General features: G+C 43.8%; 57 protein-coding genes, 1 tRNA gene and 2 pseudogenes (2 of these 60 cut by a window edge). 32 read left to right on the forward strand and 28 right to left on the reverse strand.

The window, feature by feature from the left end:
* On the reverse strand, positions 1-147 hold the 5' portion of the coding sequence (locus tag myaer_RS16730; RefSeq protein ID WP_046662917.1) for a hypothetical protein. The gene continues 66 nt to the left of window position 1, outside the view; 147 of the gene's 213 nt are visible here — the first part of the coding sequence; its start codon is at positions 145-147; its stop codon lies beyond the left edge, outside the window.
* A 299-nt stretch (positions 148-446) separates the two neighbouring features.
* On the opposite strand from myaer_RS16730, the gene myaer_RS16735 reads away from it, so the two are divergent.
* Both myaer_RS16735 and myaer_RS16740 read left to right on the forward strand, forming a co-directional pair.
* Positions 447-1,124, forward strand: coding sequence for a hypothetical protein (locus tag myaer_RS16735; protein WP_046662918.1), 678 nt, complete (start codon positions 447-449; stop codon positions 1,122-1,124).
* 2 nt (positions 1,125-1,126) lie between these two features.
* Complete coding sequence (locus myaer_RS16740) at positions 1,127-1,417, forward strand: DUF3288 family protein (RefSeq protein WP_046662919.1); 291 nt, start codon at positions 1,127-1,129, stop codon at positions 1,415-1,417.
* A 43-nt stretch (positions 1,418-1,460) separates the two neighbouring features.
* On the opposite strand, the gene myaer_RS16745 is transcribed toward myaer_RS16740, so the two are convergent.
* Together myaer_RS16745 and myaer_RS16750 are read right to left on the reverse strand one after the other, a co-directional pair.
* Positions 1,461-2,366 carry an Npun_R2821/Npun_R2822 family protein gene (locus myaer_RS16745; RefSeq protein ID WP_046662920.1) on the reverse strand — a complete coding sequence of 302 codons (906 nt, stop codon included), beginning with the start codon at positions 2,364-2,366 and terminating at the stop codon, positions 1,461-1,463.
* Between the two features lie 187 nt (positions 2,367-2,553).
* Complete coding sequence (locus tag myaer_RS16750) at positions 2,554-3,549, reverse strand: glycosyltransferase (protein WP_046662921.1); 996 nt, start codon at positions 3,547-3,549, stop codon at positions 2,554-2,556.
* A 221-nt stretch (positions 3,550-3,770) separates the two neighbouring features.
* Between myaer_RS16750 and myaer_RS16755 the strand changes: the two genes are divergently transcribed.
* Entirely contained in the window at positions 3,771-4,166 is a 396-nt protein-coding gene (locus myaer_RS16755; RefSeq protein WP_046662922.1) for a helix-turn-helix domain-containing protein, read from the forward strand.
* 60 nt (positions 4,167-4,226) lie between these two features.
* Here myaer_RS16755 and shc read toward each other — a convergent pair whose 3' ends face one another.
* The 6 genes from shc to myaer_RS16785 all read right to left on the reverse strand — a co-directional run bounded on the left by shc (position 4,227) and on the right by myaer_RS16785 (position 10,009).
* The gene (gene shc, locus myaer_RS16760) at positions 4,227-6,134 is read right to left on the reverse strand and encodes a squalene--hopene cyclase (RefSeq protein WP_046662923.1); all 1,908 of its coding nucleotides are present in this window, start codon (positions 6,132-6,134) and stop codon (positions 4,227-4,229) included.
* 242 nt (positions 6,135-6,376) lie between these two features.
* Positions 6,377-7,132 (reverse strand): translation elongation factor Ts, encoded by a 756-nt coding sequence (gene tsf / locus myaer_RS16765; RefSeq protein WP_046662924.1) that lies wholly within the window; start codon positions 7,130-7,132, stop codon positions 6,377-6,379.
* Between the two features lie 116 nt (positions 7,133-7,248).
* Positions 7,249-8,046 (reverse strand): 30S ribosomal protein S2, encoded by a 798-nt coding sequence (gene rpsB / locus myaer_RS16770; RefSeq protein ID WP_046663820.1) that lies wholly within the window; start codon positions 8,044-8,046, stop codon positions 7,249-7,251.
* Positions 8,047-8,202: 156 nt separating this feature from the next.
* The gene (gene bcp / locus myaer_RS16775; protein WP_046662925.1) at positions 8,203-8,670 is read right to left on the reverse strand and encodes a thioredoxin-dependent thiol peroxidase; all 468 of its coding nucleotides are present in this window, start codon (positions 8,668-8,670) and stop codon (positions 8,203-8,205) included.
* A 2-nt stretch (positions 8,671-8,672) separates the two neighbouring features.
* The gene (locus tag myaer_RS16780) at positions 8,673-9,521 is read right to left on the reverse strand and encodes a M56 family metallopeptidase (RefSeq protein ID WP_046662926.1); all 849 of its coding nucleotides are present in this window, start codon (positions 9,519-9,521) and stop codon (positions 8,673-8,675) included.
* The gene (locus tag myaer_RS16785; RefSeq protein WP_002753379.1) at positions 9,521-10,009 is read right to left on the reverse strand and encodes a BlaI/MecI/CopY family transcriptional regulator; all 489 of its coding nucleotides are present in this window, start codon (positions 10,007-10,009) and stop codon (positions 9,521-9,523) included. Before myaer_RS16785 ends, myaer_RS16780 begins: the two co-directional genes overlap by 1 nt.
* Positions 10,010-10,029: 20 nt before the next feature.
* Here myaer_RS16785 and myaer_RS16790 point away from each other — a divergent pair, with 20 nt between their 5' ends.
* The 3 genes from myaer_RS16790 to myaer_RS16800 all read left to right on the forward strand — a co-directional run bounded on the left by myaer_RS16790 (position 10,030) and on the right by myaer_RS16800 (position 13,194).
* Positions 10,030-10,329 carry a DUF4090 family protein gene (locus myaer_RS16790; RefSeq protein WP_045359761.1) on the forward strand — a complete coding sequence of 100 codons (300 nt, stop codon included), beginning with the start codon at positions 10,030-10,032 and terminating at the stop codon, positions 10,327-10,329.
* 298 nt (positions 10,330-10,627) lie between these two features.
* Positions 10,628-11,788 carry a sugar phosphate nucleotidyltransferase gene (locus myaer_RS16795; RefSeq protein WP_046662927.1) on the forward strand — a complete coding sequence of 387 codons (1,161 nt, stop codon included), beginning with the start codon at positions 10,628-10,630 and terminating at the stop codon, positions 11,786-11,788.
* Between the two features lie 167 nt (positions 11,789-11,955).
* Positions 11,956-13,194, forward strand: a complete 1,239-nt coding sequence (locus tag myaer_RS16800; protein ID WP_046662928.1) for a lipid-A-disaccharide synthase — start codon at positions 11,956-11,958, stop codon at positions 13,192-13,194.
* 12 nt (positions 13,195-13,206) lie between these two features.
* Here myaer_RS16800 and dnaG read toward each other — a convergent pair whose 3' ends face one another.
* The 6 genes and pseudogenes from dnaG to myaer_RS16830 form a co-directional block, all read right to left on the reverse strand.
* Positions 13,207-15,087: a DNA primase gene (gene dnaG / locus myaer_RS16805; protein ID WP_046662929.1), complete on the reverse strand. Its 1,881-nt coding sequence runs from the start codon at positions 15,085-15,087 to the stop codon at positions 13,207-13,209.
* 761 nt (positions 15,088-15,848) lie between these two features.
* A complete protein-coding gene (locus tag myaer_RS16810; RefSeq protein WP_046662930.1) occupies positions 15,849-16,973 on the reverse strand; it encodes a beta-ketoacyl-ACP synthase in 1,125 nt (374 codons plus the stop codon).
* Between the two features lie 106 nt (positions 16,974-17,079).
* The gene (locus myaer_RS16815; protein WP_046662931.1) at positions 17,080-17,817 is read right to left on the reverse strand and encodes a peptidylprolyl isomerase; all 738 of its coding nucleotides are present in this window, start codon (positions 17,815-17,817) and stop codon (positions 17,080-17,082) included.
* Positions 17,818-17,845: 28 nt separating this feature from the next.
* Positions 17,846-18,412: a photosystem I assembly protein Ycf4 gene (locus myaer_RS16820; RefSeq protein WP_046662932.1), complete on the reverse strand. Its 567-nt coding sequence runs from the start codon at positions 18,410-18,412 to the stop codon at positions 17,846-17,848.
* Positions 18,413-18,759: 347 nt separating this feature from the next.
* Positions 18,760-19,220 (reverse strand): annotated as a pseudogene (locus myaer_RS16825) (hypothetical protein).
* Entirely contained in the window at positions 19,220-20,536 is a 1,317-nt protein-coding gene (locus myaer_RS16830; RefSeq protein WP_046662933.1) for an AAA family ATPase, read from the reverse strand. The pseudogene myaer_RS16825 and the gene myaer_RS16830 overlap by 1 nt, the downstream one beginning before the upstream one ends.
* A 730-nt stretch (positions 20,537-21,266) precedes the next feature.
* Between myaer_RS16830 and myaer_RS16845 the strand changes: the two genes are divergently transcribed.
* From myaer_RS16845 to myaer_RS16855, 3 genes and pseudogenes are all read left to right on the forward strand, one after another.
* Positions 21,267-21,617 carry a DUF6883 domain-containing protein gene (locus myaer_RS16845; RefSeq protein ID WP_046662934.1) on the forward strand — a complete coding sequence of 117 codons (351 nt, stop codon included), beginning with the start codon at positions 21,267-21,269 and terminating at the stop codon, positions 21,615-21,617.
* Entirely contained in the window at positions 21,614-21,922 is a 309-nt protein-coding gene (locus myaer_RS16850) for a DUF4926 domain-containing protein (protein ID WP_002732232.1), read from the forward strand. The genes myaer_RS16845 and myaer_RS16850 overlap by 4 nt, the downstream gene beginning before the upstream one ends.
* A 251-nt stretch (positions 21,923-22,173) precedes the next feature.
* A pseudogene (locus myaer_RS16855) lies at positions 22,174-22,415 on the forward strand (transposase family protein); the annotation flags it as partial.
* Here the strand turns inward: myaer_RS16855 and myaer_RS16860 are convergent.
* The 10 genes from myaer_RS16860 to myaer_RS16905 all read right to left on the reverse strand — a co-directional run bounded on the left by myaer_RS16860 (position 22,401) and on the right by myaer_RS16905 (position 30,714).
* The gene (locus myaer_RS16860) at positions 22,401-22,583 is read right to left on the reverse strand and encodes an AAA family ATPase (protein ID WP_071846483.1); all 183 of its coding nucleotides are present in this window, start codon (positions 22,581-22,583) and stop codon (positions 22,401-22,403) included. The pseudogene myaer_RS16855 and the gene myaer_RS16860 overlap by 15 nt on opposite strands.
* A gap of 348 nt (positions 22,584-22,931) precedes the next feature.
* Positions 22,932-23,267 carry a ribulose bisphosphate carboxylase small subunit gene (locus myaer_RS16865; RefSeq protein ID WP_002741682.1) on the reverse strand — a complete coding sequence of 112 codons (336 nt, stop codon included), beginning with the start codon at positions 23,265-23,267 and terminating at the stop codon, positions 22,932-22,934.
* A 15-nt stretch (positions 23,268-23,282) separates the two neighbouring features.
* Positions 23,283-23,681: a RuBisCO chaperone RbcX gene (gene rcbX, locus myaer_RS16870; protein ID WP_002732424.1), complete on the reverse strand. Its 399-nt coding sequence runs from the start codon at positions 23,679-23,681 to the stop codon at positions 23,283-23,285.
* Positions 23,682-23,811: 130 nt separating this feature from the next.
* A complete protein-coding gene (locus tag myaer_RS16875; protein WP_046662935.1) occupies positions 23,812-25,227 on the reverse strand; it encodes a form I ribulose bisphosphate carboxylase large subunit in 1,416 nt (471 codons plus the stop codon).
* 550 nt (positions 25,228-25,777) lie between these two features.
* Entirely contained in the window at positions 25,778-26,440 is a 663-nt protein-coding gene (locus myaer_RS16880) for a carbon dioxide concentrating mechanism protein (RefSeq protein WP_046662936.1), read from the reverse strand.
* 131 nt (positions 26,441-26,571) lie between these two features.
* The gene (locus myaer_RS16885) at positions 26,572-28,530 is read right to left on the reverse strand and encodes a ribulose bisphosphate carboxylase small subunit (protein WP_046662937.1); all 1,959 of its coding nucleotides are present in this window, start codon (positions 28,528-28,530) and stop codon (positions 26,572-26,574) included.
* Positions 28,531-28,600: 70 nt separating this feature from the next.
* Positions 28,601-28,912, reverse strand: a complete 312-nt coding sequence (locus myaer_RS16890; RefSeq protein WP_002734360.1) for a EutN/CcmL family microcompartment protein — start codon at positions 28,910-28,912, stop codon at positions 28,601-28,603.
* A 32-nt stretch (positions 28,913-28,944) separates the two neighbouring features.
* Positions 28,945-29,286 carry a carbon dioxide-concentrating mechanism protein CcmK gene (locus myaer_RS16895; protein ID WP_002733426.1) on the reverse strand — a complete coding sequence of 114 codons (342 nt, stop codon included), beginning with the start codon at positions 29,284-29,286 and terminating at the stop codon, positions 28,945-28,947.
* Positions 29,287-29,352: 66 nt separating this feature from the next.
* Positions 29,353-29,664, reverse strand: a complete 312-nt coding sequence (locus myaer_RS16900) for a carbon dioxide-concentrating mechanism protein CcmK (protein ID WP_002734613.1) — start codon at positions 29,662-29,664, stop codon at positions 29,353-29,355.
* A 765-nt stretch (positions 29,665-30,429) separates the two neighbouring features.
* Positions 30,430-30,714 carry a Nif11-like leader peptide family natural product precursor gene (locus myaer_RS16905; RefSeq protein WP_002741693.1) on the reverse strand — a complete coding sequence of 95 codons (285 nt, stop codon included), beginning with the start codon at positions 30,712-30,714 and terminating at the stop codon, positions 30,430-30,432.
* Between the two features lie 385 nt (positions 30,715-31,099).
* On the opposite strand from myaer_RS16905, the gene miaB reads away from it, so the two are divergent.
* Both miaB and myaer_RS16920 read left to right on the forward strand, forming a co-directional pair.
* Positions 31,100-32,440 (forward strand): tRNA (N6-isopentenyl adenosine(37)-C2)-methylthiotransferase MiaB, encoded by a 1,341-nt coding sequence (gene miaB, locus myaer_RS16915; RefSeq protein ID WP_046662938.1) that lies wholly within the window; start codon positions 31,100-31,102, stop codon positions 32,438-32,440.
* Between the two features lie 64 nt (positions 32,441-32,504).
* A complete protein-coding gene (locus myaer_RS16920) occupies positions 32,505-32,891 on the forward strand; it encodes a DUF2358 domain-containing protein (RefSeq protein ID WP_046662939.1) in 387 nt (128 codons plus the stop codon).
* Positions 32,892-32,900: 9 nt separating this feature from the next.
* On the opposite strand, the gene myaer_RS16925 is transcribed toward myaer_RS16920, so the two are convergent.
* Complete coding sequence (locus myaer_RS16925; RefSeq protein WP_046662940.1) at positions 32,901-34,313, reverse strand: DUF697 domain-containing protein; 1,413 nt, start codon at positions 34,311-34,313, stop codon at positions 32,901-32,903.
* 176 nt (positions 34,314-34,489) lie between these two features.
* Between myaer_RS16925 and rpmG the strand changes: the two genes are divergently transcribed.
* From rpmG to glgA, 8 genes are all read left to right on the forward strand, one after another.
* Positions 34,490-34,684, forward strand: coding sequence for a 50S ribosomal protein L33 (rpmG, locus tag myaer_RS16930; protein WP_002734724.1), 195 nt, complete (start codon positions 34,490-34,492; stop codon positions 34,682-34,684).
* A gap of 40 nt (positions 34,685-34,724) precedes the next feature.
* A complete protein-coding gene (gene rpsR / locus myaer_RS16935) occupies positions 34,725-34,940 on the forward strand; it encodes a 30S ribosomal protein S18 (protein WP_002770735.1) in 216 nt (71 codons plus the stop codon).
* Between the two features lie 498 nt (positions 34,941-35,438).
* Positions 35,439-37,667: a GAF domain-containing protein gene (locus tag myaer_RS16940; protein WP_046662941.1), complete on the forward strand. Its 2,229-nt coding sequence runs from the start codon at positions 35,439-35,441 to the stop codon at positions 37,665-37,667.
* Between the two features lie 76 nt (positions 37,668-37,743).
* A tRNA-Phe gene (locus myaer_RS16945) sits at positions 37,744-37,816 on the forward strand.
* A 431-nt stretch (positions 37,817-38,247) separates the two neighbouring features.
* A complete protein-coding gene (locus myaer_RS16950) occupies positions 38,248-38,991 on the forward strand; it encodes a HEAT repeat domain-containing protein (protein ID WP_046662942.1) in 744 nt (247 codons plus the stop codon).
* A complete protein-coding gene (locus myaer_RS16955) occupies positions 38,975-39,592 on the forward strand; it encodes a flavin prenyltransferase UbiX (protein ID WP_008202451.1) in 618 nt (205 codons plus the stop codon). The genes myaer_RS16950 and myaer_RS16955 overlap by 17 nt, the downstream gene beginning before the upstream one ends.
* A 417-nt stretch (positions 39,593-40,009) precedes the next feature.
* The gene (locus tag myaer_RS16960) at positions 40,010-40,672 is read left to right on the forward strand and encodes a hypothetical protein (protein WP_046662943.1); all 663 of its coding nucleotides are present in this window, start codon (positions 40,010-40,012) and stop codon (positions 40,670-40,672) included.
* A gap of 229 nt (positions 40,673-40,901) precedes the next feature.
* On the forward strand, positions 40,902-42,329 hold the full coding sequence (gene glgA, locus myaer_RS16965) for a glycogen synthase GlgA (RefSeq protein WP_002800735.1): 1,428 nt from the start codon (positions 40,902-40,904) through the stop codon (positions 42,327-42,329).
* A gap of 49 nt (positions 42,330-42,378) precedes the next feature.
* Here the strand turns inward: glgA and myaer_RS16970 are convergent, their stop codons facing one another.
* Entirely contained in the window at positions 42,379-42,999 is a 621-nt protein-coding gene (locus myaer_RS16970; protein ID WP_046662944.1) for a vWA domain-containing protein, read from the reverse strand.
* Between the two features lie 194 nt (positions 43,000-43,193).
* Between myaer_RS16970 and myaer_RS16975 the strand changes: the two genes are divergently transcribed.
* The 10 genes from myaer_RS16975 (at position 43,194) to myaer_RS17020 (ending at position 55,130) form a co-directional block, all read left to right on the forward strand.
* A complete protein-coding gene (locus tag myaer_RS16975; protein WP_002782757.1) occupies positions 43,194-43,526 on the forward strand; it encodes a TMEM165/GDT1 family protein in 333 nt (110 codons plus the stop codon).
* 79 nt (positions 43,527-43,605) lie between these two features.
* Complete coding sequence (locus myaer_RS16980) at positions 43,606-43,881, forward strand: TMEM165/GDT1 family protein (protein WP_046662945.1); 276 nt, start codon at positions 43,606-43,608, stop codon at positions 43,879-43,881.
* 422 nt (positions 43,882-44,303) lie between these two features.
* A complete protein-coding gene (urtA, locus tag myaer_RS16985) occupies positions 44,304-45,620 on the forward strand; it encodes an urea ABC transporter substrate-binding protein (RefSeq protein WP_046662946.1) in 1,317 nt (438 codons plus the stop codon).
* Between the two features lie 94 nt (positions 45,621-45,714).
* The gene (locus myaer_RS16990) at positions 45,715-46,875 is read left to right on the forward strand and encodes an ABC transporter permease subunit (protein ID WP_046662947.1); all 1,161 of its coding nucleotides are present in this window, start codon (positions 45,715-45,717) and stop codon (positions 46,873-46,875) included.
* 3 nt (positions 46,876-46,878) lie between these two features.
* The gene (gene urtC, locus myaer_RS16995; RefSeq protein WP_046662948.1) at positions 46,879-48,033 is read left to right on the forward strand and encodes an urea ABC transporter permease subunit UrtC; all 1,155 of its coding nucleotides are present in this window, start codon (positions 46,879-46,881) and stop codon (positions 48,031-48,033) included.
* 163 nt (positions 48,034-48,196) lie between these two features.
* The gene (gene urtD, locus myaer_RS17000; RefSeq protein ID WP_002777291.1) at positions 48,197-48,943 is read left to right on the forward strand and encodes an urea ABC transporter ATP-binding protein UrtD; all 747 of its coding nucleotides are present in this window, start codon (positions 48,197-48,199) and stop codon (positions 48,941-48,943) included.
* Positions 48,944-48,981: 38 nt separating this feature from the next.
* Positions 48,982-49,680: an urea ABC transporter ATP-binding subunit UrtE gene (urtE, locus tag myaer_RS17005; protein ID WP_046662949.1), complete on the forward strand. Its 699-nt coding sequence runs from the start codon at positions 48,982-48,984 to the stop codon at positions 49,678-49,680.
* A 21-nt stretch (positions 49,681-49,701) separates the two neighbouring features.
* Positions 49,702-50,925, forward strand: coding sequence for an NAD(P)/FAD-dependent oxidoreductase (locus myaer_RS17010; RefSeq protein ID WP_046662950.1), 1,224 nt, complete (start codon positions 49,702-49,704; stop codon positions 50,923-50,925).
* A 377-nt stretch (positions 50,926-51,302) separates the two neighbouring features.
* A complete protein-coding gene (locus myaer_RS17015) occupies positions 51,303-52,679 on the forward strand; it encodes a cobyrinate a,c-diamide synthase (RefSeq protein WP_046662951.1) in 1,377 nt (458 codons plus the stop codon).
* A gap of 597 nt (positions 52,680-53,276) precedes the next feature.
* Positions 53,277-55,130, forward strand: a complete 1,854-nt coding sequence (locus tag myaer_RS17020; RefSeq protein ID WP_046662952.1) for an iron uptake porin — start codon at positions 53,277-53,279, stop codon at positions 55,128-55,130.
* Between the two features lie 47 nt (positions 55,131-55,177).
* On the opposite strand, the gene myaer_RS17025 is transcribed toward myaer_RS17020, so the two are convergent.
* Positions 55,178-55,594: a CoA-binding protein gene (locus myaer_RS17025; protein WP_046662953.1), complete on the reverse strand. Its 417-nt coding sequence runs from the start codon at positions 55,592-55,594 to the stop codon at positions 55,178-55,180.
* Positions 55,595-55,989: 395 nt separating this feature from the next.
* On the opposite strand from myaer_RS17025, the gene myaer_RS17035 reads away from it, so the two are divergent.
* The 3 genes from myaer_RS17035 to thrB all read left to right on the forward strand — a co-directional run.
* Complete coding sequence (locus myaer_RS17035) at positions 55,990-56,664, forward strand: TIGR04283 family arsenosugar biosynthesis glycosyltransferase (protein WP_046662955.1); 675 nt, start codon at positions 55,990-55,992, stop codon at positions 56,662-56,664.
* A 202-nt stretch (positions 56,665-56,866) separates the two neighbouring features.
* Complete coding sequence (locus myaer_RS17040) at positions 56,867-57,577, forward strand: superoxide dismutase (RefSeq protein WP_046662956.1); 711 nt, start codon at positions 56,867-56,869, stop codon at positions 57,575-57,577.
* Positions 57,578-57,579: 2 nt separating this feature from the next.
* On the forward strand, positions 57,580-57,671 hold the beginning of the coding sequence (thrB, locus tag myaer_RS17045) for a homoserine kinase (protein ID WP_046662957.1). The gene runs 826 nt beyond the window's last position; 92 of the gene's 918 nt are visible here — the first part of the coding sequence; the start codon lies at positions 57,580-57,582; the stop codon falls past the right edge of the window.

A 57,671-nucleotide genomic window follows, 5' to 3' on the forward strand; every position in this document is an offset into this window, starting at 1 on the left:
TTCAGTTAACAAAACCCGTGCTTTCGCAGTTTCTGCCTCTCCTTCCCCCAAAAGCTCCCCTGTACGAGTTAAGACATTTTCTTCGAGCATTCCTTCTGCTTGTCGTTCTTGGGTTAAATTAAGACGTGCTTTTTCTTCAATATTCATAAATTTATCCTTGCCACAGGTGCGATCAACTTCTACCTTCAGTCTGACACAAATTTACTATTCTGTATCATTAACTACAGAAAAATTTAGAATCTTATTAGTGAAACTGAGATTTAGGTATTTGTTCTCATTCTTTAAATGGACAGGGATCGATCGACCTAAAGCTATAAAATAAAACCTATGGAACAATTCCCCAGCGTAATCAAGCTTGTATATCGGGGTAATAATTATCGATTGCCTAAACCAACAGATTTCTGGACAGTATCCGACTCTATCGTAATATCCTATTTGCAGAGCTTATGACTAAAGGTAATTTAAACGATCTCATCCGTAAAGAAGCTAATAAAGAGGTAGAATCCCAACCCTCTCCTTCTCCCAAACGTTCTAAGGAAACAAACGCCACCCTACAGGCAAAAATTAACGACTTGACGGCAGAGTTAGAAAAAACCGAGAAAAATGGGCAAACTCTCCAAGAAAAAGTTATTTCTCTGGAAGAAGAACTTAAAGAACATCGGGAACTCTCTGTCAGTTTACAGCAGTTACAACAACAGACTGAGCAGTTAGAATCTGTCCTCTCGGAAAAAACTACTTTGGTGGCACAATTATCGAGTCAATTAAGTCAATCCCAGACGGAATTAACCGAGAAAAAACAGTTAATTGAAAAATTATCGAGTCAATTAAGCAAGACAGAAACAGAAGTGACTGATAAAAAACAGTTAATTGAAAAATTATCGAGTCAATTAAGCAAGACAGAAACAGAAGTGACTGATAAAAAACAGTTAATTGAAAAATTATATAATCAAATTAAAACCCTAGAAAATAGTCCCACCCCCACCCCTGAACCGTCAGCAATTACCAAACCTGTGCCTAAGAAACCCAGTCTTTATAACTTTGAAATGGCCACTTTAGCCCGTTATATTGCCCCCAATCCTACCCCCACAGAGTTAACGGATTCCGAAATCGGTTGGTTCGATTAATTATGGCTAGTAAAAATCAAGAACAACAACATCCACAGGAAAGACTCGATCGCCCGATTGTTGATCAGCTGCTGCAATCAGAACCCAATGATTTAAACTTAGCTGAATGCGCTCGTTTACGCATACGTTATCAAAACTTTCCGGGGGCAAGAGAAATCCAAAGAGATTTAGATTTAATCCTAGAAAAATGGCAGTTAGATGAAGCTAGTTTATGGGCAAAAACTCGACAACTGCACAGTCACGGACAAGTGTATCAAATTCGCCAAAGCGAGGAGCAACAGGATTGGAGTTAAATTGCAGCAGTTATCTTAAATGGTGCGAGAGGAAAAATCAAACCTATAATTTGATTTTATCTAATAATTTCTGAAACCGATTTTTTGGTTTGCTTGCTGGCGGATCTGTGGGGGGATTAGGATCATCTAGATAACGATAATATTTCCATATATCCCAGTAGGGACATCCCGGTTCAATGCGAATTCCTGCCCAATGTAAATATTTTAAGGGCTGATTTAATCTCGGATCGATTAAAATATTTCCCTGACGTTGAAAATGAGAACTTCTCCCCCAATTTCCCGCTTGACAACCCGGGACGCGGACAAGATTAAATCGATTGGGAACTCGTTTGAGAATGGTATAATTAATAATCGGTTGATCGGAGGTTTTTTGAGAAAAATCAAAATATTCTGGATGAGCGGCACATTCTTGAAAAGCACTATATAATTCCTGTTCTGAGAATAGATTCTTTTTACTAGCCCAAAAACCACCGTTAAACATTCCAGTTAGATCGTTTTCCGTGAAGATTCCTTGTTCTAAAACAATCGGATTAAAGACATCAGTAATCCCTTTTTTGTGTTGATAATCACAGCAGAGAAAATCGTAGGTATCGAGGAAATTTAGATTATCTATTATTTTTTCAAAAACTACGATATCGGTATCGATATAAAGAAATTGATCTAGTTCTCCAAACCAACACACCTGCTTGCGAAATTGATTAGGACGAGCAAAGAATTTTTCTCCAAAAATATCATAGATTTTCTGTGCCAATTCTTCCACTAATTGCAGATCAGGATAGAGAATAACGCCATATTTTTCGGACAATAAATCGGCAATTTTTTGATAATTATTGTCGTAGGGAATCAAGATGACGGGAGAATCGGGATCGTACAAACGAATACTATTCATTAATGCGATCGCCTGCTCGATAACTCGATCATTAGCGGTAATGTAAATCCCTCGCTTCATAAATATCCTCGGGGTAAGAGTTAGAAATAATTATATAGCAGTTATCTTAATGGTGAAGTAGAAAGTTTTCTTTTTGGGGAGTCAGCCATCAGCTTTTTTCTCCCGATATCCCTGTTCACTGATAACTGATCACTGATAACTGAATAGCTGATCAGTCTTTCTCTGTCAACTCTTAAAGTTGATGCCTTTACTTAAACAGTTTTTTCTTAAGTTTAGCCAGAGAACTCTGCATCCATAATTTTTTAAGTCGCAGGGGTTCTAAACCTTCTATATCAGCCAGATATCGTTTTTTAATATCAAAGAAATCATTAATTTCTCTTAAAATTGTTTCAAAACGTGGTATTAATTTTTCGGGATGATAATCATCGAGAAAATTAGCCGGTAAAGAATTAACGGGAAAATTACGGGCATAATTAAGAATACGTTCCAGATCGTATTGAGTGGAATAAGCCCCGATTTTTTGACAATTGAAACCGGGATCGAGATAATCGGCTAGAGCGCTATTGACGCTAGAAAATACCGTACAACCACAGGCTAAAGCTTCCAGGGGCGGTAAGCCAAAACCCTCCGTTAAACCGTTTACAGCCCAATATTCAGCCGAATCGTAGAGATAAACCCGACTGCGATTGAATAATCCCACTAAATCCTCTACATAGCTATCTAAAACCTTAACGCGACAGTGGGGACGGAGGGCGGGAACTAGACGATTGAGAAGATACTTTGAGGATTTGCGCCCCTGTACTAGGACATCGATATCCCTTTCTAAGCCTAAATTGAGAAATTCTGAGCCAATTTGATTAGGAAGATGGTAAATCAAAGCATTAGGGGCTTTTTCTCCCCAATACCCCATAGTATTACGGCTAACAGTGATAATTGGTATTTCAGATGGTAAACGGAAGCCGTAACCTGTACTATGGGCATGATAAATGATATTATGCGATCGCAATCTTTGCACCAGTTTAGGAACATCAAAACCCCAGCTAACCACAAAAATACTGTCATCTGAGTTTATTTTCGCGAGTATATCCTCTAAAAAAGGATAATTTAACTCTTTTTGACGATAAGTCACAATCTGGGCGCTACAAATTTGACTAGCCAAATTGACAGTTTTCATTTCTGCCCACAGTCCACCCCCACCAAAAGGAGAAGTAGTACCGGGCAAGAGAAAATAGAGGTTTCTCATCAGGATAATAGAAGTTTTGGTTAAGCGGTAGTCTGGAGACTTGGCTATTCTATACTTAATTATTAGGGTGTGAGGTATCTAAAGGCAATAGTCGATCAACCATAGATATTATTAAGTACCTAAGCAAAATTAATTACACATATCTAACCCCCCCTTGCCTCTTGCCTTTTGCCTTTTGCCTTTCTTCACTAGGAAATTTATTTTGCACGACTACTTAAATTATGTTTGCCACTGATAAATACTTAGAATTATTAAAGCAATATCCTCCTCGTCCTATTGACAATGAGGAAGACTTAGAAATGATGCAGGAGGTTATTAATCGCCTTTTAGACAAACCCCAATTAACGGTAGAAGAAAGGGAATATCTAAATGTTTTAGGGTCTTTAATTTATGATTATGAGGAAAATCAAGAGCCAATACCTGATATTTATGGACTTGAATTGTTGAAATTTATATTAGAGGAAAAAAACCTACAAAAGCAAGATTTGCTATCTATTTTTGAAAGCAAGTCAACCTTGGATAACATTCTTGATGGCCAACAAGAGTTAACTCCTGTCTACATTCAAAAATTAGCCAATTTTTTAAATATATCTCCTGATTTATTTCTTCCTAGTTAGTCACAAAAAATGCGCTAGACAGTTAAGCTTATTTCCTGTCTTAACGCATAGGTTAACGGACTAAATCAAAGCCCGATAACGCCCCAAAGCCAGTAAAGGAAAATACTGCTGATAGAAATGATATTTCAGGTAAAAATGACAGGGAAAACCTGTACCGGTGAAGTAATCTTCATCCCATGTACCATTTTCTTTTTGGGTAACAAGAAGATAGTTAACGCCCTTTTCAATCACTTCTCGCTGATAATTGCCGGTGACTTTCCCGACGGCTAATAAACCGATTAATGCCCAAGCAGTTTGGGAAGCGGTACTATTTCCCTGTCCTTTAAATTTAGGGTTATTGTAACTAAAACAGGTTTCACCCCAACCACCATCAACATTTTGACAACTGCTTAACCAATTGGCTCCTTTTTGCAATTGCTGGCGATATTTATTCGGTTCCAGAAAAGCCAAAGCAGATAATGCCCCACTGGTTCCATAAATATAATTTACACCCCAACGACCAAACCAACTACCATCAGCCTCCTGTTCTTTTTCCAGATAATCCAACGCTTTTTTAACTCGATTTTCCTCCATTTTAACATCACAAGTACCTAACATTTCTAGAACTCTGGCAGTAACATCAGCCGTATTAGGATCGATCATTGCTTTTAGATCGGAATATGGCAAAGAATTAAGCCAGTTTTGATCGTTATCGATGTCAAAAGCTCCCCAACCACCAGCTTTACACTGCATAGTAGCCATCCAATTAACTGCCCGTTTCATCACACCTTTTTTAATATTTTCATCGGGCATTTTAATTAACTCTAAAGCCATCACCACCACTGCCGAATCGTCTAAATCGGGGTACCAGCGATTGTCAAATTCAAAAGCCCAACCGCCGGGGGTTCCGATTTTATTTTTAATCGCCCAATCGCCATAATCAAGAATTTGTTGATCGATTAACCATTGTCCCGCTTTAATTATAGCTGGATGAGCAGGATTTAGCCCGGATTCAATTAGCGATCGAATTACCCAAGCCGTATCCCAAACTGGCGACACACAGGGCTGTACACAATAGGTATTGTCTGTCTGAATGGCAAAATTATCCACGGCTTTTAAACCCCGGGCAACAATCGGATCGTAAACATCATAACCTAGGGCTTTTAAAGCTAACAGAGAATTTAACATCGCTGGGATAATTCCCCCCCAATCGCCCGTGTCTTCCTGTCGTTCAATTACCCATTTTTCCGCCGCTTTCAGACTTTCTTGACGGAAGGGAACTAAATTAGTTTTTTCTGCCCATTTAAACAGCCCATCTAACCAGAGGAAAACATCTGACCAATCGTTATTTTTTGGTAACTCATACTTGACATTATTCACCCCTTCTGTATAGAGTTCATCGAGATTAAAACCCATTTTATACACGGGTTTTTTGTCAAAAACAATTAATAAAGGAACCGTACTTCCCCGCGCCCAACTGGACATTTCATAGATAGTAAAAGGGAAATTTTCCGGCAGTAGCATGATCCAAGCGGGGATAGAGGGAACCCCCTGCCAATCGTAACAACCAATCAAAGCGAGGTGCATTTTGGTGAAAATGCGGGTTTTACTGATGCCACCTTTAGCTAAGATAAATTCTCTAGCTTTTTCTAAAGCAGGATCATTAAGGGGAATTCCCAATAGTCGCAGCCCCATGTAGGCTTCCACAGTGGTGCTAAGATCGCCACCATCCCCATAAAATAACTCCCAAGCGCCGTTAGGACACTGTTGCTGACGCAGATAGGTGGCTGCTTTGTCTAGGGGGCGATTTTTGTCAGTTTTCCAGATTTTGTGCAGTAAAATTGCTTCTGAGGTGATGGTGACATTAGATTCTAATTCTGCCCACCAGTAACCCTCAGAGTATTGGGTAGAAAGTAAATAATTTTGAGAAAGTTCGATCGCTTTCGCTGTTTTAGCGGCTATTTCGGTGATTTTTTCCTGAATCTGCATTTTTTCCGTTCGACAACCTCTAGGGACCACCAGTGCAAATAAGATAATCTTATTTACAAAGTTTTTAATAAGTAGGTAAAAGATAGGCTTTTGTTCCCAAAGAATCCAGTAAAGGAATCTGCTTTAGTTGCCACTTTCTTTTTTCTTTTGACTGATTACTGATAACTGATCAAGTACCCCCACTCCCCTGAAGACAAAAAGGGTACGAAACTCGCACCCCACCAGATTGATCTTCATTTAACTTACTTTTTCTTTTTGCCTTTAGCGGGCGGATTATCCTTCGCTGCCGGTTCCGGGGCTTTTTCCTCCACTTGCGGGGCTGCTGCTACCGGTTCCGGGGCTTTTTGTCCCATTTGGGCGGCTACTTCGGCGGCGAAATCCGTTTCTTCTTTTTCGATCCCTTCACCTAGTACAAAGCGTTGGAAACGACGCACCTGAATATTTTCTCCTAAAGCGGCGATCGCTTGTTTAATCAACTCCTCAATACTGATGTTCTGATCGCGGATAAAGGGTTGATCGAGCAGAGAAAGTTCTTTCAAACGTTTTTCAATGCGACCGGCGACGATTTTTTCTTTGATATTATCGGGTTTATTGGCTAAATCGTCCCGTCCCATCTCAATTTCTTTTTCTTTGGCGGAGATTTCGGCGGGAATATCGGCCACTTTTACATATTCGACGTTAGGACAAGCGGCAATCTGCATCGCCACGTCATTAACCAATTTTTTGAACTCCTCGCGACGGGCCACAAAATCGGTTTCACAGTTCACTTCCACTAACACACCGATGCGACTGCCGGTGTGGATGTAACTGCCGATTATCCCTTCTGCCGCTACCCGACTAGCTTTTTTCTCGGCGGAAGTAATCCCTTTTTGACGCAACCATTCGATCGCTTTAGTTATATCCCCCGCGTTTTCCGTCAGCGCCCTCTTACAATCCATCATGCCGGCGCCGGTCTTTTCCCTAAGTTCTTTAACCTGTTGTGCTGTAATTTCCGCCATAATATTCTTAACCTACTGCTTATAATTGATCATGCCACGAGAGGGGCAGGTTTTGCCGCTCGCTAGGTCCGGAAAGTTTCCCCCCGAACCTAGCGGCGATCAATAGCTAATTTTCCCTAGTTATCGTCATCTCCACTGGCAAATTCGGCGGCGTATTGGGAATAATCACTTTCTTGCTCGTACTCGGTTTCATCCTCGTAGTCTTCCTCGTATTCTTCCACCGCTGCCTGGCCACCGCGACGACCTTCGATGATCGCATCGCTAATTTTGCCTAAAATCAGTTTGACTGAGCGAATTGCGTCATCGTTGGCGGGAATCGGCACATCTACTAGGTCAGGATCGCAGTTAGTATCCAAGAGGGAGATGATGGGAATGCCCAATTTTTGACATTCTTGGATAGCGTTGTATTCCCGACGCTGATCGACTACGACGACTAAATCCGGCAGCCGGCGCATGGTTTTAATGCCACCGAGGTATTTTTCCAGTTTGCCCAATTCCCGACGCAGTACCGATGCTTCTTTTTTCGGTCGTTTATCGAGGGCGCCGCTATTTTCTAATTCTTCTAATTCTTTGAGTCTTTCTACCCGGCCGCGAATGGTTTCCCAGTTGGTTAACATTCCCCCTAACCAGCGTTGGTTAACGAAGTGGCTACCGCTGCGTAAAGCTTCCTGTTTAATGATTCCTGCCGCTTGCCGTTTCGTACCGATGAATAAAAAGCGTTTACCGCGATCGGCTTCTCCTCGGACAAATTCGTAAGCTTCTTCGATTAATTGGGCGGTTTGCACCAAATCAATGATATGAACCCCATTTCGGGCAGTGTAGATGTACTGAGACATTTTCGGGTTCCAACGGCGCGTTTGATGGCCGAAGTGAACCCCAGACTCTAGCAATTCTGCGAGAGAGACAACGGGCATATTTTTCTCCTTTTCGGGTTTATCCTCCATCTAGGGCTGGATTTCTAGATTCCTAGAAACACCCGATCGCCTAGATGTGCGATTTTTGACAACTTTTCTAGTCTAACACGAAAGGGCGCGATTGCCTACCCGTAAATATTGGGTACTGAGGGCTTGCTACTGCAATTCCTCAAGTTTTTTCAAAACGGCTTCTGCATGGGCTTTTACCTTGACATTTGACCAAATATAGGCAATATTTCCCTGGGGGTCGATCAGAAAAGTGGATCGTTTAATCCCCATATATTCCTTACCCATAAATTTTTTTAATCCCCAGACTTGATAAATTTCCGCCAGTTGATGTTCGGTATCGCTCAATAATTGAATAGTTAAATTGTGTTTTTCAATAAAACGACAGTGGGACTTCTCTGAATCGGGACTAACTCCCAGAATTACCGCATTTAATTGCTGAAATTGCGGTGACAAAGCGGTAAAATCGATCGCTTCTGTGCTGCAGCCCGGAGTGTTATCTTTGGGATAAAAATATAAGACCAACCATTGACCGGCAAAATCTGCTAATTTGCTAATTTCCCCCCTTTGGTTGGGGGTGGCAAATTCGGGGGCTTTTTGTCCAACTTCTAGGGTCATTTTTAGGAGTGCAAAGGCAAGAGTAAGAAAGGAGCGAGGGAGAGGGAAAGCAAGAGCCAGACTTGATAGTTAAATCTGGGCAGTTCGGGTTTTTCTGACTCGACTAACGCTTCAATTCTCTCTAATAAACGATTATTTAAGGAATGATCATTGAGAGCGACACAGCAACTATCGGAGAAACTTATTTCCGCCACTTGATTAACTTTTTCTGCCACTAAAAGTAGGGATTCAGCTAATAGTAAATAATCCACTTTTCTGGAAGCGTACTTATCGGCGCGTAATTCCCGCAAGAAGACCAATTCTGACCATAAATTCTCACTATTGGGCAGCCAAGAAGACATTGATCGCAGCCAACCTAACCAGAAAAACCAGAAAGTGTCATGATATTCTTGATGAGCTTGTTCGTGGGCTAAAACTGCCTGTAAATGTTCTTTATCTAAGAGATTTAATAATCCTTGGGTTACAATTAATTCCGACTTCCAGAAGCCAACTCTGGCACTGTAGGGAAAATCCACCGCTAAAACTCTCGCCTTCTGAGCGGTGATTTTTTTGAGGGGATAACTGCTAAAATCCCGATGGGTTTGCCAAGTTTGATAGGAGAGTTTTATCAAACAAAATAGAGCAAAAACTAGCCAAATTATAGCACTAAAGTAACTAATTAAACTGGAGTTATAGCCCAACATTTGCCCCCGATAGCCCATACAAACCACCGATATAACTGTCATTAACAGGAGCAAAGGCGGAAAGAGAAAGAAAAATAGCGTTATCTGCCAACGACGCTGATAGCTAGGCAGAAACCAACGTAAACCAATGGCGATAGTTAATGCTAGTAATAACATTGAACCGTGCATTAGCTTTCTCTCCGTTGTTGACGCAGGGTATCTAAACGAGAGGCGATCGCTTTTAATTGTTCGACACTAGCAGTATCGAGACTATCGGCAAAAGAAGCCACCACATCGGCATTACCAATAGCCAAAAAACGATGTAATTGTTCGTAGGCTTTAATTGCTTGTGCTTGTTCCTTAGAAACCATCGGTTTCCAGTAGAAAATCCGACCCTGTTTATAACAACTTAACCAGCCTTTATTAGTTAAACGACGCAGTACCGTAGTCACCGAAGTATAGGCCAGATCCCTTTCCGGATCCGCTAAAATGCGATCATGGACATCCTTAACGCTAACGGGTTCCAATTCCCAGACAATATTGAGAATTTCCGCTTCTAGGGGGCCCAGGGATAACTGTTTTGGTTGATAGGTCGGCAATTGAGCCATAGTTACACAGAAATGAAGATTACTTTCCTGATCATAGCGGCGGATGTCGATCGCCTGATAAAATAGCAACGATCTTTTATATTATCTTTATGTCCACCGAAACTAATTTAACCACGACTACGGGCGCTGATGCCATTGATGTGGCGATCGCTAATGGTATTGATTTTGATGGTTCCCCGATTCCCCCAGCAAAATTGGAACTTTATCACCGGGTAATGGGTTTGGAAGCAGGACGACAAAGAAGCGGGGTTTCTAACACGATGAGATCGCGAATTGTCCGCATCGGGGCCAAACATATCCCCCAAGAGGAATTAAATCAGCTGTTGTTAGCCGCCGATTTTGCCCCTCTCAAGGAGAAAGAAATCGCTTTTTACTATAGCGTTTCCTAAGCTAGTGAGGTACACATATTTTTCTTCCCTTTTGACTTTTGCCTCTTGCCTTTTGCCTAAAACCCATAACTTTTGTACCTCAGCAGACTGAAAAACGCTATATCTCAAGTAGTCAAATTTTTGCTCGCCATTTTTCGCCTAGACTGCTTGGGGTTGACCGGATTGTTGGGGAAATTAGGCAGGGAGTCTAGGTTTATCTAATGGTCAAGAGGATCGATAACCACTGATTCCGAGCCAGTAATGATACACTAGGCATGATTTAACTTCAGACCTCGATCGCAAAAGGAAATAAACATCGATGAAAGCCATGATTTTGGCGGCAGGCAAAGGAACTCGTGTCCGTCCGATTACCCATACGATCCCCAAACCCCTGATCCCGATTTTACAAAAGCCGGTGATGGAGTTTTTGTTGGAACTGTTGCGACAGCATGGCTTTGATCAGATCATGGTCAATGTCAGTCATTTAGCCGAAGAAATTGAGAGTTATTTCCGCGATGGTCAGCGTTTTGGGGTGCATATCGGCTATTCTTTTGAGGGTAGAATCGAAGATGGCGAGTTAATCGGTGATGCCCTGGGATCTGCGGGCGGTTTACGACGAATTCAAGATTTTAATCCCTTTTTTGACGATACTTTTGTGGTTCTCTGTGGTGATGCGCTGATCGATCTCGATTTAACCGCAGCCGTTAAATGGCATCGAGAAAAGGGAGCGCTCGCCACTATTGTCACCAAAACCGTCCCCAGAGAGGAAGTATCCAGTTATGGGGTGGTGGTTAGCGACGAGGAGGGAAGGATTCTCAGTTTCCAAGAAAAACCCGCCATCGATGAAGCTTTAAGTACCTGCATTAACACGGGTATCTATATTTTTGAGCCAGAAATCATTGATTTTATTCCCCCTAATAGTAAATACGACATCGGGGGCGAGTTATTCCCCCAATTAGTCGCTAAAGGTGCGCCTTTCTACGCTTTAAACATGGATTTTGAATGGGTTGATATCGGTAAAGTTCCCGACTACTGGCAGGCAATTCGCGGGGTGTTATCCAGGAAAATTAAAAATGTTGCTATCCCCGGCATCGAAGTTAAACCGGGCATCTACACGGGCTTAAATGTGGGGGTAAACTGGGATAAAGTCGATATCACCGGACCTGTGTATATCGGGGCAATGACACGCATTGAAGACGGGGCGAAAATTGTCGGTCCGAGTATGATTGGCCCAAATTGTTGGATTTGTGGCGGCGCGACGGTGGATAATAGCGTTATTTTTGAATATTCTCGCCTCGGTCCGGGGGCGCGTTTGGTGGATAAGTTGGTCTTTGGGCGCTATTGTGTTGATAAAACCGGCGCCGCGATCGATGTGGAAGCGGCTGCCTTGGATTGGTTGATTACTGATACCCGCAAGGTTCCCCCAGAATTTGATCACCCTAAACATCAGGCAATTCGTTCTTTATTCAATAGCAAGTAGGCAACACCGCAACAGGGAACTTTTTACTTTTTACTTGATCAGCTAAGAGGCATCTTAACCTCCTATCCTTAGATTAGCTGAATCTTTCTCAATCCCTTTACTGTTGCCTCTTGCCTCTTGTCTTTTGCCTCATCTCAACAAGCAATTTAATGCGCGGGCAGCTTATCATGTTTGATTCTCCTGTTGATCTTCTCATTCTCTCCAATGGTCCTGGAGAAATATCTACATGGGTGCGTCCAGTTGTCAAGAGATTGCGACAAAACTTAACAGAAGATCGATCGCGGTTGCGGATTTCGGTGATCCTTTCCCCTTGTACTCATTCTATGGGGGCGGAAACGGAAGTAGTTAGGAAATATCCAGAGGTCGATCGAGTCCAGTCGCCAGAAAACTTCTTTAATTTTCTTTTCTGGGGAAAAACCGCCGATAATTGGGATTGGCACTCCAAGGGCATCGTTTTATTTTTAGGGGGCGATCAATTTTTTGCCCTCACCATCGGTAAACGTTTGGGTTATCGCACGATTATCTATGCGGAATGGGAAGCGCGTTGGTATCGGGGGATCGATCGCTTTGCCGTAATGAATACAAGTGTATTAAATAATATTCCCCAACAATATCAGCATAAATTTACTGTTATCGGCGATTTAATGGTGGATTTGCCCAATGCTATCACCCCGGATGATGCTACCTTAATTGCACTTCTCCCGGGTTCTAAACCCTCGAAATTAGCCCAGGGTGTACCCCTAACCCTAGCCATTGCCGAAAACATACACGCGCAGAATCCCCGGACTAAATTTTTAATTCCCGTCGCTCCTACCCTAAATTTAGCTTATTTGGCGAAATTTGCCGATCCTAGCTATAATCCGATGATCACTAAAACCGGTTGGAGTGCTGCTAAATTAAAAAACGGTGAAAAACCCTATCTAGAAACAGCTAAGGGGGTAAAAGTTGACCTAATTACCGATTTTCCCGCCCATAACCAGCTTTCTCGCTGTCATTTAGCTTTAACGACGGTGGGTGCTAATACTGCCGAATTAGGGGCGCTGGCAATCCCGATGATTATTTTACTACCGACTCAGCAACTAGACGCGATGCGAACTTGGGACGGTTTACCCGGTTTATTAGCTCAACTGCCAGGGGTGGGTTCTTTATTTGCTAAGATAATTAATCTCTATATGTTGCGGAAAAAGCGTTTATATGCTTGGCCAAATATTTGGGCTGGTGCCGAAATTGTTCCGGAATTATTAGGGGAATTACAACCAGAGGAAGTAGCAAATATGGCTATATCTTGGTTAGAAAATCCCGAACAATTAGAGGCTATCCGGCAAAAATTGCGGGCAGTGCGCGGGCAACCAGGAGCAGTGGATAAGTTAGTATCTATTATTGCCGAACAACTGTCTAGTTTCTAATCAATCAGAGAATTAAGCTTGTTGGTAGTGAGGATCAATTGCGATTAATTTATTAACAGTTTGATAGAATTCCTGCTGATAAAATTCCCGTTGATTACTGTCGAGAGCATTAATTAATTGTTCTTGACAGTAGCGACGATATTCCATTAAACTAATTTTTTCCATAGCTATAATGGCATCTTTAATTTGTTCTTCTGGCTGCAAAATTTGCTGACTGGTATGTTCATTTAAGTGAAATAAAGAATTAAAATCACGATTTTTGTCTGTGGTGATTATCAATAAATGATTCTGTAAAGCTGACATCAAATCTCTTGGTTTAGTAATTTGGGTTTCTAACTCTAGAATTACTTGCCATAACCAACGATAATCAGGGACATTAAAAATTAAATCTTTTTCATCCAAAAGTTCACAAATTAGCCTCCGATATTCCGGAGAATTGAGATAAATTAATAATAATAACCATTCGGCTTTTTCTGAGCCGTTTTTTTCGGATTTATCTAGGATATTTTTTCTTGTAATTTCTGGGGATTTTCCCAGTGGTTTATTAACTTGCTTTGAGAGATTTTTTAAAATATATGGCAAACGAGCGGCATCTTTTTGAGCCAAAATTTCAGCACAATAATCTAGGTAAAAAGTCCGTTGATTACCATCGATTAACTTTTGCAGCAAACTAACCATACTACTAGACACTTGTTGAAAATGTAGTCCCTGTTTTAAATCTTTATTCACCAACATTTGCGAGATTTGCCAATCAATCCAAAAAGGAGATTTTTCGATTAATTCTCGATAACTATTTACCCCGTCAGCACGAGATTTAAGAAATTCATCGGCATCTTTACCATCGGGAAGATTAAGGATTTTTAGGTTAACTTGTCCTGAATAAACTAGGGAGTTAATTTCCTCGATCGCCCTTTGTGTCGCTTTAATTCCCGCTTGATCGGCATCAAAATTAAAGATTATTTGTTTACTTTCACTGTAGCGCAAAAGTAGCTTAATTTGCTCTTGACTTAAAGCTGTTCCTAAACAGGCAACCACATTATTAATACCGGCTGCATGGAGAGCGATCGCATCAAAATAACCCTCCACAACTATCGCTAAATCTTGCTGAATAATTGTCTGTTTAGCTCGATCGAGAGCAAAGAGAGTTTTTCCCTTTTCAAATAGAGGAGTATCGGGAGAATTTAGATACTTTGGTTGTTCATTACCTAAAGTACGACTACCAAAAGCGATCGCCCGTCCTTGACTATCAAAAATAGGAATCATTAAACGATCTCGAAATTGATCGTAATAACCACTACCATTTTGACGCGCTTTAATTAATCCCGCTTGTTCCACTAAAGCCACAGGATAGCGCTTTTGTTCCACTAAATAACGATAGAGAGTTTCCCAACCTTGGGGAGAATATCCCAGTTGAAAATTAGCGATGGTTTCTGGGGTTAGTTGTCGTTGTACCTTGAGATAATCTAACGCTTTTTCCCCTTGAGGTTGACTAAGGGCGTGTTGATAAAAACTCACCGCTACGGCCATTATTTCGTATAATTGTTCTTTGAGGGATAATTTCTGCTCTAATTCCTGACGCTGTTCTACTGCCAGAGTTTTAATCGGGATTTGATACCTTCTAGCAAGCTCAAAAACCACCTCACTAAAAGATTGTTTCCCCACCTCCATAAAGAATTTAATCCCGTTTCCCCCCGCACCACAGCCAAAACAGTAATACATTTGTTTGGCAGGACTAACCGTAAAACTAGGGGATTTTTCCTCGTGAAAGGGACATAAACCGACGTATTCCCTTCCCCTTTTTTTGAGGACGACTCTCTCGGAAATTAAATCCACAATATCAATTCTTTGTTTAACTTCTTCGATCGTATCTGGATGTAGTCTCGGTGTATCCATAATCAGTTATCAGTTATCAGTTATCAGTTATCAGGAGATTTGCTTTTATTTATTCTCCCCGTCTCCCCAATTCATCATTCATCATTCATAATTCATCATTCCCACTCCCCTCTCCTTCTCCCCCATCTCCCCACTGCGATGGCGGCATTTTGTCCTCCGAACCCGAAACTAAGAACGTAGGTTGGATTGAAGCATGAAACCCAACACCCGCTCATGTTACGCTACCCCTAACCCATCCTACAAATAATTGGGCTCTCTTCTTCTTTGTGTGATAAGTTTAACTTATATAGGAGCGCTCAATCTTTGTGTCCTTTGTGTCTTTGTGGTTCCTTCCAGTCGCTCGCCAGCAGGACTGTATCTTAGAATACATTTTACCCACCAAACCTAAGAGAGCCATAATTGTGCCTCCCTACTTATATTAAGTGAGCAGTATTAAATAAGAAGTGTCCCACCGTCTTTGTTTACCAATCGCTGATCACTGAAAAATCTCCCCAACACCTAGCACCCCCACTAATACCCTTTTTGACTCCTAGAAATTCGCACCCATAAGTAATAAGAAAGGACTTGACTTTGCCGGCGGCTTGTGCTATGCTTTTCTCATAATGGGAATCCGTGCAAATTTCAGCAAACCTAAATATTTCTATTATGAATAAAATCCTTTAAAAATATTATCTCAAAATCTCCCGACAAAAGCAAGCAAAATTTTCCCCATAATTGTTAAGTTTTCTTAAAAATGCAGAGACGGGCAAGGAAAGAACTGATCACTGATCACTGAAAAACTTCCCCACTGCGATGGCGGCATTTTGTCCTCCGAACCCGAAACTAAGACAGAGACAATTGTGCAGAGAAAAATTAACAGCCGATCTAGCTAAATTTAATTGAAAAGGCGACTCGCGCACACCGACACAGGGGGGAATTAGCTTATTTTTCAGAGCCATTAAACAAAAAGCCACACCTAACGCCCCCGAAGCCCCTAAAGTGTGTCCTGTTGCGCCTTTTGTCGAGCTTACAGCCACTTGCGAGCCAAAAATGCTGGCGATCAGGTTTGACTCCCGTTCATCGTTTAAACGGGTGCTAGTGCCGTGGGCGTGAATGTAATTAATTTCATCTTTTCTTAATTGACTTCTGTGCAAACATAGTTCTATCGCTTTGGTAGCACTACGATTATCCACCGCCGGGGCGCTAACATGATCGGCATCGCAGGTAAAACCATAGCCCAAAATTTGCCCGTAGATGGGGGCATTTCTGCTTAAAGCCAGTTCTTCCGATTCAAGGACTAAAATCGCGCCACCTTCGCCCAAAACCAAACCCTCTCTAGCTATATCAAAAGGATAACAGCCCGTTTTCGCCAAAGCTCCCATCTGTTCAAATCCCACCAAAGTTAAGGGAGTGATCGGAGTTTCGATCGCCCCGGCTAAAACTCGATCGCATTCTCCCATTTTGATTAATTCTACACCCTGGGCGATCGACCAGATGCCCGTGGCACAGGCCGCCATCGGTGCTAACACTGGGGCCCTGGTTTCTATCAATCTAGCGGTCAATACCGAGGCGCGATCGGGTAAACTATCTAACCAGTTTTCTACTATTCCCGTCGCTGCCATCCGTTCCCATAAACCCTGACAACCGCGACTAGAACCGATAGTGACACCACAATCCTTTAAGGGAGGCGTTAACTTCGCGTCTTCAAGGGCGGCAATCAGGGCAATTTTGGTTAAATCCTCTAAAAATGCCGGTTTGTGACCGATTAAACCCAAAGGTAACGCGGGTAAATCAGAAAAGGGTTGTTGCCTATTTATACCAGTTTTGCCCTCTAGTAATCTTTGCCAACTCTGACTTAAATTTCCCAGAGAACTGATCAACCCAATTCCCGTCACCACAACATTCATTTATCAGTTATCAGTTATCAGGTATCAGTTATCGGAATATTAAATGATTGGGGGGGGGGACGGCGAAGATTAAATTATTGTCGCCTGGTCCCACCCTAACCGATCGCTATTTTTTCAGATTTTCTGCACCAGAAATAACTTTGGCCGAGTCAATTTTATCCCCTTGTTTAATCGTATCGATCACTTCCATTCCCTTAGTGACATAACCAAAAACGGCATAATCACCATCGAGGAAATTGATATCCGACAGGGCAAAATAAAACTGAGAAGAAGCCGAATTAGGCTGTTGAGAACGGGCCATCGCGATCGCACCGCGTTTATGGGGTAAAGCGACGATGGGAGTGCGGGCCGTGGCCTGTTGACCGATTGCTTTCCCATAAATCGGCTCTTTTTCGTCTTTAAGGAGAATTTCCAAGGGAACATAACGGGGCTGCTTGGTTTCCGGGTCAACAAAACCACCAGTTCCGCGACCTTGGGGATCACCACCTTGGGCGACAAAAGGCTGCGGTTCTGTAACCACGCGATGGAAAGTTAAACCATTATAAAAACCTCTCCCCACCAGATCCACAAAGTTACCGGCGGTAATTGGGGCTGCATTGCCATCAATTTCGATCGTTACCGGTTTACCTTTGATGATCATCTCGACGACGGCAGTTCCATCTAAGCGGGGTTTGTAATTATCCATGTTGACACTGCCCGAACTGGCAGGTTGAGAGGTTTGGGTGATACTAGAATTATCGGGGGTGGAGTTAGCTTCTGGGGAAGAACAGCCGAAAAGTGTCGTCGTTGTGATTAAAAAAACACAAACCACAGACAGCCAGCCAGATTTTCTTATCTTCATCATTTTATAGCCAAAAAGAGCGAAAAAAGGCCTACAATCCCTCTAGAGGAATTTCCAGAAAACGAGCGAGTTCCGCTCCTTGATTTTCCAATTCCGAGAGGGACATCGGATCACCGACGCGAGTTAAAGGGATATCGCGACGCTGTTTAATCCGCAGGAATAGTTCCCGTTTCGGGTTGAGTCCTTCTCGCACTTCGGCCCGCACAGCTTGCACATCTTCCATGGGCCAATCGAGATCAATGCGACGATTTTTGCCGGGGTAGCCCCAACGAAAGATTTTAACTTTGCCGGTTTCCTTATTAAACTCGTTGTAACCACCTCCGACATTCCAGAGGAGAGATAACCAGAGATAGATGGCTAAAAGGGTCCCCGCAGTGCCATAAAAGAGGAGGGCGACTCCTTGGGGAATAAATTGTAAGGCACTGGTATCGCTAACGAGAAGTAGATTGACCTTCAAATAACTGGAAAGACCGGCGAGGAGAAACCCTAGACCGCCAATAGAGACGATTACAGCCCAAAAATAGTTACTAGGGCGACGCGCTCCCACTACTTCTTGCCGTAGGATCAGGCTATCTTTACTTGTTGTTTGCGCTTTCATGAATTCTTTTTAAGGTTGCCTAGAGTTATTTTACCAGCTTTTTTCTCGCCACTTCCCCAACCCCGACCCAGGGATGCAGCCGTTGATTTTTCTGGATGTACCCGTGTTTATCATAATATTTACTTATAGGTGAGTGGGGGAAGTTTAGGGGAAAATTCCCTAATCGTAATTCTCCTCGGCAACAATCATGCGTTAGATTTATTCGGGGTTTCCTTAATTTGTACCCAGTAACAACACATCAGATACAGCACGGGTTATGGTCTTTTGTCAAGGGGGAAGTCCAATAATTAAATCTCTACCTTTTAAAATACAAATGAACTATTAAAAGTAAATCCGTAGTCAATTACTCATAACTTCGGTGGCTGCTCGTAACTTTTAAGGTGTTTGTCCAAAGACCATATATAGACGCGGCGGCTTGGATTTTGATCACAAATTTTCTGCCAATCATGAATGATAGAAAAGTCCCCAGTCCCCTACGTTGCATCGCTTGATCAGGAAACTCTTTTAACCATCCTTGCAGGTCTTCTTGCTTTAGAAAATTAATAGGGGTGAAGGGAGATTTTCCTTCAAGAGCTTGTGTTACCTGATTTACAAATTTTTCTGCACAAGTGCGTCGCTGATTGCCATCTCCATTTTGGGCAATATGATTGCCAGTTTCCAGAATAGTCGCCATTGGCAAAAAAAGAGATTCTCTAGCTTCAATTTTCTCTTTTAACTCTTGAAATATTAACTCAGATTGACTCGCTTTGTGGGGTACATTAAGTATCTCTAAAAAGATCGAAGTATCGATCAGACAAATAGCTCCCATCAGGCTACTTCTCCCTGTTTTAATTGCTCTAACCAACTTAGCGCGTTTTGTTGACGTTGTTCTGCTGTGGACTTATCCTTTAAGAACTTATCTAATACTTGTTTAGTCATCAACTGACCAAGAGTTCCCTGCACAATTAATTCGGGGAAACGCTCTAAATCAGCTAATCGGACAATACGACTATCTCCTGCTTGCGGATCTCGGTAACAACAAAGTACATTTCCAATATCACTATCGGGTACTGCATCTAATAACGCCGGGTTATGGGAGGTGATCAGTACCCTCAGTTTTCTTTCTAAGGCGATCTCCCGAATTTGCTTAACTAAATTATCTGCACGACTGGGATGAACACCATTATCGATCTCTTCAATAATTACGAAAGTTCCAGGATTTACACTTAGTAGAGTTGCAGCAATCGCTAAAACTCTCAGAGTACCATCAGACAACAAAGGAGCATCTATCTGATGTTCTTTGTTCCCAAAAGACTCTATTAGTTTCACCATAACATCCTTGCGGTCTGTAATGATAAAGCGAATATCGGTAATATCCTGTTCTGGTAATGAACGAATGAAATCAAGCAACTTGTTTTTTTGAGTCTCTCCCTGCTGACAAACTGCGTAAAGAACACTAGAAAGGTTAGAGCCATCTTCTTTAATATCATCATCTTTAGCGTAAGCATAATCCCGCATTACTGCTGGACGAGGATCAAGAAAGACGATATTTCTCAAGGTTTCTCGAATTACTTTAGTAACTGCTGGAATAATTTTTTGTGATTTAGTATGACTTTGCTGGAACCGACTGGGAGTTTCCAATTGATAAAAAATAGCTTGTCGGTTAGAGCAAGGTATGTGGGGCTTTTTACCACCTTTATTAAAATTGTTATACATCACCCTAATTTCATCGGTGTGCGGGTTAGGATCGCCATCAATTTTGTAAAGTGTTAATTCCTGATCTTTACTAGCTTTACTGACACTTTCTCCGATTATAATAAGTTGGTCTGATAATAGCCCAATTTCAATCTCAAAATCAGTCCAACCGTCAGGAGCGTTATCAATGTGTGTTGCCAAGGTAAAATACTCTTTTTCTGCACCGAAAAGATCGATCGCTTGTCCACGAGCAATTGCATTCCCGCTTTGAATGTTGCGTTCAATGTCATCTAACCTGCTGCCTTTCGCTAACCACGAAAGTAAGCGAATTGCTTCTAGTGCATTACTTTTTCCTGACGCATTAGCACCGATTAAAAAGGTGATGGGTGCTAGAGACAAGGTTGCCTCCTGATAGCTTTTGAAATTCCGAAGAGTCAGCGATGTTAACATACTTTTCACCCATTAAATCTTGACTGGTGCAGTTTGAGCATTTGTACTAAAAGTTCCAATACCAGCGCAGCTTATAGACTCTAACAAGTACCGAAAACTAGCACCCATAACCTTGAAAACTCAAACTGTAGGGCAGGGCATATCCGAACAGTATAATCTAGGCTTGGGGAGATAAGATCGCTGTTTATTGGCATTAGGGCGGAACCCTTACCCTTACTGCAGGTCGCTTCTCAGAAAAAATTGAAAAGACGCTACTGGGTACATTTTCCCCTTGAAAATGGCTGTACCGTTGACTGTATCTAGAGTAGAGCGATTCTGTGGAGTTGGCTGTATGGTGATCGCTAACCTTATGATCACAGATGATGTCATTAATCTTTAGAGTAAGCAATTCCCTCTGTAGCCATGTTTTTGCTGGTTTTCTGCCCCGAAACAAGCTATAATGATCTAAGGGTCAAATTAGAAGATTTTTGCCGCAAACCCTATCTGCGTAAAGACTTCAGGATTTTGTGTTCAGTAGCTCATTGGTATTATATGGCTTTAACTCAGGCTCTGTAAGACTTTTAGCCATAGCTAGTATTTTTGTACGGGTAAAGTCCAGAGCTAAATGGTTGCCTTTTTTAACTTTTTTATTGATCTCATTAAGCATTTCTACTTATTGCAAGGGTGAGATGCTCCCTTATGAAATATGAAACTAGAGGCAAAGTCAAAATTAATAATCGTCTTAATTCCAATGAAATTAAAAGATATTGTCAACAAAGTCAAAATAGATTCTAGAAAATTAACCCAATATGCTCTCAATTTAGACAATCCAAAAGGATTAAATAAAGCCATCATGTTTCAACGCCACTTAGGATATACTCAAGATAATTATGAGCCACTTCTACAACAAATCGCTAACAAATCCCTTGAAGCAAAAGCTGTTTATCAAAGTACAGATCGACATGACAAACGCTATCAAGTTGACCTAGAAATTACAGGAATTGAACCAGGGCAACAAGAAATAGTGAGGACTGGATGGATTGTTGATCCTGATAGTGATACAGCTAAATTAGTAACTTTATATGTGAGAAAAAGACCATGATTAAACCAGAATTATTTGACCTTGTGGAATTATTAGTTGACTTGCCTGAACATAACTTAATAATGGGAGAACAAGGGACAATTGTTGAAGACTACAATGATGGTTGTTACGAAATTGAATTTAGTAATGATCTAGGGGAAACTATAGCCCTTTGTTCTCTCCCAATGCAGCAATTTATTGTTATCTGGAAAGCTCAGAACAAAACTTGGTTATCTTTAACAGAAAAGCTAACAGCTTTAATCGATAAATTACCCAAAGAAAAGCAACAAAAAGTTTTAGATTTCACCCGCTCTTTGTATCAATAAAATCGGAAAAAATAGGCTATTCCAGAATTGTTATGCAAATAATTAACTTAAAATAAAAGCTAAAATTCATATAGGGAAGGACTTAAGGCACAAACAAGTTAAGGCCACAAAGATAGACAATAGAGTTAAGATTTGATATAATCGCCAAAAACGAGAGTATTTTACCTATGATAGTTGATAAATTTTTGAACCTAAAAGGAACCTCTATTCAAGGCTATCGACACCTAGAAAATATCGGTATATTTTGACGAATTGAATCAAAAAATAAAAAAGCAACGGCTCGACTGAGCGTTCGACTGAGCTCACGCCGAAGTCTCGCCGAACGTCCTGTCCTCGTTGTGGGTTAGAGAGCGATAAACTACACCAAAATCATCGACATTTAGTCAAAGATTTACCGCTCTCAGGCTAACCAGTGTACCTACAAGTTAATCGTCGTCAATTTAAGTACGTTAATTGTCAGAAACCCTTTAGCAAAGAGTTAGATTTTGTCGCCAATGTCATCTAACCTGCTGCCTTTCGCTAACCATGAAAGTAAGCGAATTGCTTCTAGTGCATTACTTTTTCCTGACGCATTAGCACCGATTAAAAAGGTGATGGGTGCTAGAGACAAGGTTGCCTCCTGATAGCTTTTGAAATTCCGAAGAGTCACCGATGTTAACATACTTTTCACCCATTAAATCTTGACTGGTAGTGATTTTATTGTAGTGGTGATAGCTCATCTTAATAGTGAGGTAAGCTGTTGACTATCTAAATTACTCGTTAAGATTGGATGGGAGAAGGGTGAAGGAGTTCGAGCATTTGTGGTAAAACTCGCAATACGCAGTTAAATGCAGTACAGCTTACGACTGCTTATTATACTAAATCTGGTTATTAAAGACTGATTATTTATTCCCCTTTTTGCATGAGTGCATGAGTAGAAAACGGGTTTCTCCGAGAAACCCGTTTTCTATCAAAAAAAAGGGAGGTTTAAGAACCCCCCTCAACAGTTAATAATTAGATGACAACCAAATTAGTAGCGGCCGGCATTGGGTTTATGAACAATAAAGCTCATGGTTTGACATTGTTTGATGTTGTCAAAAGCGATAACGCGGATGTAGCAATCAGAATATTCAGTGCGGCACTCGCGAACTTCATTAAGAACTTCTTGGGGGCCAGAAACAGAGAATAAAGGCAGTTTCCACATCGTCCAATGATAATCTGCGGGTTTGGGATCTTTTTCAAATTCCACAGCAGGAATATAACCCTGATCGATCATGTATTGAATTTGTTTAGCAATTTGTTGATCGGTGAGGGGGGGCAAGTAGGAAAGAGTTTCGTAACGCTTCTCTTTAGGTAAAGTTTTCATGGGTTTCTTGATTCCTTATGGGTTGGGTAGATCATCAACATCGAGATTTAATTCCGATGTCTCTGGTTGACTTATAGCAGTACGGGTGAGACGTTCCAAAAGTTGCCGACGATGTTCGGTATTGTCATTAATAATTCCCGTTTTTACCATCTCTGGCAAGAACTCTAAAACCTGTTCGGCTAGATGTTCTCTTACCGTCATGATCCGCAAAACTAACTCTTTATTCTCAGTCATTAACCCCGCAATATAGGCCTCGCCATCCTGAATGGAATGGCTAGAAGTATAGTGACTCAGCCAAATAGCCAAAGTGGGATTAGTTTCTGACAATTGATCGATAATCGTGCGAACCGCTTGGTAAGTTAGGTAACTTTGTAAGACTTTCGCGGTATCTTGAACAACTTTTTTCGGATACATTTTATACAGTTTTCAGTTATTGGCTAGACAGTTATCAGTGTTGAAATTCTAGCGACTGCTTGCCGATTTTGGGCAAGTCCCCAGCATTATTTTGCACCGATAACTGCTAACAACCTTCTGAAGGGCTGTATTAGAGGGTATCCATAGCCTCGAACTCGAATTTGATTTCTTTCCAGAGTTCGCAAGCGGCAGCCAGTTCAGGACTCCAACGGCAAGCTTCCCGGATAACGTCGTTACCTTCGCGGGCTAAGGAGCGTCCTTCGTTACGAGCTTGGATACAAGCTTCCAGAGCCACACGGTTAGCGGTGGCACCCGGTGCGTTACCCCAGGGGTGGCCGAGGGTTCCACCACCGAACTGTAAGCAGGAATCGTCACCGAAGATTTCCACCAGCGCCGGCATATGCCAAACGTGGATACCACCGGAAGCAACCGGCATTACCCCGGGTAAGGAGGCGTAGTCTTGGGTGAAGAAAATACCACGAGCGCGATCTTCTTCTACATAGTCTTCACGCATCAGGTCAACAAAACCCATCGTGATGCCGCGTTCACCTTCGAGTTTACCGACAACGGTTCCCGAGTGCAGGTGATCACCACCGGACAGACGTAAGCACTTAGCTAAAACGCGGAAGTGGATACCATGATTTTTCTGACGGTCGATAACCGCGTGCATTGCCCGGTGAATGTGGAGCAGTAACCCTTTGTCGCGGCAGAATTTAGCCAGGGTGGTGTTAGCGGTGAAACCACCGGTGAGGTAGTCGTGCATGATGATCGGGGTTTTGATTTCGGCAGCGAATTCAGCCCGTTGCATCATCTGCTCGCAGGTAGGAGCGGTTACGTTGAGGTAATGTCCTTTAACTTCGTTGGTTTCTGCTTGGGATTTAGCGATCGCCTCTTGGACAAAGAGGAAACGATCGCGCCAACGCATGAAGGGTTGAGAGTTAATATTTTCGTCATCTTTGGTGAAGTCTAAACCACCGCGGAGACATTCATAAACGGCACGACCGTAGTTTTTAGCGGAAAGGCCGAGTTTGGGTTTGATGGTGCAACCGAGTAAGGGGCGACCGTATTTGTTTAATTTGTCCCGTTCAACGGTGATACCGTGGGGAGGACCTTGGAAGGTTTTGATTAAAGCGACGGGGAAACGGATATCTTCTAAACGGAGACCGCGTAGAGCTTTGAAACCGAAAACGTTACCAACGATCGAGGTGAGGATGTTGGTGACGGAACCTTCTTCAAATAGATCTAAAGGATAGGCAACGAAACAGAAGAACTGGTTATCTTCGTTGGGTACGGGTTCGATATCATAACAACGACCTTTATAGCGATCGAGGTCGGTTAAGTTATCGGTCCAAACGGTGGTCCAGGTACCTGTGGAAGATTCCGCCGCTACTGCCGCACCTGCTTCTTCCGGAGGAACTCCTGGTTGGGGTGTTACCCGGAAGCAAGCTAGTAGATCGGTATCTTTGGGGGTGTAGTCGGGGGTGTAGTAGGTCAGGCGGTAGTCTTTTACGCCGGCCTGGAAACCTTTGGATTTGGCTTGCACCATTGGGATTATTCCTCCATAAACTGCATGATTAGTCGCACCTGTAAAATCTCGCCGTCAACCGACATAGATTTTTCTTAAGCTCCTGTCCCCTGCTGCTAGGAGCGAAGTTAGGGAGCAATTTTCACTAATGTTTTTTTCAACTGATCATCTTAACACGAACTTTATCCTATTCTGATCATTTTTTTTCTCTATCCCTAAAATTTTGATTGTTTTTTTTTCTCGGGGGGATTAGTTTCTTTAATCTGTCGTCATCTAACTTTGACAATCTCTACAAAAACACAAAAAAATCAACAAAAATTTACCTGATTGACACGCAGAAACTTCTGCTCATCAGGCTTTGAGCGATTAAAACTACCCTTTAATTGAGGAAGATTATCAATAATTACAACCTCAAAAAATGTCGGCAATCGCTAAATATTAACAGGATTTCTAAGCAATTATACTTAGTACCTAGAGGACAGTTAGACAGCCGTGAACTCTAGATAAATTAGGTGTAATTACTTAGTAATTATTGTTGAGATTTTTGGCTTGTGAACGATTATTTTCCCCTTCAAGAATTATGGTTATTGTTGCCATTAAAACGATGACGTTCTGGAAATAGCGTGACCAATAACTGATTGATATAGACCTTTCCGACCACCGATGCTTGATTCGGTCGGTTAGTAGTAGATGCTGGTTCTCTGGTTTCCGCGGGACTGGCCTCGGCCACCGTTTCCTCGGCATCCCAAGGACTGGCCACGGTTTCGGCGACCACTTCCTCCATGGACGGGACTGGGGACACTTGACTGACTACGGGTTGCGGTTCCGGTAAAGGGGGTCTTTCCGGTTCCGATGGGGTCGCTGACACCTCGATGGTAATTTGACGGGAAGTATCTCCGATCAGGGAGCCAGACGGTACGAGCGACATCGCAGCCACAGAAGCATTAAAAATCGTTGTGGTTGACCCGATACAGGCATTTTCACCGATTTCACCCTGACCGACTATTAGAACCCCTGTACCTAAAATTGCTCCTGCACCGATAGTAATCACACCCTGATAGGCGGTTAAAATTGTTCCCATACCCAGGCAAGCACCCGCACCGATAATTATTTGGCTATTGGGGGCTGCTCGGAGAATCACCCCCGGAGCCACGATCGCACTCTCATGAATGGTGACATCACCATTGACATAGAATTCCGAGCGGCTAATAGGTTGAACGGGGGGTAAGGACATAATTGACAGTTACTCAGTGATCAGTGATCAGTGAGCGGGGGTTAGGGGGTAGGGGTTAGAGTTTCGGGTATTTTTCCCGATCCGCCAACACCTAACACCTATCTCCCTTCACCGATCGCCGAGTCCTGAAATTAAGGGCGTTGAATAATCGATTCGAGAACACGGCGTTTCGCTTGGGAGTCAATCCCGATCAGACGAACGTATTCCCCTTGATGGTCGCGCAGACAGGTTTCTAAAGCGGCCACCACATCGGATTCGCGACTGCTCTCGATCGGGGTGCAGCTTTGCCAAGAACTGGTTTTAAAACGACGTTTATCCGCGTGTTCGGCCCCGATTTTGTGACCTTGGTTCAACAAAGAACGAATTTGAGTGATCGTTTCCGCCGTTAAGGTACTGGTTAAAGTGGCAGTACCACCGCCGGAGGAACCGGAAGCAGAGCTTTTGAAACTCGGTTCAGCAACGGTGGCGGTTTTACTGTTGCCATTACTACTCACCGAACCATCGGGACGCTGGATCACCGTTTCTAAAACCCGTTTTTTGGCCTTAGCATCGATACCGAGTAAGCGGACGTATTCGCCGCTATGTTCGCGTAAACAATCTTCCAAAGCAGTAATTACATCGGATTCGCGATTGCTTTCGATCGGGGCGCAACTCTGCCAAGAACTGGTTTTAAACCGGCGTTTATCCGCGTGTTCGGTGCCGATTTTGTAGCCTTGGGCGAGCAGGGAACGAATTTGAGCGATCGTTTCCCCACTTAAGCTACCACTGCTGCTATGACTGGCTCCGTTACTAGCGGGGGCGCTGTAGCTGCTGGCTTTGCCGCTGCCGTTACTAGCGGGGGTGCCGCCGGGGCGGTGAATAATCATTTCGACGACCCGTTTTTTCGCTTGCGGGTCGATCCCGATCAGGCGAACGTACTCATCGCTATTTTCAGTCACGATCGCTTCAATATCGCGAATGATGCCCGCTTCGCTCTTGGTTTCGATCGCAGGTCCGGTTAACCAAGAACTGGTTTTAAACCGGCGTTTATCCGCGTGTTCGGTGGCAATTTTCAGTCCTTGGGCCAGCAGGGAACGCACTTGTACGGACAGGTCGGAATGGCCGTTACCGTTGCCATGACCGCCGTGGACGGCGGTGGTGGTGCGGGCCGGTTCTCCCGGGGTGTCTTCGGGGCGTTGGATAATCATTTCCAGTATGCGCCGTTTAGCGGCGGGATCGACTCCGATCAGGCGGACGTATTCGCCTTGCAGGTCTCTGAGGGAGGCTTCTAGGGATTGGGATACCTGTTCTTCGCGGCCGCCGTCGATAAAGCCGGCACTTAACCAAGAACTGGTTTTAAAGCGGCGTTTGTCAGCGTATTCGATGCCGATCTTGTAGCCTTGGGAGAGGAGGGAGCGAACCTGCGCTCGAATGTTTGTATTTAAACTCATAGGTGTCACCGAATTTCTATATAGCGTCTCATTAGCGATGTTTATAGCGGCTGCCGGTGGAGGAGTCGCTGGGCTGTGGGCTTTGACCGGGACGCTGGGGGCGAGGTCGATATCGACAATGTGACGAGTGAAGGCTCGATCGATTTCTGTGACATCGGGTAAGCGGTCGGCCTGTTGTTGGCTGGTGATCACGGAACCAGATGGCACGAATTTACCGGCGGGGATTTCCACGTCTTGAACGAGGGCGTGCATCATGACGATGCAATCGGCCCCGATGCGGGCATTAAAGACGGTGGAGCGAAAACCGATAAAACAGCGATCGCCCACATAGGCAGGCCCGTGAATGAGTGCCATGTGGGTGATGCAGCTGCCCCGGCCGATCCACACCGAATATTCTCGGCCGTCATCTCCCACCACACGGCTTTTTTCTAAACCGTGGATGATTGCTCCGTCCTGAATTTTGCTGTCGTCGCCAATGTGAAAGGGGGTTCCTTCATCGGCGCGGATGGAAGTCCCCGGAGCAATCACCACTCGCGCCCCGATCTCGATAGCACCACTGAGGTTAGAGAAGGTGTGGACTTTGGCACTCTCGTCTATGCGCGTTTCCTCTGGGGATTTGGTCCGCTTTTTCGGACTAGCCGCCGTTGTGCGGACGACCATAGTTAGTCTTCCTCCATACTGAATTTGGCTGGCTGGTTGTTAATTAACTGTGTTTGGGTCCTATCGATTTCTAACCGGATTGACGAAATTCGTCTCTCTTGCTGTAGAGGGTGCGATTTTCTACGGTTATAGTGTCAATAATCCCCACCACCATCGCGTCAAGGGGGCGATTGTTCTGACCGTCTTCGATACGGGCGGCTCCTCCCCGGGACACTAGCACCCATTCATTAAGCCCCGCTCCGACAATATCACCCGCTACTTCGTATTTAGGCAAAAGTTGCCCTTGCGCGTCGATGAATTGCAAAAGCAGAAGTTTCACTCCCGTCATACTGCGCGGTTTCAGGGTGCTAACGACGGTTCCGCAAACTTTGGCAATTTGCATGGAATTTGTTTACACTAAAAGTTAGTTGCGCTCTAGATTCGTCTTAAAGGTTGTGGGTTAACACTTTCACGAAACTGTTCCACGGCTTCTGTATAACGAATGGGAAGAACGTATTCGAGGTTTTCGTGGGGACGGGCGATGATGTGGGTCGAGAGGACTTGACCACCTTTAACACGATTAGATGCCGCTTCTGTCCCCGCCGATACGGAAGCCTGTACCTCCGAAACGTCTCCCCGGACGATGACGGTGACGCGACCACTACCAATTTTTTCGTAACCTACTAGGGTTACGCGGGCGGCTTTTACCATGGCATCAGCCGCCTCGACTACGGCCGGGAAACCCAAGGTTTCCACCATGCCCACTGCAATTGACATAATATTTTTGTCTCCTAATGGTTGGCTTTCTTCGACTCTATAGATGCTGACCCCGATCAACGGTGTTTAATAGCTGCGGAATTGCTCTACTTCTTCGGTGTAGCGAATGGGCAGCACATATTCGAGGTTTTCGTGGGGACGAGCGATGATATGGGTAGATAGCACTTGTCCTCCGTTAACCCGGTTGGCGTTTTCCACTCCAGCGGCTACAGAAGCTTGCACTTCTGAAACGTCTCCCCGGACAATGACTGTGACGCGACCACTACCGATCTTTTCGTAACCCACTAGAGTCACCCTGGCGGCCTTGACCATGGCATCGGCCGCTTCCACAACGGCGGGAAATCCTAGGGTTTCAATCATTCCTACTGCAATTGGCATTTTTTTGTTCCTCGCTTGTCAAGCCAAACTAAACTATTAATTTCGTTAGCGTTATCAACTTTGTTTCAGTCAAATTCTTTCCTTGTTACTTTTCCTGCTCTAGCTTTGGTGGCAGTCGGGATCGTGGCAAGGTGGGTAAGACCATCCTGAATTTTATCTCGATCGTGACCGTTTTCATCCACTAATTTTATTTTCTAGGGCTGGTTGGTAAAAATTTGACGAGTCAGGCAAAATTATCAACCTAAAAAAAGCATAGGAAACTATGACACCTTTGACAATATAAAACATTATGATTATTTCTCATCTTCAGGTTAACGAAAGTTAATCATTCCTTCCTTTCGCCCATCAGCCTCAGCAATTATCGGGAGATTTACATCGAAAACCCTTGCTAAGAGCGGATTTTCGCTTTAACTTCTCTCTTGGCGGCTTGCTTGTCTTTGCCAGATTTATTGGCAGATAAAAGCCTATTTTTCGCTGATTTAGGCTTTTTTATAATTTTTTTATACTATATACGGCTGGGTTTGGGAAGAGGGATGAGGGGAGTGGGAATTATAAATTATAAATTATGAATTATGAATTGGAAGCATCCCAATTTTGCCATAAGCAATTGTACTTAGATGCGAAATGCTTAGTGGGATGCTCCCTATGAATTGGGGAGAGGGGGAGCCTTTTTCAGTGTTGCCAAAGGCACGGCGTAGCCGTCCAGTAAACAGTGAAGTGAAAACTCACATCTGATCGCTGATCACTGGTAACTGATGACTGATTCTAGCGATCGATCTCGCCTTCGTAGGGTTGAACACCGATCGAGGGATAATTATCGTGGTTAGGGCTGAAAACTTCTAACACTGCATGAGCTAACTTTTGGAAAAAGTCGGGACTCTCGTGCAAGGATTTAAGTGCCGCTTCTAATTCAGGACGGGAGAAATCGAAGCCTTGGGAGCGAGCTATCTCTAGTAATTGCTGAGGATCTTGGGTTGAGCGCATTTTTTGACCCAATTCTTCGTTTTTAGCGGCTAAGGCGAAGAAGTCGAACACTTGATTTTTAGACATATAAATACTTTTCCTTTGATGATTAAAGGTGTGGCCTCGGCGGCGTGGAGGTTAAACTGCCTAGTTATGGTTTATTTTTATCCTACCAGTCAGGAGATATCCTCAAAGCAAAAGTTTCGTTTTTCTTTGCTTGTATAGCTGAGTATGCTTTTTCTGGGGTGTGGGGTGTAGGGTGTGGGGTGTGGGGTGTGGGGTGTAGGGTGTAGGGTGTGGGGTGTAGGGTGTGGGGTGTAGGGTGTAGGGTGTGGGGTGTGGGGTGTTTTCTCAGTGAACTGATAACTGATAACTGATAACTGAATCCTGCCGACCGCCGACCGCTTCTTTCAAGTCAGAGAATAAATAGCCTAAAATAGAAACCTGCACTCTTGTTTCTGTAGCCAGCATCATGAATAAATCCCCACGTCGTTACCATATCACCACCTTTGGTTGTCAGATGAATAAAGCTGACTCCGAACGCATGGCGGGTATTTTAGAAGATTTGGGGTTTCAATGGTCCGAGGATGCCAACGAAGCCGATTTAATCCTCTACAATACCTGTACGATTCGCGATAATGCCGAACAGAAGGTATATTCCTATCTCGGTAGACAGGCTAAACGCAAACAAACTCAACCCGATCTTACTCTAGTGGTCGCTGGCTGCGTGGCCCAACAGGAAGGGGAACAATTATTAAGACGGGTTCCCGAAGTGGATTTAATTATCGGTCCCCAACACGCCAACCGTTTGGGAGACTTATTACAACAAGTTTTTGACGGTTCCCAGGTGGTAGCCACCGAACCCATCCACATCATGGAAGATATCACCAAACCGCGCCGGGATAGTAATATTACCGCTTGGGTAAACGTCATCTATGGTTGTAATGAACGCTGTACCTATTGTGTGGTTCCGGGGGTGCGCGGGGTGGAACAATCTCGCACTCCTGCGGCAATTCGAGCAGAAATGGAACAATTAGGACAACAGGGGTATAAAGAAATCACCCTTTTAGGTCAAAATATCGATGCCTACGGACGGGATTTACCCGGAGTGACGGCAAGCGGCCGACATCTGCACAATTTCACCGATTTACTCTACTACATTCACGATGTGGCCGGCATTGAACGTCTCCGTTTTGCCACCAGTCACCCCCGCTATTTTACCGAACGTTTGATTAAAGCTTGTCAGGAATTACCTAAAGTTTGTGAACATTTTCATATCCCTTTTCAATCGGGGGATAATGATATCCTCAAGGCGATGAAACGGGGCTATACTCAGGAAAAATACCGACAAATTATTGCTAATATTCGCGATTTAATGCCGGATGCTGCCATTAGTGCCGATGCGATTGTCGGATTCCCCGGAGAAACAGAGGCACAGTTCGAAAATACTTTAAAATTAGTCGATGAGATCGGTTTTGATCAATTAAATACGGCGGCCTATTCTCCCCGTCCAGGCACTCCGGCCGCTATTTGGGATAATCAATTAAGTGAGCAGGTAAAAAGCGATCGCTTACAAAGATTAAATCATTTAGTGGCCACAAAAGCCGCCGAACGTTCCCAAAGATATTTAGGCAGAATTGAGGAAATTTTAGTGGAAGACGTTAACCCTAAAGATGCTAGTCAAGTTATGGGAAGAACTGGAGGTAATCGCTTAACTTTCTTTACGGGAAATATTGAGGAATTGCGCGGCAAATTTGTTAAGGTTAAAATTACCGAAGTCCGTCCTTTTAGTTTGACGGGAGTGATCTTTTAATAGTTCACAGTGACCCCTCAGCAGTGAAAAAAGGCAATAGCTATCGGGAATAATTGGGTATTTTATGGATATTATCGCTATTTTGCAGCAAGATTATCAAAGATTTCCCCTCGATCAAACCTATGATATTTATGCTGATGACGTTTATTTTCAAGACCCTCTCAATCAATTTCGGGGGATTAAACGCTATCAGGAAATGATTGGTTTTATGGGTCAATGGTTCCAAGCTATCAAGATGGATGTCCACGCAATTGAACAGCAGGGAAATATTATTAATACCCGTTGGACATTGCACTGGACAACTCCTTTACCTTGGCGGCCTCGTATCGCTATTTCTGGACGCAGCCAATTAACTCTCGATGACAATAATCTGATTATTTCTCATATTGATTATTGGGATTGTTCGCGCTGGGATGTGCTGCGTCAGCATTTACCTTTTCCCAGTTCTTAACTAGATTTTTTAACCAGAAAATGCCGACCAACGAGCGCTCGTTTGCTTGACAAAATCCTGTAAAAATGCTAGGCGCTGATTTTGTTCCCAGACCTGTTTAACTTTATTCTGCAAACTCGTCCAATTCCAATCATTATTCAGTTGCTCGTTAATTTCCTGTTCTTGGAAATATTCAATTAAACTTAAACCTGCTAAACGAGTTAGATAGGCTGCCCCGATTCCCTGCACTGTACCACCGGCAATATAAGTAATCGCATTTCCCTTGAGAATCGTTCCTAATGCCTGGGTTGTTACCTCTACCATGCCCAATTGTACCATCATTTTCCCTAGGGTAGTCATGGCTGTTTTTGCTTGTTCAAGGGACATTTTTTGTTGATAAATTGCCCCTAAATCCACTAACATTTGAGCGTTAGTAGCTGCCGCTAAAACTAAATCTAGGGCCGCTAGGGGATTAGCAAAAGTGGCAGTAGCGGCTATCCATTGGTATTGTTCGATAACAGGTAAAGCCTTTTTGCGTCGGGATTGATTGAGTAATTGTTTGGTTTCCTTGGCTAATTCGAGCGCTTGTCTCCAGATAGTTCCCAGAACTAATTGTTGCTTTTCTTGTTCGATAATTTTTCGGAGATGATTATCTAAAGGAGCGATGACCACGGTTTGAGGTTCCGTCCATTCCTTGATTTCTCCATTGCTTTGATGTTGACGAACTTTTAGGGGTTCAGGGGCAGCGGCTATGGCTAAAATATGATGAGCAGGAATAGTTTCTTTTAGTCTTTGTTTCAGGGAAAGGAGTATTTCTTCTCTGGTTTCGGCGGGTAAACGATCCTGTTTATTCAGTAACAGAATAACACGCTGGTGCATTCGATCGAATTGCTGGAGGATTTGCCATTCGGAATCGGTTAAATCCCCATTGATCAGATACAAAACTAAGTCGGATGCTAGGGACTTTTGCTGGTTAGCGGTGGAGTCGAGAGTTAGAAGCGGTTCCGTTTCCAGAAAAGCGATAGATTCCCCAAAGTTGCCGCTTTCTAGTAGTTTTTTTAAGGCAGTTTTACCAGTTTTTCTAGCACCAGTAATGGCGATTTTCAGGTCTTGGCGACTAAATTCTTGGTTTAATTGGGTTAAAGTGGTTTTGAGGGGGGTTAAGTCTTGATCGGGGTCTTCTTTGGCCAGATAATTAATTATCTTCTCGGCCTTGCTAATCGCTTGTTTAACCTTTTCTAGACTCAGGGGAGTGGGGGGGGAAAAATCGATTTTCGCGTTGGGTTTTTGCCAAAACCAGATACCGGCACCAAGAGCAATCGCACCTAAAATACCCCAGGAACCGACTTCGCTCAGTGTACTATTGAGAGTTTCCCCCAGGGTGAAAGCGATGGTAATGCCTATCCCCGTCACTAAAATCGGTTTACCCAATCTTACCGTCATTTTCCTCATCCTCGCCAACTGCTGTGATTATTCTAGCTTTTTTGTGCTGGATTTCATCCCAAACTCAACTTTTTAGCCGACAATTCCCCTGGTTCGTCCCGGCCGCTCTTGCCTAAAAAGCCCCAGATATGTCATAATGATCGATTGCGTGTAAATTTACCCGATCCCCTGTTGTTATGGCTAGTAAAAAAGGCGTTCGCCTGATCATCACTGTAGAATGCACGGAATGCCGCAGTAATCCCGATAAGCGTACCCCCGGCGTTTCTCGCTACACCACCAGCAAAAACCGTCGCAATACCACCGGCAGACTGGAAATCAAGAAATACTGTCCCCACTGCAATAAGCACACCGTCCACAAGGAAATTAAGTAAACACACTTTAGTTAAAAAGTCAAGCAATCTTTACAAATCTATGAGCTACTATCGTAAACGTCTTTCTCCCATCTCCCCCAGTCAACCGATTGACTACAAAGACACCGAACTCCTCCGCAAATTCATCACCGAACGCGGCAAAATTTTGCCTAGACGTATCACCGGTTTAACTTCTAAACAACAGCGAGATTTAACTGAAGCGGTGAAACGGGCCCGTTTAATGGCTTTATTGCCTTTTGTCAACCAAGAAGCCTAAATTCAGTGATCAGTAATCAGTAATCAGTGAACAGTGATCACTGAAAATAATTGGCTAATTAAAACAGTTATCCTAATGGTGGGGTAGGAGGTTCTCCTTTTGGAGAGCCGGTCGTCGATACCAAGTTAGGTTATGCTTCATCTTGATGAGAAACGCTGTAATTAAACTCTGATAAGTAATAGAACAAAATTAACTTCTTGGTGAGGATAGGCACTCATGCACTTATGGAAGAGGTAGTTAGATATGTTTAATTAATTGTATCTAGCTGCTTAACTTAAAACTTAAAACTTAAAACTTAAACCTGATAACTGATAACTGATAACTGATCTCAGTATCTTGGGGTTGCTTTCTCGTTTTTGCAAAGAAATATATCGGAATCGGCAGCGGATAGGAAAAATTGTGCGAGGATCTTAAGAAATAATTAAATCGCTCTAGGAGTAGCCGACGATTTTGTGATTATCGATCCACATCCACCAATTAGCACAAGGGGAGGCTCTTATGGAAAAGCAGCCATCAGCAATCGATACCGAGTTGGATGCACAGCTAAAAGAGGAGGATTCCGAGCAGTTTCTGCGTAGTATATTTAATTCCGTGCAAGCGTCGATTTTTGTGGTGGACGTGCTGGAAAATAGAGATTTTCGCTATGTGGGTGCAAACCCCGTTCATGAATGCTGGACAGGATTGCGCTCATCAGATATTAAAGGCAAAACTCCCGAACAAATCCTTCCCCCCGATGATGCGCGTAGTGTGCGGCAACACTACAGTGATTGTGTACGTTACGGAACGACTATTTCCTACGAACAGTATTTACCTTTTCAAAATATACCCTACTGGTGGCTAACGACTTTAACACCCCTACGGGATGACAATGGGTGCATCTATCGTTTAGTGGGAACCAGTACCAATATCACCGAACGCAAACAGGCGGAAGAAGCTTTAAGATTACAAGCAGAACGGGAACAACTATTGGGGGTAATGCAGGAAAGAATCCGGCAATCGTTGGATCTTGATCGCATTTTGCAAAGAACTGTTAAAGAGGTAAGACAATTTCTTAACTGCGATCGAGTGTTAATTTATCGTTTATTCCCCGATCATAGTGGCATGATTGTGGTGGAATCCCATGCTGCGAGGATTAATTCTGTCTTAGGAAACAGGATCCAGGATCCCTGTTTTAATTTATCCTCAGAACGTCTGGAAAATTATCGTCGCGGGAGAATTCAAGTTATTGAAAATGTTCATAATTCGGGACTTGATCCCTGTTATCGCAGCTTACTCACCTCTTTGCAAGTACAGGCTAACTTGGTGGTGCCAATTATCTGCGATAACCAACTCTGGGGGTTACTAATTGCCCAAAACTGCCAAAAAACTCGCTCTTGGCAATCCCAAGAAATCGATCTGCTCAAACAATTAGCCATTCAAGTGGGAATTGCCATTCAACAAGCGGAACTACACCAACGGGTAAAATGCTTGAATACTGCTCTAGAATCGGAGGTTCAGCAAAGAACCGCCGAATTGCAGATGACTTTGAAGTATGAAGCATTAATCGGACGGATTACCGAAAAAATTCGCGATAGTCTCGATGAAAATCATATTCTGCAAACTACCACCAGGGAATTAGTGCAGGTTTTACCCGTAGAAAGGGCCCAGATTGAGCTTTATGATCCCAGTCGCAGCAAAGCTACTATTGTCCACGAATATACCACTCAAGAGCTTATCTGTCAGGGAATTACCCGTCAAATTAGCGATTTTCCCGAAATCTATCAACCGCTGCTGCACAAACAAATTTTACAGTTTGTTGATCGTCTTCCTCTTGGCAATCCGCAAATTGGTCGTGTTAACCGTTGTGCTTGTGCTATCTTTGACGATCAGGGTTTTTTGGGCAATCTTTGGCTAATTCGACCAGCTAATCATATTTTTAACTCCTTAGAAACTAATTTGATTCAACATATTGCCACCGAATGTGCGATCGCTATTCGACAAGCGCGACTTTACGAATCTTCCCAAGCACAAGTGAGGGAATTAGAAAAACTGGAAAGATTAAAAAGCGAATTCCTGAAAACCCTTTCCCATGAACTGCGAACCCCGATTACCAGCATTCGTCTAGCGGTGGAAACCCTAGAAAGTCTCCTAGAATATCGAGGGATCGAGATCGATCCAGAGGATTCGATCGGTCAACTGTTGCAAATTCTTAACATTGAATCTCAACGTCAGAGCAAGTTAGTTAATGATCTGTTGACTTTAACCTATCTGGATGCGGAAAGCGAACCCCCAGCGATCGAAGCGATCGACTTACTTTCTTGGCTACCCTTATTAGTGGAACCTTTTCGTCATCTCACCCGCGAGCGACAACAGCAGTTAATTTTAGATATAGATGGGGATATACCGGAGATTAACACCAGTCTGTGTCATATCGAGCGCATCATAGCGGAATTACTGACCAATGCGTCTAAATATACCCCAGAGCAGGGAATAATTAGGGTAAATGTCTGGCGTGCGGACGAGCAAATATTAATTAGTGTGAGCAATTCAGGAGTAGAAATCGCTCCAGAGGAATTATCAAGAATATTCGCCCCTTTTTATCGCATTCCTAACCAAGATCCCTGGCGCTACAGTGGCACCGGTTTAGGTTTAGCTTTGGTCTGCAAACTGATTAAACCCCTGAATGCTACCATCGATGTCACCAGTGCCAATGCTGTCACCACTTTTACCCTCACCTTGCCAATCTAGTCGAGCGGAAAACTTTTTAGAAAAAAACCTTGCAATTATTTCGAGGGCGTGCTATATTAAGAAAGGACTGAAAAAAGCCGAGATAGCTCAGTTGGTAGAGCAGAGGACTGAAAATCCTCGTGTCCGCGGTTCAAATCCGCGTCTTGGCATCGGAAAAACACGAAAATTTGCCCTGTATTTACTTTCTGGTCTGCTAGGTTTTGTAAATGCAGCTGACTGTCTTAGGTTTGGTAGGTAAAATGTATTCTAAGATACAGTCTTGCAGGCGAACGACTGGAACGAACCACTCCAGACACAAAGATTGATCGCTACTATATCAGTTAAACTTATCACACAAAGAATAAGAGAGCCTGCAGCCTTTCTCGTCAAGATGAAGTGTAACCTAATTTGGTAAGCTAAAAGCTTTGATGTACTTAGTTTCTGACCTTGTTTTTAGGTGGGAGAATTGCCAGATTCTTTCTTTTGCCTGTTGCCTGTTGCCTCTTGCCTATCTTCACTAGGAAATTAATTTTGCACGACTACTTACTTTTTGATTTTGGGCTTGACGTAAGCGGTCACGGATTAAGATAATCTAACAAGTATGTACGACAATGAAATCCTAGACTCTAGCAACTCCTCAAATAATCCTCTCGATGGGAGCGATCCGGATCAAGCAGCGGAAATCCCCCCCGATCCCGAGGAAATGCTTTCATTGCTTACTTCTGCTCATGTGAGCGAGAGGATGATCGCGGCCCGCGCCTTTTGTGAATTGCGTGACGAAAGAGCGATCGCCCCGTTACTGGAGATGTTAAACGATGTCTGTCCCCTAGTGCGTGTTAGTGTCGCCTATGCTTTGGGACGAAATCCCAGTCTTAGCGCCGTGGAGCCTTTAATCGATTTACTGGCCAGGGATTGGAATGGTTACGTCAGAAAAGGGGTAGTTTGGGCCCTGGGTAACTGTGGCGATCACAGAGCGATCGAGCCTTTGGTTCATGCTCTTAAAACTGATATTTCGGCGGTGCGATTATGGGCTGCCAGTAGTTTGGCCCAGATTGCCAAGGTCAATTATGAAGATATCATCACCGTGTTGCCGCCTTTAATTGAAGGATTGCGCCGAGATTTAATCGCAGCCGTGCGGAGTAATTGCGCTTGGTCGATCGGTCAATTATGCCGAGAATTGCCCTTCAATGTGATTTATGCCACGGCGATCGATGCTTTGATCGAGGCCTTGGTGGAAGATGAGGATTTAGGTGTCAAGGAAGATGCGAGAGGTGCTTTATTAAAAGTGGGCGACCCGAGAGGATTACAATTGATCGAGGAATTAGAGCTTGAAGGAATTATCTAAACCGCTAATTTTGGGCGTTACAGGGGCATCAGGGCTGATTTATGCTGTCCGTACTCTCAAATATCTACTTTTAGCCGACTACACGATCGATCTAGTGGCTTCCAAATCAGCTTACACTGTCTGGCAAGCGGAAGATCAGACGCGGATGCCTCCAGAACCGGAACTGCAAGAACAATTTTGGCGCAGCCAATGCGGGGTGATGGAAGGGGGAAAATTACGCTGTCATCGTTGGGGCGATGTGGGGGCAACGATCGCCAGTGGTTCCTATCGCACCCTTGGTATGGTAATTATTCCCTGTAGCATGAGTACAGTGGCTAAATTAGCGGGGGGGTTAAGTTCCGATTTGCTAGAAAGAGCGGCCGATGTGCAGATTAAGGAGGGCAGAAAATTGGTTTTAGTGCCGCGAGAAACCCCTTTTAGTTTAATTCATCTGCGTAATTTAACCACTTTAGCCGAGGCGGGCGTTAGAATTGTGCCAGCAATACCGGCATGGTATCACCATCCTCAATCGATCGAGGATTTGGTCGATTTTGTCATCGCTCGTACTCTCGATCAGTTAGATATCGATTGTGTGGCCATTAATCGCTGGCAAGGACATTAACAGTTATCAGTTATCAGTTATCAGTTATCAGTGGGTAAGTTATCAGTTGATAGTGGACAGTGGTTAGTGGTTAGTGGGAAAGCATCTCATTTATGCAAGTGAGTAATTATACTTATCCATAAAACTGGTTTCTAGCAAGACTTTCAAAATAGCTTGACATAAAAACCTGATTGAGATGCTCCCGTGGTTAGTTAGTGGTTAGGGACCTGCGCTTTGATAATGTACCTTTTGGGCGAACGCAGTTCGCCCCTACATTGTGGACAAAATCCGTTACTGTAGGGGCGCAAAGCTTGCGCCCTCCGATCGATTGGGATATTATTCCCACGCAAGTCCCTTAGTGATTGATCACTGATCACTGTTTACTGATAACTGTTTACTGGTCACTGTTTACTGATCACTGAATCAAGGGAGGTAAAAATGGGCTGGATTATGGTCTTATTTGCGATCGCTGTGGGCGGATTACTGATCTGGCAGAATCTGGGGGCGATCACTTTGGTCTTTTTTGGCGGTATTATGACGGTAAAACTGCCCCTAGCGGTCTGGGTGTTACTTTTTACCCTAGCGGGAATTATCAGTGGTTTAACCCTGCAATTTCTCTATAGTTTTGGTCGTCCTGTGGCTGCCCCAAAAGCCTCCCCTCGTATAGCGAATAATCCTACAGTCCCACCCCCATCTCCCCGACCTACCTATATTCAAGATACTGCTGCTTCTGCACCCCTTCGACGTAGCTCAGGGCAAGCGAGTAACGATTGGGAAAGAGATAGCGGTGATGATTGGAATTTTGATACACCCCCCCTTCGACGTAGCTCAGGGCAAGCCGAAAAACCGACCACCATTCAGGATCGGGAAGAATTCTCGCCTAGGGTAGGCGATGGGGAAAGAGTTGATTTTGTCAAGCCTCCTAGTGACAGTTCTCAAACTGGCTCGGTTTATTCCTATAGTTACCGCACAGCCAAACAGACTCGCGGGGAAAAGGCCGATCAAGTGTACGATGTCAATTATCGGATTATTACACCCCCCGCCCAAGATCAAAACGAAGATCGGGAGGTAAACAAAGGGGATGAAGAGGAGTGGATTTAACTTTGACAGAGACAGAACCAGTGCTGATCAGCTAAAAATTGCTAAAAAGACGGTAAAAAAAGGCTAAAAAACTCAATAATGTCCAAAAAAGCTAATTATAGCCCTCGTTGGCTCTCTGGTTCGTTAAAGAAAAATCTAGGCTAATCCGATAATAACCTACTTGCAAATCCTGCTAGGGGGGTTTTATCTGTTAAAATTTCTTGTCATCGTGAAGTGAAGCGGGAAGAGTATGCGAATTCTATTTGTGGGTGCCGAGGCCGCTCCAATTGCCAAAGTTGGGGGAATGGGGGACGTAATTGGGGCATTACCGAAAGTCTTGCGTCAGCTAGGTCATGATGTGCGGATTTTTCTACCCTACTACGGTTTTCTTGCGGAAAAAATGGACATCCCTTCCGAACCCATTTGGTCAGGATTCGCCATGTTTCAGGATTTTTCAGTCTATGAAACGGTTTTACCCGATACGGATATTCCCCTCTACCTCTTTGGTCATCTAGCTTTCTCTGGACGTAGTATCTACGGAGGCGAAGATGAGGCCTGGAGATTTACCCTTTTTGCCAATGGTGCAGCGGAATTCGCCTGGAATTACTGGAAACCGCAAGTTATTCACTGTCATGATTGGCATACGGGCATGATTCCCGTCTGGATGCACCAAGACCCCGATATTAGCACGGTTTTTACTATCCATAATCTCGCCTACCAGGGGCCTTGGCGGGAGGCATTAGAAAAAATGACTTGGTGTCCTTGGTATATGCAGGGCGATAATACCATGGCTGCGGCGGTTCAATTTGCCAATCGCGTCACGACTGTCTCTCCCACCTATGCCCGTCAAATACAAACCCCCATTTATGGCGAAAATTTAGAAGGATTATTGTCCTATATTTCTGGCAATCTGGTGGGGATTGTCAACGGCATCGATACGGAGGTGTATAACCCGGCTAAAGATGTTTATCTTAAGCAGAATTTTACCCCAGAAACCATCGAAAAACGTCTGGCCAATAAAATTGCCCTGCAAGAAGAAGTGGGGCTACAGGTCAGCAGAAATGCCTTTGTCATGGGCATGGTGACGCGTTTGGTGGAACAAAAAGGTATTGATCTAGTGATGCAAATTTTAGATCGCTTTCTCACCTATACCGATGCTCAATTGATTATTTTGGGTACAGGCGATCGCTATTATGAAACCCAACTATGGGAGATGACTTCCCGTTTCCGGGGGCGAATGTCCCTGCATCTTCTCTATAGTGATGCCCTTTCCCGTCGCATCTATGGGGGGGCCGATGCTTTGTTAATGCCTTCCCGTTTTGAACCCTGCGGCATCTCCCAATTAATGGCCATGCGTTATGGTTGCATTCCCATGGTACGCCGCACTGGTGGTTTAGTCGATACGGTATCTTTCCACGACCCAATTCAGGAAAGAGGAACAGGATTTAGTTTCGATCGCTATGAACCTTTAGACCTGTTTACCTGTATGATCCGGACTTGGGAAAGTTTCCGTTATAAACAGGATTGGCAAAAACTACAGCAACGGGCCATGACTCAAGATTTTAGTTGGTATAAATCCGCTTTGGAATATCTCAAAATCTACAAACAAATCACTGGACAATCCGATCAATTATCCGATGAGGAAAAAGATAAATTTGTCGCCCTGACTAGCAGTTAAATCCTCGTTGAGTAGGGGTGAAGATATATCACCCCTACTCCGGTAGAAATTAATCGGTAATGGCGTTGAGAAGAACTTCCGCTAGGGTCATATCTTCCATATCATCGATAGTAATTGTGTCAACGATATCGAATTTGGCCCCCGCCGATTCTAGTTGATCGTCTAAAGCTTTGAGAAATTCGGTCGCTTGTCGATCATGGCCCACTTGAATCAGAGAAATGGCTAATTCTTGATCGCTATCGAGTTTTCGAGAAGCTTCGATAATTTGACGCATCACCGCTTTGCGATCATCTGGTTCTCCGTCGGTAATCACCAGAATAGTTTCTCCGTTGGGTTTAGTTTTGCCAGCAGTTTTGCGCTGAAAATAATTATTGAGGGCATCTTGGAGAACAGCGGCTAGGTCTGTCCTTCCCATGGGTTCATTTTCTTGATAAATTTGTGTCACCTTATCGGAAGTAACATTATCATAGCGTCGGAAACGTCCAGAGAAAAGATAGATAGTGATGCCGTCGGGATCGATTTCCTCGCACTTTCTAGCCAAGGCGAGGGTGGATTCTTGGGCAATTTGCCAACGGGTTTTCTCACTGGGTTTATCAGCAGTGGACATACTGCCACTTTTGTCAATAATCAGAGTATAATCTCTGTCCTGTACAACACTTTCACTGGCCATAGGGGCTATACCTCCAAGCAATTTGCGCTCGTCCTAGTCTAATAATTATTAAACTCTAGGATGGAAACTCTACCTCGATCGACTAGGGTTTTTTAACTATTGGGGAAGGAGACAGCGTAATCAACAGCAGAAACTATCGCCAGAAAACCGGTCGGGCTAAAATGAAAAAAGTATGAAAATTATTTCCTTAGCCGATGACTGATAGCAAATCGATCGCCTCAACCGAAAAAAAGCCAGATCAGCCACCTTCTTGGAGTTTTTGGACGGTGTTTAGTTCCACCTTCCTAACCATATTTTTTGCTGAAATCGGCGATAAAACCCAATTAGCCACCCTTCTGATCAGTGCCGAATCCCAATCCCCCTGGGTGGTTTTTGCCGGGGCAGCCAGCGCTTTAATCGCTACCAGTCTCCTCGGTGTCCTGATTGGTTATTGGATTGCGCGTCGTCTTTCCCCGAAAACTTTAGATATCGGTGTCGCTATTCTTCTCCTTTTGATCACTGGTTTACTCATCGGCGATATTCTCTAATCAATCAGTGATCAGTGTGACTGTTTACTGTTTACTGTTCACTGTTCACTGGAAAAAGCTTCCCATCTCCCTAGAATTTATGAATTGGCAATTATTCGGACTGACATTTATCACGGTTTTTTTGGCAGAAATCGGCGATAAAAGTCAATTAGTAGCGATCGCTCTCGGTGGCAGTTCCAAATCACCTAAAGCTGTCTTTTTTGGCTCAATTACCGCCTTAATCTGCACCAGTTTCTTAGGAGTCCTTGCGGGCGGCAGTATAGCGCAATTATTCCCCGCTAAGATATTAAAAGCGATAGCGGCCATTGGTTTTGCGCTGCTTGCTGTCCGGCTGCTTTGGCCAGATTCGGATTGATAATTGGGTTTGCGGCAAAAAGCTTTTCGGTGGGGGCAGGGTGTGGGGTGTGGGGTGTGGGGTGTGGGGTGTGGGGTGTGGGGTGTAGGGTGTGGGGTGTAGGGTGTGGGGTGTGGGGTGTCGGAAGAATAAATAGAAATAATCTCCTATCTCCTGCCTCCTGTCTCCCGACTCCTGCCTCCTGTCTCCCGACTCCTGATAGCTAAAAAACTGAGGCAAATTCCAGAAAAAATAATTAATTTTTTGGAAAAAAGTAGCAAAAATTACAAAAAATATCCAAAAAGTAGCGAAAATCACAAAAAATCTGCTAACCTAGCCGTAATATCACACAGATATTTGTAGAAAGATTCCCGAAAATCTCCTCAGCAAAAACGTCCGTGTGAAGTAGCTAATATTGTCAGCGAGGTTAGTTCAAGATCATCATGTCAAATTTAGGACGACGTAAATTTCTCCTGTACGGTTCTGCCGCTTTGGGAACCAGTATTCTGTTAAAAGCTTGCGGTGGCAATCAAAGCCAAACCCCCACGGCTAGTCCTAGCCCGGCTGCTAGTCCCGCCCCAGCTTCTGGAGAGACAATTAAGGTGGGTATTCTGCACTCCCTCAGTGGCACCATGGCCATCAGTGAAACCAGCGTAGTTGATGCGGAAAAACTGGCGATCGAGGAAATCAATGCCGCCGGTGGTGTTCTTGGTAAACAGATCGAGGCAGTGGTGGAAGATGGCGCTTCCGATTGGCCAACTTTTGCCGAAAAAGCCACCAAACTGATCGATCAGGACAAAGTTGCGACTGTCTTCGGTTGTTGGACTTCCGCCAGTCGTAAGGCGGTTTTACCCGTGTTTGAAGCCAAAAACCATATGCTCTGGTATCCTGTCCAGTACGAGGGTCAAGAGTGTTCTAGAAATATCTTCTACACCGGTGCTGCCCCCAACCAACAGATCGAGCCAGCAGTGACTTGGTTGCTGGAAAATAAAGGGAAAAAATTCTTCCTCGTCGGTTCCGACTACGTTTTTCCCCGCACTGCCAACACGATTATTAAAGAGCAGTTAAAGGCGAAAGGTGGCGAAACCGTGGGCGAAGACTACCTACCCCTAGGTAACACGGAAGTTACCCCGATTATCACCAAAATTAAGCAAGCTTTACCCGATGGTGGCGTTATTTTCAACACCCTCAACGGTGACAGTAACGTGGCTTTCTTTAAACAACTGCAAGCGGCCGGTTTAACTCCCGATAAATATCCGGTCATGTCGGTGAGTGTTGCCGAGGAAGAAGTTAAACAAATCGGTAAGGAATATCTCCTCGGTCAATACGCCTCTTGGAACTATTTCCAAACCGTAGATACCCCCGCTAACAAGAAATTTGTTGAGGCTTTTCGAGCTAAATTCGGTCAGGAGCGCGTCACTAACGACCCCATGGAGGCGGCCTACATCATGGTCTATCTCTGGAAGCAAGCGGTGGAACAAGCGGGAACCGCCGATGATCTTGACAAAGTTCGCGCCGCCGCCGTGGGACAAAAATTCGATGCTCCCGAAGGACCGGTGCAAATGTTCCCTAATCATCATATCTCCAAAACCGTCCGCATTGGTCAGGTGAGAGATGATGGTCTATTTGACATCGTTTGGTCAACTCCGGGGGTAGTGGATCCGCAACCTTGGAACCAATTTGTCCCCGAAACTAAGGGCTTTGCCTGTGACTGGACGGATCCGGCCAAGGGCGGTAAATTCAAAATGGAAAAATCCTAGTTTTAGGAATTTTTCCGGACAGTAACGAGAGTGAGGTGGGCATTACTGTTCACCCCACTTTTTAAAGCTTAAAAATGCACAGGAATAACGAAAAGTGTCAGCATTATTGGAAGGATTATTTAATGGTATTAGTATCGGTTCTGTGCTATTGCTGGCCGCTTTAGGACTAGCGATTGTCTTTGGACTGATGGGGGTGATTAATCTCGCTCACGGTGAGTTAATGATGTTAGGGGCCTACAGTACTTTTGTGGTGCAGAATATCTTTAAAGGTTTCGGTTCTCCCCTCTTTGATACTTATGTTTTATTCGCCCTACCGATCGCTTTTTTAGTGTCGGGATTGGCGGGATTATTATTAGAAAGGGGGGTGATTAGGTTCCTCTACGGCAGACCCCTAGAAACGCTGCTGGCCACTTGGGGAGTTAGCTTAATTCTGCAGCAATTTGTCAGAAGTGTCAACGGGTTATTAGTAATTAGTTTGATAGTTTTCTGTCTGTTATTTTTTGGGGCGATGACCCTGTTAAGTCGTCGCTTAGATTGGGAAAGAATTCGCAATTTAGCTATCGGTGTCACCCTCCCTTTATCCCTAGCTATCGCTGGATTATTAGGCTATCTTTTATCTTTTAATCCGGTTCTCGCTAAACCCTGGTTTAGTGCCAGAAACGTCGATGTCACGGCTCCTGCTTGGTTACGCGGAGGTTTACCTTTACCCGGGTTTCAAATGCCCTACACCCGTCTATTTATTATCATTTTAACTGCCATTTGTTTGTTAGGAACCTATTGGTTTTTAAATAAATCTTCTTGGGGTTTACGCATTCGTGCCGTCACCCAAAATCGCCAGATGAGTGCCTGTTTAGGCATTCCGACAAATCAAGTGGATGCTTTGACTTTTGCCCTCGGTTCGGGATTAGCTGGAGTTGCCGGTTGTGCGATTAGTTTTTTGGGTTCCGTCGGTCCAAATGTGGGACAAAATTATATCGTTGATACCTTCATGGTAGTGGTGGTGGGGGGAGTGGGTAATCTCCTAGGAACTATTATCGCAGCTATGGCCATCGGTGTGGCTAATTATTTAATTGGTTCGGGAACTTTTGCCCTGATTTTTGGTTCCGTAGAAGCACTAAAACCCCTAACGGATTTCTTCACCTTTTTCTCCACCACTAGCATGGCAAAAGTGATGATTTTTGCTTTAATTATTGCTTTCTTGCAATTCAAACCTGCGGGAATTTTTCCTCCTAAAGGACGTACTGCCGAGTTATAGATTATGATTACCGAAACCATCACTAGAAACGAATCCCGACAACGGGAAAAGAAAAAGTTAATCACGGAAGTCGCTGTTATTGTTGGTTTAGTGGTCATCTTTGCGCTGTTACTGCCCTTAACTTTGTCGGCTTTCCGTTTGCGTTTATTGGGGCGATTTCTTTCCCTGGCTATTGTCGCCTTGGGGATAGATTTAATCTGGGGTTATACTGGTTTATTAAGTCTCGGTCATGGGATCTTTTTCGCCCTAGGTGGTTACGCTTTGGCCATGTACCTAAATCTTCAGTTACCCCCCGGACAACTGCCCGAATTTTTTACTCTCTACGGGGTGACAGAATTACCTTTTGTTTGGCAACCTTTTTATTCCTTACCTTTGACAATTCTAGCCCTAATTATTGTACCAGCGATCATGGCGGGATTATTGGGTTATTTAATCTTCCGCAATCGCATTAAAGGGGTTTATTTCTCGATTTTGACTCAAGCGGCTTTACTGGTATTTTTTAACTTTTTTAACGGTCAACAAAAGTTAATTAACGGCACTAATGGCTTAAAAACCGATACCCAAACAATTTTCGGGTTGCTGGTGGGTTCCGATGCCGTTCAAGTGGCCTTTTATTTACTCACAATTGTCTGTTTACTGGCTATTTATCTCCTCTGTCGTTGGTTAACTACGGGCAGATTTGGGCGCTTGTTAGTCGCCATTCGCGATGATGAGGTGCGTGTCCGTTTTTCCGGTTATGATCCTACTTGGTTTAAGGTGTTAGTTTTTGCAATTTCTGGGGCGATTGCCGGTGTTGCCGGCGCTCTTTATACGGTGCAAACGGGAATTATCACCCCTAACTCTATGGATGTGGCTTTTTCCATTGAAATGGTGATTTGGGTGGCTGTGGGGGGACGTGCTACTCTTGTGGGGGCAGTTGTCGGTACTTTATTAGTACGCATGGCCCAAACTTTTTTAAGCGAACAATTTCCGGAAGTCTGGGTATTTTTCCAAGGGGCCCTATTCCTAATTGTGGTGACAGTGCTTCCCGATGGTCTTCTCGGTGGAATTAAACGTTTGCTGACTCATTTTGGTTTCCGCAAAACTTTAATTACCTATCCTAGTATTGAGGAAGCTCCGGAAGTGCAACTGGAAAAAGAAGAATTAGAGCATAAGTGACCTTATTCTGTTAGTATTCTCCGAGTCAGGAGTGGGTCGTCAGGAGTGGGTCGTCAGGAGTCAGGAGATTATTTTTATTTATTCTTCCCACACCCTACACCCTACACCCTGCTCCCCAATTCATAATTCATAATTCATAATTACCAATTCCCTCTTAGAAATTATGACTGGAAAAATCTTAGAAATCGAGAATCTTACCGTTAGTTTTGGGGGTTTTAAAGCTCTCAATAATCTTAATTTCAGTATGGATACGGGAGAATTGCGGGTGATTATCGGTCCCAATGGTGCGGGAAAAACCACTTTTTTAGATGTGATTACGGGGAAAGTGCAACCCACCATCGGACGGGTATTATTTAAAGGTCGAGATCTCCGCAAAATTCCCGAATTTGCGATCGCTCGTTTAGGTATTGGTCGCAAATTCCAAACTCCCAGGGTATATTTAAATCTAACTGTCCGAGAAAATCTCGATTTAGTTAGTAACCGTAATAAAAATGTTTTCTCGACTCTTTTCGGTCGTCCTCCCCTAGAAGATAGCAGAAAAGTTATTGGTTTATTGGAAACTATCGGGTTAACTGCTAAAGCTGATTTACCCGCTTCTTTACTGTCCCACGGGGAAAAACAACGCTTAGAAATTGGTCAATTAGTGGCCCAGTCACCAGATTTACTGCTAGTAGATGAACCCGTGGCAGGATTAACTGATGAGGAAACGGAAAACGTGGGTAATTTGTTGTTAAATCTAGCGGAAAGTCATTCAATTATTGTCATTGAACACGATATGGAATTTGTCCGGCAAATTGCCCGCAAAGTCACGGTTTTACACCAAGGAACTGTTCTATGTGAGGGGAATATGGAGCAAATTCAAAATGATCCGAAAGTTATTGAAGTTTATCTAGGTTCCTCGGAAGAATAAAAAGTCAAACGATTAAAATTAGTTAAAAAGGGTTGACAATGTTACACATATCTGATCTCAATGTTTACTACGGAGAAAGTCATATTTTAAGAGATGTTGATCTTAACATTAATGCGGGAGAAATGGTCTGTTTAATCGGACGTAATGGCGTGGGTAAAACTACCCTATTAAAAACCTTGATGGGTATCTTAAAACCGCGAGCGGGAGCAATTAATTATGAGCAACAAAACCTGATTAATAAAACCTCAGATCAAAGAGCCAGATTAGGACTGGGTTATGTGCCGCAGGGGAGGGATATTATTCCCCGTTTAACGGTAAAAGAGAATTTAATTCTCGGTTTGGAAGCTTTACCCACAAGGAGAAAAAATGCCACAATTCCCGAAGAAATCTTCGATTTATTTCCCGTTTTAAAACCCATGTTATCGCGGATGGGAGGAGATTTAAGCGGTGGACAACAACAGCAATTAGCCATCGCTCGCGCCTTAGTGGGGGAACCAAAATTATTAATTTTAGATGAACCCACGGAAGGAATTCAACCGTCAATTATTCTCGAAATTGAAGCGGCGGTGCGGCGTATTGTTGCCAGCAAAGGAATCGCCGTTTTATTAGTAGAACAACACCTGCATTTTGTCCGCCAAGCTGATCGATATTATGCCATGCAGAAAGGGGGAATTGTTGCTTCCGGTTTCACGAGCGAATTAAGTCAAGAAGTCATTCAGCGATTTTTGGCGGTTTAAACTTAACTTTTTCCTTGATATATGACTCAAATAGTCGTAATTGGTGGCGGGGCAGCGGGATTTTTTGGCGCAATTAAAGCGGCAGAATCTAACCCAAAAGCTGGCGTTACTATCCTAGAAGCGGCAAAAGAACCTCTGGGGAAAGTGCGGATTTCGGGAGGGGGACGCTGTAATGTCACCCATCATTGTTTTGACGTTTCCCAATTAGTTAATTATTATCCTCGCGGTGGCAAAGCACTACGGGGAGCTTTTAGTCGGTTTCAACCCCAAGATACTATTAAATGGTTTGAATTGCGGGGGGTAAAACTCAAAACAGAAGCGGATGGGCGAATGTTTCCCAGCACCGATAATTCTGAAACTATTGTTAATTGTCTGCGGGAAAGTGCGACTTTTGCTGGGGTTAATTTAAGGCTAAATTCCCCAGTTAAATCGGTTAAAAAACAGGAAGAAAGTTTTTTAATTGAATTAAAAAGAGAGGAGCAAATTAGGGCAGATAAGCTTTTAATTGCTACGGGAAGTAGTCCTTTTGGCTATCGTACCGCTCAAGATTTAGGTCATTCTCTAGTCTCTCCTGTGCCTTCTTTATTTACCTTTCAAATTGCCGATCCTCGTCTGCAAGATTTGTTAGGGGTTACTGTGGATAAAGTGCGAGTTCGTCTTGGGGGAAGCAAATTAGAACAAATCGGACCTTTATTAATTACCCATTGGGGAGTTAGTGGCCCGGCTATTTTAAAACTTTCTGCTTGGGGAGCGCGGGTGCTTCACGAGCATCATTACCGAATGCCTTTAATAATTAATTGGTTAGGGGATTATCATCCTGAAAAATTGCGAGAAATTATCTTACAAACAAAAAGTGAATATCCGAAAAGAAAACTTTTTAATTATTGTCCCTTTGAGCAGTTACCTAAGCGTCTTTGGCAGAGTTTATTAAGTTACTTGACTGTTAACGCGGAAACTCCCTGGGCCGAATTATCTAAAAATACTCTCAATCGATTAATGACTGAATTACAGCAAGGGGAATATCAAATCAAAGGAAAAGGGGTGTTTAAGGAGGAATTTGTCACCTCTGGGGGAGTGAATCTTCAGGAAGTGGATTTTAAAACTATGGAAAGTAAAATCTGTCCGGGGTTATATTTTGCCGGGGAGGTATTAGATATCGATGCAGTCACGGGGGGATTTAATTTTCAAAGTGCTTGGACCACTGGTTATCTCGCCGGACAAGCTATGGGCAATAGAAGGGTGTAGGGAGAAACAATTCATAACTTGAGAGTTAATCACACTATTAAAAACGGATTTGGGATAAAAGTCTTATTCAACAAGGTTTTTAGATTTATTCAGCCAGCCCTACTTATACTAAATCCTGTTTAAAAAGTATAGGATAGTGGGGTGTGGGGTGTGGGGTGTGGGGAGAAACAATTCATAACTTGAGAGTTAATCACACTATTAAAAAGGGATTTGGTATTAAACGTCGTAAAATTGATTTCGCCGCTAATAAAAAAGTCGATTGACACAGGGAGCAGTTAGCGGCAAAAATTGACTCTATTAGCCTTTGGCAAGCTCTAGAATTGATTGTGTAACAGGTTAATTAAGTCTAGCTCGATCTCGAAAAAAAACAACTAATAATGATCATCGCAGGAGAAAGAAGCGGAGTCGGTAAAACGACGATTACTCTGGCAATCTTGGCCTATTTAATCAGTCGTGGCGATCGAGTGCAATCTTTTAAAGTCGGGCCCGATTATATCGATCCCATGTTCCATACCCATTTTACCGGTCGCCCCTGTCGCAATCTCGATCCGGTTTTAACTTCCGAAGACTATGTAAAAACCTGTTTTGCCCAACATTGTCAAAATGTCGATTATGCTCTGATTGAAGGGGTAATGGGGCTATTTGATGGTATTCAATTAAGCGATACTCAATTTCCCGATTATGCCAGCACCGCCCATATTGCCCGTATTTTAGGGCTTCCTCTGCTATTAGTTATCGATTGTAGTCGTTTATCTACCTCGGTCGCCGCTATTGTCCGCGGTTATCAATCTTTAGACAAAAATCTCCATCTAGCCGGAGTTATCCTCAATCGGGTTGGTAGCGATCGCCACCTGCAATTACTGCAAACCGCCCTAGAATCCATCAATATGCCGATTGTCGGGGTTCTGCGTCGTCAAGATTCCCTGACAATTCCTGATCGCCATCTAGGATTAGTTCCCAGGGATGAACTAGGAGAAATCAGGGAACTGCAAGATCAACTGGCTTCTATTGCCCAAAACTGCTTTAATTGGGACATTCTCTTGCCTTTACTCACTATTTCTCCCCAAGAGAACCCGAAAAATCCCACAGAAGCAAATAAGCTTTTTCCCCCTATCCGTATCGGTATTGCCAGAGATAAGGCTTTTAACTTTTATTACCCCGATAATCTCGATATTTTAGCCAATTTAGGCGCGGAATTAATCTTTTGGAGTCCCTTGCAAGGGGCAAATTTGCCCGAAAACCTGCAAGGGTTGTACTTTGGTGGCGGTTTTCCCGAAATCTTTGCCCCGGAATTAGCGGCTAACACCCCTATCCTAACTCAGGTGAGAAAAGCGATCGCCTCCGGAATGCCCACCTATGCCGAATGTGGGGGATTAATGTATTTATGTGACAAAATAGTTGATTTTGAGCAAAAAAACTATTCTATGGTGCAAATAATCCCCCAATCTGCTATAATGTCCCCGAAATTAACCCTAGGTTATCGGCAAGCCATCGCCAAACAGGAAACGATCCTGCTCAAACCGGGTCAACCAGTGCGCGGCCATGAATTCCATCGCTCCCAACTAAGCGGGGTGAGCGACGCACCGATTTATCAACTACAACCATTCCCCAGGGGTGCTATCAATGCCGAAGGGTGGCAAGGTAAGAATCTGCACGCTTCCTATCTCCACCTACATTTTGGGGCTAATCTCAGTCTGCCGAAAAAATTTTTAGCTGCTGGCCTTGATTTTTTCCGAACAGCTGCGTTAAGCTGATTGCAGATAAATCTAATAATTAATCCGTTAAGGGATACAGGAGGTGATGTCGATGGTAGAAAGTAGTAAAAGCATGGGTCTCCTAATCGACAATAGCCGGCTGTGCGCCGGGGCTGTTCTCTAGACCCCCACGTCTAAACAAGATTTAGACTAGCTGGAGTTCCTTCCGGCAGTCTGGTGTCGATTCTGATGACCCGCTACACCGCCCTTACCGAGCAATTGGTAAGGGCGGATAGTTTTTGAGGGTTTCCCGTCATCTAGGAACCCCAGAACCAGAAGTAACTATTCGTACAAACCAAGGGTAAGCTGCCCGCACAGCTAAATTAGTCTAGGCCGATAAGGGAACAGGGAACAGCAAGGGTTATCTGCTTTTAGAGTTTTAACCTATTGACATCGTTGTTAAGATAACTGCTACAGGTTTTGTTTAAGTGCCGTCAGGATCGACAGGGTGGCCACTTTGTCAACCGGTCAAGGGAAAAAAATGAGATCACATCTTTCCCTAAGCAATTAGATCGTGTATAATGGCAAAAGAATGGAAAGGCTATATGCGTCATCAAACTGTGTAGTCAACCTATAAGGTGTGAGGAAAAAACCATCATGTTAAAAATGTTCTGGAAATCATTGCTGGTTAGCCCAGCAATTTTAGGGGCTACCTTGGTAGCTTCCGCTAATGCTAGTAGCTTCGATCCCGTCAAATCTACCAGTGTTTCTACCGAATTTAACAATCTAGAAATCGCTCAAGTTCAGGACAACGGTGCAGGAACTGGCGAATTACTCAATCAGATCGAACAGTACGGTAACGAAGGTCAAGTGGCACCCGTACAGGGTAACAGCATCGATCAAGTCACCAGCGTTAACCAACTGCGCGATGTTTCTCCCACCGCTTGGGCCTATGAGGCCTTAAGAAGCCTTGTGGAGCGCTATGGTTGTATTGTTGGTTATCCCGATCGCACCTTCCGGGGCGACCGAGCCTTAACCCGTTGGGAGTTTGCGGCTGGTTTAAACGCTTGCTTAAACGTGATGGAACGTTTAATTCAAGATGGTGTCAACGTCCTCAAGGAAGACTTAGATGCCCTCAAGCGCTTAATGGACGAGTTCCAAGCCGAGTTAGCAGCCTTGGGAGCTAGAGTTGACAACCTAGAAAGCCGGGTTTCTTTCCTAGAAAATAATCAATTCTCCACCACCACCAAATTAGCCGGGGAAGTTATCTTCGCCATTACCGATACGGCTGGTGCGGGCAGCCCCGCCTCCCAGGCCGCCATGCAATACCGCGCTCGTTTAGTTTTTAACACGAGCTTCACCGGTCAGGACTCATTGAAAACCCGTTTATCGGCGGGTAGTGCCACTCGCTTCGGATTTGATTACAAATCGACCACCACACTACAAAATGGTGATCCCGCTTCCGTCAGATTCGATAACCTGCAAAGCCCTTCCCTATCCCAAACTTGGACCGGTGCAGGTAACGGTAGCGATGTGGTTATCGACTGGTTGGCCTACTATACCCCGATTGACTTAGGTAGTTTTGGTCGCTTCAATACCTACGTCGCCGCTTGGGGCGGTATTTGGAATGACTTCGTTCCCACCACTAACCCCTTCTTTGAAGACTTCGACGGTGGTAATGGTGCGCTATCTACCTTCGCTTCCGAAAACCCCATCTACCGCATCGGTGGCGGTTCTGGGGCCGGTGTTAGTCTACAGTTAGGCTTCCTCCAAAGCATTCTTGGTCCGACTTCCCTCTCTTTGGGTTACTTAGCCGGTGGCGCTACTTCCCCTGCTGATCCCAATCCGGGCAACGGTCTCTTTAACGGGGACTACGCAGCTTTAGCACAGATTAATGCCAATCTTTTCAACTTCTTGAACCTTGGCTTTACCTACGTTAACGCTTACCAAAGTGCTGACACCGCCATCTTCGGTAACGGTGGTTCCTTCGGTGCAACGGGGACTTCTGCCGCTAACCTTTCCCAAACTCAGTTAAATACCCTGCTCAACGTCAACGGCAACGATCCTGATAGCGTCACTCTACAGGATGAAGTCGGTTTCTTCAACTTCGGAGCCAAAGTATCCAACAGCTACGGTTTAACCGGTGCAGTGGATATTGGTTTCGCCAGCTTGAGTGCCTTCGGTTCTTACTCCACTGTGCGTTTACTGGGTCTCGGTGATGCGGAAGTGTGGACCTACGGTGCTGGTATTGCCTTCCCCGACTTAGGTAAAGAAGGAAATATCTTAGGTCTGTTTGCTGGTGCGCAGCCCTACATCGGTCACTTAAGCTTCCGAGAAATGGGTCTAAAAGTATCTAACATCGTTCCCTACCACGTTGAATTGTTCTACAAGTACCAAGTCACCGACAATATTTCTATCACCCCCGGTGTCATCTGGATTTCTGCACCTGAACAGTTCAAAGGCACTGGTAACGAGTGGATTGGGACCCTCCGCGGAACCTTTACCTTCTAGGATTTCCTAAATTAAACCCGAAACCCCACCCATGGTGGGGTTTTGTTTTAGGCAAATAAACGCTGATATTCTATCTGGATACAAGCATCCATAATTACATTTAAACCTGCCTCGATCGCTTTTTTTTCCGCCACTGGGTGATAAATTTTCAATTGTGTCCAAAGGGTAGCGGCCCGAATAGCAATAGCTGACTCGACAATTTCGGGTAGATAATCAGGATGACGAAAAACGTTAACAATATCCACAGGTTCGGGGATAGCCTCTAGAGAAGGATAGCAGCTTTGACCATCAATTTGCTGGACCATCGGATTGACTGGATAGACTCGATAACCCACCGCTTGCAGGAATTTGGCCACCTGATAGCTGGCGCGGCTCGATTTCTCAGAATGACCGACCACTGCGATAATTTTACTATTGCTGAAAATGGTTTTGAGCGCACCATCGTCTCCTTTAATATTCGGCATTGTCCCACCCATCTTAGAACAGAGTTTCCTTTCTCATAAAGATGAAGTGTAACCTAATTTGGTATCGACTTTTAACTGCAGCTTTAGCCACTCTGGAAAACTGGCAGCAATGTTTAACTTTTCTACCGAAAAAACAGTTAAGTAGGTAGGTGTTAAAAGTTGTCAGATCCCCCCGCCTACCGGCACCCCCCTTATCAAGGGGGGCAGGGGGGATCCCCCCGCCTACCGGCACCCCCCTTATCAAGGGGGGCAGGGGGGATCAGAGGCAAAATCTATCTTCTATTTAATTATAACTACTTACTTATTACCAATCCCAGTCAATCCCTCGGTATCTGTAGGAAAATTTACCCGATGGTCGCCCCTAAATCCTCTGACTTGAGTTAGTACAAAACCTCATGAATTATCTTAGTGTTATCATTCCGACTCTTAATGAGGAGTTAAGAATTGCAGCAACGTTAAAACAGATAGGTGAAGGAGTAGAAATTATTGTTGTCGATGGGGGAAGTACCGATAAAACTAGAGAAATAGCCGAACAATTGGGAGCGAAAGTAATTATTTCACCCAGTAAAGGTCGTGCATTTCAGATGAATTTAGGAGCTAAAATAGCGAAAGGAGATATTTTGTTATTTCTGCACGGAGATACTTTACTTCCCCAGAATTATCAAGAACAAATTATCAATACTTTATCCCAATCTGGGACAGTAGCGGGGGCCTTTGAATTAAAAATTGATGGAGAGGAAAAAACCCTGCGTTTAGTGGAAAAATTAGTTAATTGGCGTTCTCGCTGGCTTTCCCTTCCCTACGGAGATCAAGGAATATTTTTAAAAGCCTCAATCTTGGCCGATTTGGGCGGTTTTCCTGAGTTGCCAATTATGGAAGATTTTGAATTAATACAAAGATTGAAAAAAAGGGGTAAAATAGCCATAGTTGCTGCTGCGGTGATTACCTCGGCAAGACGTTGGCAAAAATTAGGAGTTGGCAAAACTACCTTAGTTAATCAATTAGTTATTATTGGTTATTATCTAAAAATTCCGCCGCGCTTGTTGAAAAGTTTTTATCGTTTATGGTAATAAAGGCTGGCTTAAAAAGTATTTTAGGTCATTGTGCAATGTAGGGGCGCAACGTGGTCAGTGAGTTTATCGAACTGCTTGCGCCCAAAATGTAATATAGAGATGCAGCCGATTGCGTTTAGGAGTCCGTCGATAAAAACTTTTCTCTCCCGAAGTACCGATCGATAGGATAATTAATAATCAGAACATCTGCTCTGAGAATATGTCTCTCGATCGCCGTCAATTTCTTTATCTTTTAGGTGCTACCCTTGGCACAGGCACTCTTGCTGGTTTTAACTCTGCCGCTTTTGCCGCTACCGGTCCCTATAGTCTCATTGCCCTCCCCTATAGCTATGATGCCCTAGAACCTTATATTGATAAGGAAACGATGCAATTTCATCACGATAAACACCATGCAGCCTACGTTAATAATCTCAACGCGGCAGTGGCAAAATATCCAGAATTGCAGAAAAAAACAGTAGTAGAATTAATTAAAAATCTTGACTCTTTACCCGCCGATCTTCGCATCACTATCCGCAATAATGGCGGCGGCGATCTTAATCATACGATGTTTTGGCAGATTATGTCCCCCGATGGCGGTGGCGAACCAACAGGAGAAATAGGAGCGGCAATAATCGCTAAATTTGGCAGTTTCGAGGAATTTAAAAACGCTTTCAACCAAGCTGGTACTAAACTTTTTGGTAGTGGTTGGACATGGTTGGTTTTAAATAAGTCAGGAAAACTAGAAATTACCAGCACTGCTAACCAAGATAGCCCGCTAATGAAGGGATTACAGCCAATTATGGGCAATGATGTCTGGGAACACGCCTATTACTTAAAATATCGTAATCAACGGGCTGAGTATTTAAAACAGTGGTGGAATGTGGTTAACTGGGAGGAGGTAAATCGCCGCTATCTTCAGGCAAAAGCTTAACGATGACAACTTTTACGGTAACAGTTCCCGCTACCACTGCTAATATTGGGCCCGGCTTCGATTGTCTCGGAGCGGCCTTAACCCTATATAATCA

It is taken from the genome of Microcystis aeruginosa NIES-2549 (assembly GCF_000981785.2).
GTDB classification, from domain to species: Bacteria; Cyanobacteriota; Cyanobacteriia; order Cyanobacteriales; family Microcystaceae; genus Microcystis; species Microcystis aeruginosa_C.

Bases quoted from the DNA above. Each gene is read 5' to 3' on its own strand.
- myaer_RS16960 (WP_046662943.1), top strand. From the start codon at position 40,010: ATGGGCTGGATTATGGTCTTATTTGCGATCGCTGTGGGCGGATTACTG.
- rpsR (WP_002770735.1), top strand. From the start codon at position 34,725: ATGAGCTACTATCGTAAACGTCTTTCTCCCATCTCCCCCAGTCAACCG.
- myaer_RS16750 (WP_046662921.1), bottom strand. From the start codon at position 3,549: ATGAGAAACCTCTATTTTCTCTTGCCCGGTACTACTTCTCCTTTTGGT.
- rpmG (WP_002734724.1), top strand. From the start codon at position 34,490: ATGGCTAGTAAAAAAGGCGTTCGCCTGATCATCACTGTAGAATGCACG.
- myaer_RS17010 (WP_046662950.1), top strand. From the start codon at position 49,702: ATGACTCAAATAGTCGTAATTGGTGGCGGGGCAGCGGGATTTTTTGGC.
- myaer_RS16905 (WP_002741693.1), bottom strand. From the start codon at position 30,714: ATGTCTAAAAATCAAGTGTTCGACTTCTTCGCCTTAGCCGCTAAAAAC.
- urtD (WP_002777291.1), top strand. From the start codon at position 48,197: ATGACTGGAAAAATCTTAGAAATCGAGAATCTTACCGTTAGTTTTGGG.
- myaer_RS16860 (WP_071846483.1), bottom strand. From the start codon at position 22,583: ATGTTAACATCGGTGACTCTTCGGAATTTCAAAAGCTATCAGGAGGCA.
- myaer_RS16950 (WP_046662942.1), top strand. From the start codon at position 38,248: ATGTACGACAATGAAATCCTAGACTCTAGCAACTCCTCAAATAATCCT.
- myaer_RS16850 (WP_002732232.1), top strand. From the start codon at position 21,614: ATGATTAAACCAGAATTATTTGACCTTGTGGAATTATTAGTTGACTTG.
- myaer_RS16740 (WP_046662919.1), top strand. From the start codon at position 1,127: ATGGCTAGTAAAAATCAAGAACAACAACATCCACAGGAAAGACTCGAT.
- myaer_RS16790 (WP_045359761.1), top strand. From the start codon at position 10,030: ATGTCCACCGAAACTAATTTAACCACGACTACGGGCGCTGATGCCATT.
- myaer_RS16780 (WP_046662926.1), bottom strand. From the start codon at position 9,521: ATGCACGGTTCAATGTTATTACTAGCATTAACTATCGCCATTGGTTTA.
- shc (WP_046662923.1), bottom strand. From the start codon at position 6,134: ATGCAGATTCAGGAAAAAATCACCGAAATAGCCGCTAAAACAGCGAAA.
- myaer_RS16815 (WP_046662931.1), bottom strand. From the start codon at position 17,817: ATGATGAAGATAAGAAAATCTGGCTGGCTGTCTGTGGTTTGTGTTTTT.
- myaer_RS16880 (WP_046662936.1), bottom strand. From the start codon at position 26,440: ATGTCCTTACCCCCCGTTCAACCTATTAGCCGCTCGGAATTCTATGTC.
- glgA (WP_002800735.1), top strand. From the start codon at position 40,902: ATGCGAATTCTATTTGTGGGTGCCGAGGCCGCTCCAATTGCCAAAGTT.
- myaer_RS16845 (WP_046662934.1), top strand. From the start codon at position 21,267: ATGAAATTAAAAGATATTGTCAACAAAGTCAAAATAGATTCTAGAAAA.
- myaer_RS16800 (WP_046662928.1), top strand. From the start codon at position 11,956: ATGTTTGATTCTCCTGTTGATCTTCTCATTCTCTCCAATGGTCCTGGA.
- myaer_RS17020 (WP_046662952.1), top strand. From the start codon at position 53,277: ATGTTAAAAATGTTCTGGAAATCATTGCTGGTTAGCCCAGCAATTTTA.
- myaer_RS16925 (WP_046662940.1), bottom strand. From the start codon at position 34,313: ATGACGGTAAGATTGGGTAAACCGATTTTAGTGACGGGGATAGGCATT.
- urtE (WP_046662949.1), top strand. From the start codon at position 48,982: ATGTTACACATATCTGATCTCAATGTTTACTACGGAGAAAGTCATATT.
- myaer_RS17040 (WP_046662956.1), top strand. From the start codon at position 56,867: ATGTCTCTCGATCGCCGTCAATTTCTTTATCTTTTAGGTGCTACCCTT.
- myaer_RS16970 (WP_046662944.1), bottom strand. From the start codon at position 42,999: ATGGCCAGTGAAAGTGTTGTACAGGACAGAGATTATACTCTGATTATT.
- myaer_RS16810 (WP_046662930.1), bottom strand. From the start codon at position 16,973: ATGAATGTTGTGGTGACGGGAATTGGGTTGATCAGTTCTCTGGGAAAT.
- dnaG (WP_046662929.1), bottom strand. From the start codon at position 15,087: ATGGATACACCGAGACTACATCCAGATACGATCGAAGAAGTTAAACAA.
- myaer_RS16890 (WP_002734360.1), bottom strand. From the start codon at position 28,912: ATGCAAATTGCCAAAGTTTGCGGAACCGTCGTTAGCACCCTGAAACCG.
- myaer_RS16735 (WP_046662918.1), top strand. From the start codon at position 447: ATGACTAAAGGTAATTTAAACGATCTCATCCGTAAAGAAGCTAATAAA.
- urtA (WP_046662946.1), top strand. From the start codon at position 44,304: ATGTCAAATTTAGGACGACGTAAATTTCTCCTGTACGGTTCTGCCGCT.
- myaer_RS16820 (WP_046662932.1), bottom strand. From the start codon at position 18,412: ATGAAAGCGCAAACAACAAGTAAAGATAGCCTGATCCTACGGCAAGAA.
- urtC (WP_046662948.1), top strand. From the start codon at position 46,879: ATGATTACCGAAACCATCACTAGAAACGAATCCCGACAACGGGAAAAG.
- myaer_RS17035 (WP_046662955.1), top strand. From the start codon at position 55,990: ATGAATTATCTTAGTGTTATCATTCCGACTCTTAATGAGGAGTTAAGA.
- myaer_RS16755 (WP_046662922.1), top strand. From the start codon at position 3,771: ATGTTTGCCACTGATAAATACTTAGAATTATTAAAGCAATATCCTCCT.
- myaer_RS17025 (WP_046662953.1), bottom strand. From the start codon at position 55,594: ATGCCGAATATTAAAGGAGACGATGGTGCGCTCAAAACCATTTTCAGC.
- bcp (WP_046662925.1), bottom strand. From the start codon at position 8,670: ATGACCCTAGAAGTTGGACAAAAAGCCCCCGAATTTGCCACCCCCAAC.
- tsf (WP_046662924.1), bottom strand. From the start codon at position 7,132: ATGGCGGAAATTACAGCACAACAGGTTAAAGAACTTAGGGAAAAGACC.
- myaer_RS16865 (WP_002741682.1), bottom strand. From the start codon at position 23,267: ATGAAAACTTTACCTAAAGAGAAGCGTTACGAAACTCTTTCCTACTTG.
- myaer_RS16885 (WP_046662937.1), bottom strand. From the start codon at position 28,530: ATGGTCGTCCGCACAACGGCGGCTAGTCCGAAAAAGCGGACCAAATCC.
- myaer_RS16830 (WP_046662933.1), bottom strand. From the start codon at position 20,536: ATGTTAACATCGCTGACTCTTCGGAATTTCAAAAGCTATCAGGAGGCA.
- myaer_RS17015 (WP_046662951.1), top strand. From the start codon at position 51,303: ATGATCATCGCAGGAGAAAGAAGCGGAGTCGGTAAAACGACGATTACT.
- myaer_RS16900 (WP_002734613.1), bottom strand. From the start codon at position 29,664: ATGCCAATTGCAGTAGGAATGATTGAAACCCTAGGATTTCCCGCCGTT.
- myaer_RS16940 (WP_046662941.1), top strand. From the start codon at position 35,439: ATGGAAAAGCAGCCATCAGCAATCGATACCGAGTTGGATGCACAGCTA.
- myaer_RS16895 (WP_002733426.1), bottom strand. From the start codon at position 29,286: ATGTCAATTGCAGTGGGCATGGTGGAAACCTTGGGTTTCCCGGCCGTA.
- rcbX (WP_002732424.1), bottom strand. From the start codon at position 23,681: ATGTATCCGAAAAAAGTTGTTCAAGATACCGCGAAAGTCTTACAAAGT.
- myaer_RS16875 (WP_046662935.1), bottom strand. From the start codon at position 25,227: ATGGTGCAAGCCAAATCCAAAGGTTTCCAGGCCGGCGTAAAAGACTAC.
- myaer_RS16980 (WP_046662945.1), top strand. From the start codon at position 43,606: ATGAATTGGCAATTATTCGGACTGACATTTATCACGGTTTTTTTGGCA.
- myaer_RS16975 (WP_002782757.1), top strand. From the start codon at position 43,194: ATGACTGATAGCAAATCGATCGCCTCAACCGAAAAAAAGCCAGATCAG.
- myaer_RS16795 (WP_046662927.1), top strand. From the start codon at position 10,628: ATGAAAGCCATGATTTTGGCGGCAGGCAAAGGAACTCGTGTCCGTCCG.
- myaer_RS16745 (WP_046662920.1), bottom strand. From the start codon at position 2,366: ATGAAGCGAGGGATTTACATTACCGCTAATGATCGAGTTATCGAGCAG.
- miaB (WP_046662938.1), top strand. From the start codon at position 31,100: ATGAATAAATCCCCACGTCGTTACCATATCACCACCTTTGGTTGTCAG.
- rpsB (WP_046663820.1), bottom strand. From the start codon at position 8,046: ATGCCCGTTGTCTCTCTCGCAGAATTGCTAGAGTCTGGGGTTCACTTC.
- myaer_RS16920 (WP_046662939.1), top strand. From the start codon at position 32,505: ATGGATATTATCGCTATTTTGCAGCAAGATTATCAAAGATTTCCCCTC.